Raw genomic sequence first — 42,321 nt, 5'->3', positions numbered from 1 at the left:
GGGGGCGCGCGCCGCGCCGGGGGCGGGCGGGGGGGCCCCCCCCCCGCGGGGGGGGGCGGGGGGGGGCGCCCGGGGGGGGGGGGGGGGCCCCCCCCCGTGGGGGGGGGCCCCCCCGCCCCGGCGAGAGCACGTCCGGCTGCGTGCCGTACGGCGGAACATCAGACGGTATGCCGTACGGCGGGACGTCAGACGGTATGCGCGTCCGCCACCGTCAGGGCCTCGTCGAGGGCGGCCAGGCCCTCCTTCGCCTCCGTCTCCGTGACCGTGCACGGCGGAACCACATGCGTACGGTTCATGTTCAGGAACGGCCACATGCCCCGCTCCTTGCACGCCGCCGCGAACTGCGCCATCGGGGCGTTGTCCGCGCCCGACGCGTTGTACGGCACCAGCGGCTCGTGCGTCTCACGGTTCTTGACCAGCTCAAGCGCCCAGAAGACACCCATGCCGCGCACCTCGCCCACCGACGGGTGCCGCTCGGCGATGTCCTTCAGCGCCGGGCCGATGACGTTCTCACCGATCTCCGCCGCGTTCTCCACGATGCGCTCCTCCGCCATCGCGTTGATCGTCGCGACCGCGGAGGCGCAGGCCAGCGGGTGACCGGAGTACGTCAGACCACCCGGGTACGGGCGCTTGTCGAAGGTCGCGGCGATCTCCGCGGAGATCGCGACACCGCCCAGCGGCACATAACCGCTGTTCACGCCCTTGGCGAAGGTCATCAGGTCCGGCGTCACATCGAAGTGGTCGGCGGCGAACCAGCGGCCCGTACGCCCGAAGCCCGCCATGACCTCGTCCAGGATGAAGACGATGCCGTACCGGTCACAGATCTCCCGGACGCCGGCGAGGTAACCGGGCGGCGGGACCATGATGCCGGCGGTGCCCGGAATGGTCTCCAGGATGATCGCGGCGATCGACTGCGGGCCCTCGAAGGCGATGGTGTCCTCGAGGTGGCGCAGCGCGCGCTCGCACTCCTGCTGCTCGTCCTCCGCGTGGAAGGGCGAGCGGTACAGGAACGGGCCCCAGAAGTGCACCACGCCGGCCGACGCGGTGTCCGAGGGCCAGCGCCGCGGGTCGCCCGTGAGGTTGATCGCCGCCGCGGTGGCACCGTGGTACGAGCGGTACGTCGACAGCACCTTGGACCGGCCGGTGTGCAGCCGGGCCATGCGCACGGCGTTCTCCACGGCCTCGGCGCCGCCATTGGTGAAGAAGATCTTGTCCAGATCGCCGGGCGTGCGCTCGGCGATCAGCCGCGCGGCCTCGGACCGCACATCCACGGCGAAGCCCGGGGCGAGCGTGCACAGCTTGCCGGCCTGCTCCTGAATGGCCGCGACGACCTTCGGGTGCTGGTGCCCGATGTTGGTGTTGACCAGCTGCGAGGCGAAGTCCAGGTAGCGGTTGCCCTCGTAGTCCCACATGTACGAGCCGTCGGCGCCCGCGATCGGCAGCGGGTCTATCAGGCCCTGCGCCGACCAGGAGTGGAAGACGTGGGCACGGTCGGCGGCCTTCACGGCCGCGCCGGCGGCGGGGTCTGGTTGCGTCGTGGTCACGGTCACTACCTCGGATCGCTTCGGGCCGCCAGGACATCGGGAACGCGGGAAAACGCCGTACCGGAGGACGCTGCGCTGCGAGGACGCCGTACCGCGAAGACGCTGCATGCGCTGCCGGAGCGCTGATCAGCGAGACGCTGCACTGCGACCACCTGCGCGACGACCACGCCGTACTGCGAGAACGCGGGAACGTGGGGCGGCGGACGCTCACCAGCCTAAGGATCACCGCACCGACGCCGGTACCGACAGTGTGTATGGGTGTGGGGGGAGGGTCTGACAGGTTGTCGATGGGGGTGGGGGGCGGCCGCGACCTCTTCCCTACTGCCCGGGCCCCGGGGGGGGCTCCCCTCCCTCCCCCTCCCCCACCCCGCCCCCTCAGTCGTCAGCTGCTCTCAGTCGTCATCGTCGTCGTCCTCGTCGCTGTCGTGGTCGGCCACCGGTATGGCCTTCGGGTGGCCGTCGGTGCAGCGGATCGCGTACGTACGGTCGTCGCCGTCGTCGATCGGTTCGAACTCGATCGTGGCGACGTCGGAGGGGCCGCGCTTCACCGTGTCCATGTGGTAGCCGGAGGCCGGGCTCCAGACAGTGAGGTAGACGCTGCCGTCGGGCCGGCATTCGGCGGTGGCGCTGCCTCCGGTGACATTGACTGTGCCCACCTGCGCTGCGGAGTCGGAGGAGGTCCCGCCGGGAGTCTGCTCGGCGCCCTCGGACGGGGTACCGGATCCGCTCGCGTCCGGGGAGGCGGGGCCGGAGGCGCTGCCGCCGGGGTCCGGGGAGCCGTCGGGCCGGGCGGAGGTACGGGCGGCCGCGAGCTTCTGGCGGACCCCGTCGTCGTCCAGCGGCTCGGCCCGGCTGTTCCGCGACCCCATGTCGGTGTTGGCCAGGGACCATGCGCCCAGGCCACCCGCTCCCGCGAACGCGCAGACCCATACGGCGGTCACCACCGCGCCTCGCCACTTCATCGCGCGTCCTCCTTTCCCATTCCTCTGTCCTGCGTTTCCAGATGTTGCTGGCGTCTTCTGGTGCTGCTGGTGTTTTTGATGTTTCTGGTGTGTCTGATGTTGCTGATTCGCCGGGGCCTTGTCCGGTCCCGGCGGCTGCCCGGTCCTGGGTGGTCCCGGTGGTTTCACTCTGCCTGCTCGGGCCGGCGTCGGGCGGTTTTCCACAGGGCGGATGTGCTGGGGGCCGAGCTCGATCGGGTGAGCCGGTTGTCCACAGCGTCCGCGCCCCGGCGGCGAAACCCTCCGCGACATACGCGTGGAGCCCATCCGACCGGACCCGGGCCCATCCGATCCGACCCGGGCCCATCGGATTCAACCGGAGCCCGTCGGACCAGGCACGATCCAGGCTCCCGCACCGTTCCCTAACGTCCGGTTAAGGCGGCCACAAAGCCTGTGGTCGATCGCCCGGGCGAGATCATCGCTGGTTACCGTGGCGTCATGTCCCACCTGCTCGTCGTCGAGGACGACCCCCAATTGCGCAGCGCGCTGGTGCGGGCGCTGCGGGACCGCGGTCATGCCGTGGCCACTGCCGCGACCGGGATGTCCGGCCTCGATGCCGCTGTCACCGACCGGCCCGACCTGATCGTGCTGGATCTCGGGCTGCCCGACGTGGACGGCGCCCAGGTGCTGCGGATGCTGCGGGCGGTCAGCGACGTACCGATCATCGTGGCCACCGCGCGCGACGAGGAGGGCGACATGGTCGCGGTGCTCGACGACGGCGCGGACGACTACATCGTGAAGCCGTTCGGCGCCGCGCAGCTGGACGCGCGGATCAAGGCGGTGCTGCGCCGGCTGGGTACCGCCGAGCCGGAGGCGCCGCTTCGGGTCGGCGGGCTGGTCCTGGACACGGCTGCGCGCGAGGTCGTGCTGGACGGTGCGCCGCTGGATCTGACGCCGCGGGAGTTCGACCTGCTGGTCTATCTCGCCCGCCGCACCGGTCAGGTGGTGTCGCGCCGGGAACTGCTCGCGGAGGTGTGGCAGCAGCCGCTCGGCGGCGCGGACAAGACCGTGGACGTGCATCTGTCGTGGTTGCGGCGGAAGCTCGGGGAGACCGCGCAGCAGCCCCGGTACCTGCACACCGTCCGTACGGTGGGCGTCAAGCTCGCGGCCCCCGAGAGCGACGACGGCAGCGGCGACGGTGACGGCAGTGGCGGCGGCGCGTCGCGGCGTCCGGAGTAGCTGCGATGCGTCTTCGGATTCTGCTGGTCACGGCGCTGACCACCGCGCTCGTCCTGGCGGCCCTTCTGGTGCCGCTCGCGATCCTCACCCGTAGCCATGCCGCGGACCGGGCCACCGCCGATGCGACGGCCCGTGCGCAGTCGCTGGCGGCCGGTATCGGTACGGCGCTGGCCCATCCCGGTCCGGAGGGCAGTCGGTCGACTGCCGCGTCGCTGGTCACTGCCGCCAATGGGCCGGATCTCCCGCAGACGTCGGTGATTCTCGCCGACGGGACGGTGCTGGGCCCGCCGTCGCGCGTCACGGATGCCGTGCGCCTGGCGCGTTACGGGCGTGCGTTCGCGTACGCGCCTCCTGGGGGCGGCCAGGTCGTGCTGGTTCCCGTGCAGGGCGCCTCGGGCGGTACCGCCGTCGTGCATGTAGCGCTGTCCGACGAGCAGTTGTACGCGGGGACGCTGCCGTCCTGGCTGGCGTTCGCCGGGCTCGGTGTCGGGCTGGTGCTGCTGGGGCTGCTGGTCGCGGACCGGCTGGGGGCCCGGCTGGTCGGTTCGACGCGGCGGCTGGCGAAGGTCGCGGACCGGCTGGCGGCCGGTGATCTGACGGCCCGTGCGGAGCCCGAGGGGCCGCCGGAGCTGCGTCTGGTGGCCGGCGAGCTGAACAATCTCGCGGGCCGCATCGAGGGCTTCCTCACCGCAGAGCGGGAGAACGCGGCGGATCTGGCGCACCGTCTCCGTACGCCGGTCGCCGCGCTGCGTCTGGATGCGGAGGGGTTGCGTGATCCGGGGGAGGCGGAGCGGATCGCGGCGGATGTGGCGGCGCTGGAACGCAGTGTGGACGAGGTCATCCGTACGGCGCGCAAGCCGTTGCGGGAGGCCGCGGGGTACGGAGGTGCGGGCGGTCCGGGGCGTGCGGGGGCCGGTGCGCCATGTGCCGACCTGGTGGCGGTGGCCCGTGAGCGGGCGGACTTCTGGCGGCCGCTGGCCGAGGACCAGGGGCGCACGCTGGACTTTCACGCCCCTGATGCGCCGGTGTCCGTACGGGCGGACGAAGCGGAGCTCGCGGCGGCGGTCGACGCACTCATCGGGAATGTCTTCGACCATACGCCGGAGGGTGTCGGTATGCGCCTCTCCGTGTCCGCTGCCGAGCACGGGCACGAGGGCGGGGCGGCGAGTGGCCGCCTCGGGGGCGGCGGGGTGCTGGTCATAGAGGACGACGGGCCCGGCTTCCCCGAGGGGCACGTCCCGCAGCGGGGCAAGAGCGGCGGTGGTTCGACGGGGCTCGGCCTGGACATCGTGCGCCGTGTCGCGGAGGAGACCGGGGGCCGCACGGTGCTGACCGCGGCGCGTCGGGCCGGCGGCCGGGATGCGGTCCCTGCCGATGGGGACGAGGGCCGTGGTGCCCGGGTGGAGGCGCACCTCGGCGGTCCGTCGGCGTGATGCCCGCCCGGGTCGTCCTTCCGCCGGGTCGTTGCCGTCACGGCGTCCCCGTCACGCCGCGTGCGGCTGGGCCGGGGTGAAGACCGTGCGGGTGGCGCGGCGCCAGGCGTTGGCGGTGAGGTCGGGGCGGAGGGCGGAGAGCGCGCCGCAGTACTTGGTGAACTCGGCCGGGCGGACGCCATAAGCGTGCAGCAGCCGGTCGGCTTCGGTCAGGTGGCCGTCGGTCTTGGACTCGACCAGGACCAGTCCGCCGTCGGCGCGGACGGAGCGGCCCGTGCGCGGGTCGTGGCAGACCATGCCGGCATCGCAGGTGATGCGTTGGCCGTCGGCCACGAAGGTGGCCCGCTGGTAGTCGGTGACCAGCGAGGTGGCGAGGTCGGTGGGGGCCGCCAGGTCGTAGTTGCGGCGCAGCACCGAGGAGAGGAAGTCGCGCGGTGCCCGGTCCAGCGCGGTGTCGCCGGGGAGCATCGGCTGCCGGAACTTGACCGTTTCGCCGCGTCCGCTCTTCAGCTTGATCTCGAACTGTCGCTCGCCGGTGTCCTCGTAGTGCCGCTCCCGGATCTTGTAGCGGAGCCGCCGTCCCTGCCGGTGGTCGTGGAAGGCCCGCAGGTCGGGGGTGTCGTAGTAGAGGGAGTTGTACCGGAACCAGCGCCGGCCGTTGATGCACAGCGACTTGAAGGGGCCGCCGGGGCGCTTGGGGTCGGTGAGCCGGGCGGCGATGTCGGCGAAGGTCTCGACCGGTACGAGGTAGCTGTTGTCGTGCCGGGCCAGCAGTTCGGCGCGGGCCTGGACCTCGGCGAGGGTGATGGGGTGGGCGGCCAGTGCGGCACGGGCGATGGCGCGTACGGCGGGGTTCACACGGTCTCCTTCGAGGCGTTGGCGGTACGTCCGGAGGGGAGTTCGGCGGTGCGGTCGGGGTGGTGCGCGGTGGTGCCGTGGTCGGATACGTGGGGCGAGCGGTCGGCGCGGTACTGGGTTGCCGGTTCCCCGGGCGCCTGGTGGTCAGCCGCCTTGTGAGGCGTACGAGCAACGGCGAGCGAACGTTCCATCTCGCGGTAGCGGACGTCCACGACCGTCACGTCCCGGACAAAGTCGACCTGCTTGACGGTCCAGTTCAGCGGCTCGCCCACGCGGCGTGCCAGGTCGGCGCGGAGCGCGGCCGGGTCGGTGTGGACGACGTCGAGCGTGACGACCGTGCGGCGGCTCCGTGTGAGCAGCTTGGGGTGGTCGGCGCACCAGATGACGAAGAGCAGCAGCACGGTGAAGATCGCGGCGAAGCCCAGGTTCAGCTGCGGGAGCCCGCACAGCAGGCCGAGGACGAGGGTCGTGAAGTAGTACGCGACCTCTTCGTGCTGGATGGAGTCCGAGCGGAGCCGGATGATCGACAGCACGCCGAAGAGGCCGAAAGCCAGCGCTGTGCCGCCGCTGCCGTTGACCTCCGCGAGCGCCGCGACGACCGAGAAGAGCGCGACGTTCAGGGCCAGGTAGGCCGGGACCAGGTCGCGGCGCCGGTGCCGTGGGTAGTACACGGCGAAGGTGAGCACGCACACCGCGGCGAGATCGAGCCCGAGGTGGGCGGCCAGCTGTCCGAGAGTAGTCATCGCTTTCCTCGTCCGGTCACGGGTGGCCGACCCGTCGGGCGGCCACGTCTCCTGCGATTCGCTCCCGGGGCGCGGCGGGCAGCCGCGCCCCGGGAGGCACAGGAAAAACGTAGGAACCGGTGGGTTAAAGGCGCCCCCCATCGGCGTTAAGGAAGTCGAGCCGGGGGTCGACCACGGCAACTGAGCGCCCCATGGGTTTCTTCAGTCCCGCCCGCCCCTGCTGTCGCTGCGGCTACTCTCCTGTTCACCACACGCAGCTCCGCCGCCGAGGCTCGTGCCGTGTGGTGCCGGGCCGCATGCCACTGGGAGGGGTTCCGCATGCCCATCAGCCGTCGAGGGTTCGTCGCCGCGGCCATGGCCGGCTCCGCCACCGCTCTGCTCGCCGGGGCGCCCGCCCGCGCGCTCACGGCCCCGACCGCCCCCGCTGCCGGCCGCTCCGCCGCGGCGGCCGACCCCGCCCGGTGGATGTCCGCGCTGTCGGACGGCATCACGCTGACCCGGCTGACCGTCCCGGGGACGCACGACACCTGTGCCACGGATCCGATGAACGGTACGGAGTGGTCGCACACCCAGAACATGGGCATACCGGAGCAACTGCGGCGCGGCATACGGTTCTTCGACATCCGCCTCGGTACGCCGCCGCCGGACGTGCCCGGTGAACTCGGCGTCTATCACGGGTCGTACTACCAGGACATCACGTTCAACACCGTCCTCGATCAGTGCCGCGACTTCCTGCGGTCCTCGCCGGGCGAAACCGTGCTGATGCGCGTCAAGAACGAGCACGGACTGACCGACGCCCAGCTCAGCGACAAGTTCGCCGAGTACCTCGGGCCGAAGGGGTACGGGGACCTCTTCGCCATCCGGCCCACGCTGCCGGCGCTCGGCACGGCCCGTGGCAAGGTCGTGCTGATCACCCAGTTCGCCTCCGGGCTGAGCGCGCCCGCCTGGCCCGCCGGCGACAACGGCACCTTCTCCAACGAGTGGTTCGAGCTGCAGGACCACTACGCGACATCGGTCGACACCAAGCGGCAGGACATCCTGCGGCACTTCGACGCCGCGACGTCCCATCAGGACTCCGACCGGCTCTACCTGAACTTCACCAGCCTCGCCCCGGACGCGGCCAACGGCTTCCGCTGGCCCAAGCACCTCGCCGACGCGGTCATGCCCGCCGTCCTGGACTACTTGGCCGCCCCTCGGCCCGGCGTCCACCTCGGCGTCGTCATCATGGACTTTCCCGAATTCCACCCCCCTGCCGTCGAGTCGCTGATCGCCCGCAACTTCCCCCCGACCACGACTGCCTGACCAACGCACCCGCCGGACCGATCGTTCCCGCCTCGTGACGCCCCGGCTGCCCACGTGCGATCCCCGGCCGCCTACGCTCGGCTGACGATGCCGTAACGCCACAGGACGCGACGGCAACGGCAGAGCGAACGGGGAGGGTGCCGGGCATGGACGGTCTCAAGGGGCTGACGGCCGAGGACCCGCGGACGATCGGCGCCTACCGCCTGCTCGGCCGGCTGGGCACCGGCGGCATGGGTCGGGTGTACCTGGCGCGCTCCGAGGGCGGCAGAACCGTGGCCGTGAAGCTGGTCAGGGCCGAACTGGCGGTCGAGCAGGAGTTCCGGGACCGGTTCCGGGCCGAGGTGGCGGCGGCGCGGCGCGTGGGCGGCAATTGGACCGCGCCCGTACTGGACGCCGACACCGAGGCGGACGTCCCGTGGGTGGCGACCGGGTACATCGCGGGCCCGTCGCTGAGCGAGGTCGTGGAGGGCACGTACGGGTCGCTGCCGGAGTACGGGGTCAGGCGGCTCGCCTACGGGCTGTCCAGCGCGCTGCTCGACATCCACGGCGTCGGCCTGGTGCACCGCGACCTCAAGCCGTCGAACGTCCTGCTGACCATCGACGGCCCCCGCGTCATCGACTTCGGTATCGCGCGGGCGCTGGACGCGGTGAGCGAGCACACCCAGACGCAGATGGGGATGGTCGTCGGCTCGCCGAGCTTCATGTCGCCCGAGCAGGTGCGCGGGGAGCGGGTCACGCCCGCCAGCGACGTCTTCTGCCTGGGTTCGGTGCTCGCGTACGCGGCGTCCGGGCGGATGCCCTTCGGCTCGCCGGCATCGGGCGTGCACGCGGTGATGTTCCGCGTCGCCGAGTCCGCGCCCGAACTGGACTCCGTGCCGAAGCACCTGCAGGAGCTGATCGGCAGCTGCCTGCTGAAGAACCCGGAAGAGCGGCCGACGCCGGAGGACATCGTCTCGGAGATCGGGCCGGTGTGCAGCGGCGGAGCGAGCTCGCCGTGGTTGCCGGCTCAGCTGGTCGCCCAGTTGGGGCAGCATGCCGTACGCCTGCTGGACGCGGATACGCCGCCTTCGGGGCAGCCGGCACGCGGACGTACGGAAGAGGCGGGCGGCGCGCCCCCTTCGAAGCGCTCGGAGTCACGGACGACGGTCCTGCCGGCCGGCTCGCGAACAACGTCGGGCAGCGCGTACGGGCCCGGCGGCGGGCCGGGTCCGGGCAGTCCGCACGCCGGCCCGGACGGCTCCGGAAGCGGCGCTCCTGCCCTCCTCCCGACCACGCCCCGGCGGCGCCGCTGGCCCCTGGCGCTGGGCGCTGTCGCCGTGGTGATCGCGACCGCCGGTGTGGCGACGTTCACCGTGCCCGCGCTGGGCGGCGGCGGGCGGAGCGGCGGCGGCTCCGACATCCCGGCGGCCTACGTGGGCACCTGGACCGGTGCCGTGGAGCGGGACGGCGTGCCCACGGGGCAGCAGCGGCGGTTCGTGATCTCGCACGGGTCCGTGGGCGAGGTGGTCGCCAACAGCATCAGCCTCGGCGCCACGTACGAGTGCAAGAGCGACGGGAAGCTCGTCTCCGTGTCGGACGCGGACGGGCTGCGGCTGGACACCACCGTGGTGCACTCCGCGCCCGAGGGGCGCTGCTCGGCGCTGGGTGAGCACAACCTGAAGCGCGGGCCCCGCGGCACTCTCGTGTGGAACGCGGCGGGCCGTACGGCGACGCTGCGGCCCGCGGGCCACGAGGTGGTGCCGACGGCGTATCTGGGCACATGGGAGCGGCCGAACGCCGATGGTGTGGGCACCCAGCGGGTGACGATCGAGCGCGCCCCCGTGGGCAGCGCCGCCGTGACCATCGAGGTGCGGGGCAGCGGCGGGCACTGCACGGCCCGTGCGGACTTCTACTCGGCCGACGGGAAGCTGACGGTCGGCCCCTCCGTGGTGCAGCGGCGCGCCCCCGGGTGCACGGCCAGCAGCTCCTCGTACTTCCGGATCGCGGACGACGGCTCGCTGGTGCGCGAGTTCCGCGGCAACGACAAGCAGCCGCGTTCCTACACGAAGGTGCAGTGAACGCGGCTGCCGGTCGTCACTCCGGGGTGGCCCGCCACAGGACGCGCGGCCCCCGTGGGGCAGGGGCCACGGGCCCCCTTCGGGTGCCTCAGTCCAGGAACGAGTTGATCTGGATCGTCTCGTCGCGGCCCGGGCCGACGCCGATGGCGGAGATCGGGGCGCCCGACATGTCCTCCAGCGCCTTCACGTACGCCTGGGCGTTCTTCGGGAGCTCGGCGAAGGTCTTGGCCTTGGTGATGTCCTCGGACCAGCCCGGGAGCATCTCGTAGACCGGCTTCGCATGGTGGAAGTCGCTCTGGTTGTGCGGCAGCTCCTCGACGCGCTTGCCGTCGATCTCGTAGGCGACGCAGACGGGGATCTGCTCCCAGCCGGTCAGCACGTCGAGCTTGGTCAGGAAGAAGTCGGTGAGGCCGTTGACACGGGTCGCGTAGCGGGCGATGACCGCGTCGAACCAGCCGCAGCGGCGGTCACGGCCGGTGGTCACACCGCGCTCGCCGCCGATGGTGCGCAGCGCCTCGCCGTCCTTGTCGAACAGCTCGGTCGGGAACGGGCCGGCGCCGACGCGCGTGGTGTACGCCTTCAGGATGCCGATGACCCGGTTGATCTTCGTCGGGCCGACGCCGGCACCGGTGCAGGCACCGCCGGCGGTCGGGTTCGACGAGGTCACGAAGGGGTACGTGCCGTGGTCGACGTCCAGGAGCGTGCCCTGGCCGCCCTCGAAGAGGACGACCTTGCCGTCGTCGATGGCGTCGTTGAGGATCAGGGTGGTGTCGGCGACGTAGCCCTTGATCTGGTCGGCGTAGCCGAGCATCTCCTCGACGACCTGCTCGGCGACCACCGCTCGGTGGTTGTAGAGCTTCGCGAGCACCTGGTTCTTGAAGTCGAGGGCCGCCTCGACCTTCTGGAGCAGGATCGACTCGTCGAAGAGGTCCTGCACCCGGATGCCGGTGCGGTTGATCTTGTCGGCGTAGGTCGGGCCGATGCCGCGTCCCGTGGTGCCGATCTTGCGCTTGCCGAGGAAGCGCTCCGTCACCTTGTCGACGGTGATGTTGTACGGCGTGATCAGGTGCGCGTTACCGCTGACCAGCAGCTTGGACGTGTCGACGCCGCGCTCGTTCAGTCCGCTCAGCTCGGAGAGCAGGACCGCCGGGTCGACGACGACGCCGTTACCGATGACCGGGGTGCACCCCGGCGAGAGGATCCCGGAAGGGAGCAGGTGCAGTGCGTACTTCTGGTCGCCCACAACGACCGTGTGGCCGGCATTGTTGCCGCCCTGGTAGCGCACTACATAGTCGACGGACCCACCGAGCAGGTCGGTGGCCTTTCCCTTGCCCTCGTCACCCCACTGAGCACCGAGCAGCACAAGTGCGGGCACAGGCGTACACCCCTTCCGGGCGGGGCATGTCCAACGTGCGAGCGGCTCACTGCCTGGTGCAGCCGCCGCGCGAGCCGTCGAACCGGTGCCCCGGATAGACGAAGCCCCTGGCGCAACAACGACAGGGGCTCTTGCACCGAGAGATTACCCAACATTTCTCTCGGGCGACGAACAGGACAATCGCGGGGCGCCCGGCCGGCGCCGGGGCACGGGGGCCTGCGGCGGTCGCGACGACCGTTTTGTCCCCTTCCCGTCCGAGTCCGTTCCCCGAGAGAACGCAAGCCCTAGGAAGGACCGAGGTGTCGGCTCCAGACCTTGCCGGGCGCTCCCTGCTCGTGGTCATCGACCCGGTCGCCCGCCGTGTGGACGGCGAGTCCGTACGCATCGCCAAGGACGTCCTGTGTGCGGCCGCGACCACGAAGATCTGCTTCCCGGACGACCCCGGAGAATTCGCCCGGGTGCTCGCCCGAAGGGGGCATCGCCGCCCCGTGGTGATCGGCGACGACCGCGCCCTGATGCGCACCGTCGAGCTGCTCCACAAGGAGCGTGAGCTGGCCCGGGTGGCGCTGTCGCTGGTGCCTGTCGGGGCGCCGGCCGGGGTGGCGCTGTGCCGGGCGCTGGGCGTCCCCACCGACACCGTGACCGCGGCGCGCGCCGTCCTGGACGGCCAGGAACGCGCCCTCGACCTGCTGTCCGACGACAGCGACGGGATCGTGCTGGGCGGGCTGCGCATCCCGGGCGGCGAACTGGCCGAGCAGCCCGCGCCGGAGCCGTGTGCGGCCGCCGAGGAGCCGGCCGTGCCCGCACAGCGGTCCTGGTGGATGCCGGCCGCGCGGACCGCGCGAGCGGCCCTCTCGCTGCTCACGGCGCCCGTCCCGGGTGGCGGCGGGGGGCGCGGCCGGCGCGGTGAGCGGGTGCTGCCGCGGCTGCGGGTGGAGGCGGACGGCGTGGTGCTGGCGGATCTGGACCGGCCGGTGCACCGGGTGTCGGTCACGCCGGTGGGGTGCACGGCGGCGCACGGCCTGGAACCGGGCGACGGGGCGGCGTGCGCGTCGCAGGAGCCGGAGGGGCTGGCCGAGGTGGTCGTGCAGTGGCAGGCAGCGGAGGCGCCGGTACGGGTACGGGCGCGGGCCGTGACGGTGTCCGGGCCGGATTTCCGGTACCGGGCCGACGCGGTGATCGGCGGGCCGGTCAGGACGCGGACGTGGACGGTCCAGCCGTCCGCGTGGCGGCTGACGCTGCCCCGGGAGTGATCTTGCGGCGGGGGTGACGCTTCTCACGCCCGGGACGGCGGGCGCGAAGAAGCCCGAGCGCCCGGTCGCAGGCGCGCGCCCTCACCGGGGGAGGCGGCCCTCGTCCTCGGCGTCCTGCTGCGCGCGCAGCTGATCGCGGTGCGCCCGCCAGCGCTCCATCATCACGGTCAGCTCCTGCTGCATGAACTCGAAGAACGCGAGGGTCTCGCCGACCCGGCGGCCCGCCGGTGAGCTCTGGCCGAGGCTCTCCACGCCCTCGCGCAGCGCGGTCTCCAGGCGGGTCATGTTGCTGTCCTTGCGGGTCAGCGCCTCGTGCCACTGCTCGCTGTGCACCCGGTACCGGTCGCGCCGGGAGCCGGGCTCGCGCTCCCGGCCGACCATCCCGACCTGCGCGAGGTAACGGATCGCCCCGGAGACGGCGGCGGGGCTGATGTGCAGCCGCTCGCTGATCTCCGCGGAGGTGAGCACGCCGGAGTCAGAGGCGAGCAGGCAGGAGAACACCCGGGCGGGCATCCGCTGCATCCCCGCGTCCACGAGCTGCGCGGCGAAACGCTCCACGAACTGGGAAATGGCCTCGTCGTCCCGCCGTTCCACCCTCTGCTCCTCGCTCATCTGCTCATCCTCTCCCGAACCCCCGGCGACCGGCGTCGCGCGCTCCGGCTCCGCCGCGCGTCCTCCAATTTTATACGCTTCCTTAACTTCACAAATTTGTGAAAGTAGCGTATGTTCAAAATCATGACCCCAGCATCCGACCCAGCAGCGGCGGTCCACGTCGCCGGTCTCCACAAGTCGTTCGGGCGCACCCGCGCGCTCGACGGTCTCGACCTCACCGTCACCCCCGGCGAGGTGCACGGCTTCCTCGGGCCCAACGGCGCCGGGAAGTCCACCACCATCCGCGTCCTGCTGGGCCTGCTGCGCGCCGACCGAGGAGACGCCCGCCTGCTGGGCAAGGACCCCTGGCACGACGCGGTCGCGCTGCACCGCCGCATCGCGTACGTACCCGGGGACGTGACGCTGTGGCGCAACCTCTCCGGCGGCGAGGTCATAGACCTGTACGGCAGGCTCCGCGGCGGACTCGACAACGCCCGCCGGGCGAAGCTGCTGGAGCGGTTCGAGCTCGACCCCACCAAGAAGGGGCGCACCTACTCCAAGGGGAACCGGCAGAAGGTCGCCCTGGTCGCCGCCTTCGCCTCCGACGCCGACCTGCTGATCCTCGATGAGCCGACCTCCGGCCTCGATCCGCTGATGGAGGAGGTCTTCCAGGAGTGCGTCCTGGAGGCGCGCGACCGCGGGCGTACGGTCCTGCTCTCCAGTCACCTCCTGTCCGAGGTCGAGGCGTTGTGCGACCGGGTCAGCATCATCCGCAAGGGCCGGACCGTGGAGAGCGGCTCCCTCGCCGAGCTCCGCCACCTCACCCGCACCTCCGTCTCCGCCGAACTGGCCGGCCCGCCCGACGGGCTGTCCCGCCTCGCCGGGGTGCACGACCTCGACGTCCAGGGCAGCCGGGTCCGGCTCCAGGTCGACGCCGACAAGCTCGACGCGGTGCTGCGCTCCCTCACCACCACCGGCGTGCGCAGCCTGACGAGTACGCCGCCGACGCTGGAGGAGCTGTTCCTGCGGCACTACCAGGACGAGTTGGGCGGCGAACCGGCCAACGGGGACCGCCGCGCCGGCGAGGCTCACGGCGCCACCCCGTCCGAAGCCGAAGGGATGACCTCGCGATGACCGCCGTGCTCGCCGGGCCCGCCGCCCGGAGCGGGAGCCGCGACCTGGCCGGAACCGGCACCCTGCTGCGTCTCGCGCTGCGCCGCGACCGGCTGATGATCCCCCTGTGGGTACTGCTGCTCGGCCTGACGATGGCCAGCCTCGGCGGCTCCTTCGAGGCGCTGTACGACACCGCGGCCAAACGCGCCGAGCTGGCTCACTCGATGAACGCCAACGTCTCGATGCGCGCGCTGTACGGGCCGGTGTTCGGCGACTCGATCGGCGGGCTGGTCGCCTGGCGGATGGCCGGCTTCGGGGCGGTGCTCGCCGCCGTCATGAGCCTGCTGATCGTCGTACGGCACACCAGGGAAGAGGAGGAGACGGGCCGTCAGGAGCTGCTGTCGGCCGCCATGGTCGGCCGCCGCGCGCCGATCACGGCCGCACTGCTGACCGCGCTCCTCGCCAACGTCGCGCTGGCGCTGGTCATCGCCGCCGGACTCACCGCGTCCGGTCAACCGGCAGCGGGGTCGCTGGCGCTGGGCCTGGCCGTCGGCGGCAGCGGCATCTTCTTCGCGGGCGTCGCCACCATCGCCGCCCAGCTCACCGAGAGCGCGCGGCTCGCCAAGGGGCTGACGGGCGCGGTCGTGGGCCTCGCCTTCGTCCTGCGGGCCGCGGGCGACGCCGCGACCGCCGACGGCTCCTCGCCGCTGACCTGGATCTCGCCGATCGGCTGGTCCCAGCATCTGCGTGCCTACGCCGGTGAACGCTGGTGGGTGCTGCTGCTGTTGGCCGCCGGCACCGTCCTCACGGCCTGCGCCGGGTACGCGCTGACCGCTCGGCGCGACATCGGGATGAGCTTCCTGCCCGCCCGGCCGGGACCGGCCCGCGCACCGGCTTCGCTGAACGGCGCGTTCGGCCTCGCCTGGCGGCTGCAGCGCATGACACTGCTCGGCTGGGCGGTCGGATTCGCGGTGGCCGGCGGGGTGTTCGGCGGCATCGCCGACGGTGCCGCCGACATGGTCGGCGACAACGAACAGACCCGGCGGATCCTGGAACGGATGGGCGGCGCCCAGGCGCTGACCGACACCTTCCTGGCCACGATGGTCGGCATGCTCGGGATGGTCGCGGCCCTCTACGCGACGGGCGCGGTGCTGCGGCTGCGCGCGGAGGAGACCGGCGACCGGGCCGAACCGGTACTGGCCTGCGCGGTCGGGCGGTTGCGCTGGACGGCGAGCCACCTGCTGATCGCGTTCCTCGGCACGGCCGTGGTGCTGGCGGCCGGCGGGGTGGGCCTGGCGATCGGGTACGGGAGCACCGTCGGAGACATGGGCGGTCGGTTCGGCTCGATCATGGGCGCGGCGCTGGCACAGATACCGGCGGTCTGGGTCCTGACCGGGCTCGCCACGTTCCTGTTCGGCGCCCTCCCGAAGTGGGCGGCGGCGGCCTGGGGGCTGGTCGGCGCGTCCTTGGCCCTCGGCTGGATCGGCCCCGCACTCGACCTCCCGCAGCGGGCGATGGACCTCTCCCCCTTCAGCCACCTCCCGAAGCTCCCGGGCGGCGACGTGACGGCCGCCCCCTTCCTGTGGCTGCTACTGATCGCCGCCGTGAGCACGGCCGTCGGCCTGGTGGGGGTGAGGCGCCGGGACATGGGGTGACCCCGGGGAGTGGGGGACGACGGGGAATGGGGTGGCGACGAGGGGCGACCCACGAGGGAGCGTGCCGGGGGAGGACGCGGGGAGAAGGCGCAGGGAGAGGGCACAGGGGGAGGTCGTGGGGACGGGCCCGGAAACGGGGGTGGGGCCCGCCCTCCCCTTCGGCCCTTCCCCGTCAGCCCTTCCCCGTCGGCCCTCCCCGTCGCTCCCATCCCGGCGGTCTCTTCCCGGCGGTCTCTTCCCTCCGGAATCTTGCCTTCGGTTCGCCCCGCACCCTTTCGGTGGTGGTCGGTCGCTGACCCCACAGTGATATCCACACCCTGTGGATATCGTTCGGGGTTTACCGGCAGGAGGCCCCGGGGGCTGGCGGTGGGGGGTGGAGGGGTGGGGGGGAGACGGGTGGGGGCGGTGGCTCAGGCGCCCGGTGTCACCAGGCCGGTTTCGTAGGCGAAGACGGCGGCCTGGGTGCGGTCGCGGAGGCCCAGCTTCACCAGGATGCGGCTCACATGCGTCTTGATCGTGGATTCGGCGATGACGAGGTGCGCGGCGATCTCACCGTTCGACAGGCCCTGGGCGACCAGTACCAGGACCTCGGTCTCCCGTTCCGTGAGGTCGCCGACGCGGTCCTGGGCGGGCGGCCGGGGCGTGCCCAGCCGGGAGAACTCCGAAATCAGCCGCTTGGTGACGGTCGGCGCGAGAAGCGCTTCGCCGGACGCGACGATCCGTACGCCCTCGGCCAGCTGGCCGGCGGAGGCGTCCTTGAGGAGGAAGCCGCTGGCTCCCGCGCGGAGCGCTTGGTAGACGTACTCGTCCAGGTCGAACGTGGTCAGGACCAGCACCTTGGCGTCCGCGTCAGCGGCGACGATCTCGCGGGTGGCGTCGAGGCCGTTGACCTCCGGCATGCGGATGTCCATCAGGACGACGTCCGGGCGGAGTGCGGCGACCTGTTCGACCGCGTCGCGGCCGTTCACCGCCTCGCCGACGACCTCGATGTCCGGCATCGCGTTGAGCAGGACCGAGAAGCCCTCGCGGACCATCACCTGGTCGTCGACGATCAGGACTCTGATCATTCCTGCGGCCTCTCCGGCGAGGTGTCCGGCTTGTTCAGCGACACGGTGGGCTGGGATGAGTCGACGCTCCGGCGTGAATCGGTGGGCGGGGAGTCGGTGGGCGGGGAGTCGGCGGGCGGGGAGTCGGCGGGCGGGGAGTCGGCGGGCGGGCGAGCGGTGGGGTACTGCGGGGTGGCGTGCCGCATCGGGCGGGTGGGGGATGGTGACGGCTCCTTCGTACCAGAAGAAGCGGGTGTCCCAGTCGCACCGTGCCCGGACGGTCCCCGTCCCTGGTCGCGAGTCGCTCCGGTCTCCCTCGGTGTCCCGGTCGTCGCCGACGAGTCGGACGGTTCCGGTGTGGGGGCTGCCGGGAGGAAGACCGTGACCTCGTAGCCGCCGTCCTCCGTCGGGCCGTTGATCATCTCGCCGTTGAGCATGCCGACGCGTTCGTGCATGCCGAGGACGCCGTGGCCCGCGCCGGGCGACGGCTTGGCCAGGCGGTTCGCGGGGCCGTTGACGATACGGAGGCCGAGACCGCCGAGGACGTACGCGACTTCCACCCGGGCCTCGGCGCCCGGCGCGTGCCGCAGGGCGTTGCTCAGCGCCTCCTGGATGATCCGGTACGCCGACAGTTCGACGCCCTGCGGCAGTTGTCGTACCGCACCGGTGACGACGGCCGTGACGTCGAGCCCCGCCCCGCGCACGCTGTCCAGCAGTCCGTCCAGGTCGGCGAGGGTGGGCTGCGGGGCCTCCGGGCCGGCGAAGGCGTCCGGGTCCTCGGAGCGCACGACGCCGAGGATGCGCCGCAGTTCGGTGAGCGCGGCCACGGCGTTCTCGCGGATCGTCGAGAAGGCGGTCGCCAGCTCGGGAGGCGTGTCGGTCACCCGGTACGGCGCGGCCTCCGCCTGGATGGCGATCACCGACATGTGGTGCGCGACGACGTCGTGCAGCTCGCGGGCGATGGTCGCGCGCTCCTCCAGCGTGGTACGCCGCGACCGCTCCACCGCGGTGACCGTACGGGTCTCCTCGACCTGCTGCCGTTCCTCACGCCACGCGCGGACGGCCGCGGCCGCCAGCAGCACGACCCCGCTCGCCACCGCCACCTGCGGCAGCAGGGAGGTGTCGGAACCGAGGATGGTGGTGCCGGGCGTGAGCACGGCGAACGTCACCGTCCACATCGCCGCCGCCAGGCGGGGCCGGGTACGCAGGACGACCAGGGTCATCGTCGCGAGGTGCCCCATGACGGCGAGCGCCCAGGCGCCTCCGCCGCCGCCCAGCAACCCGAAACACACGGCCAGCAGCGACACCCAGAACGCCCCCACCGGGCGGACGAGTGTCATCGCCGTCGGGCCCGCCACGAGCACACCGAAGATCAGGGTGAACAGGGACGGCCCGACGGAGCTCACCTGCACGGCGAACATCAGCAGCACGAAGGCGTAGCCGAGGACCACCGCGTGCGGTGTCCAGCGCAGACAGCGGCCCACCCGGGGCGGCAGCCACGGCACCAGGGCCGCCACCCGGTCGGCGTCCAGCGGGGGCAGCGGGCGGAAGGCGAAGGGGTGGGAGAACAGGTCGCGGCGGAGGCCGCTCAGCACGCCGCTCACGATGCGTGCTTCGGGGTTCGGGCCGGTCCGGGCGTACCCGGCATCGCCCTGCTTCCGGCGGCTGCCGTCCACAAACTGAGGAGTCTCGTTCACGCACACCACCGTATGTACGGGGACGGTCTGCGGCGTCCGGCCCGATGGGGATCTGCGCGGGTCCGTCTCAAGTACTACACGCCACCGGCGGCGCCTCGGCCCGCCGCCTCAGGCACTCCCCCTACCCTTGCCCCTGGCGCCCGGCGGCACTGCGCCCGGTGGCCTGCGGCTGCGGCTGCACTGCGCTCCCCCTCAGATCTCCACCAGGAGTTCCCGCACCCCCCTGATCACGAAGTTCGGCTTCCAGGTGGGCTCGGTGGTGAGGCGGAGGGTGGGGGCGGCGCGGAGCAGGGCGCCGAAGGAGGCGGCCAGTTCGAGGCGCGCGAGCGGGGCGCCCAGGCAGTAGTGGATGCCGGCGCCGAGGGCGACGTGCGGGTTGTCCGGGCGGGAGAGGTCCAGCTCCTCCGGCCGGTCGAAGCGCGCCGGGTCGCGGTTGGCCGCGCCGAAGAGGAGGGCGACCTCCGCTCCGCGCGGGATGACCGTGCCGTCGAGCTCGATGTCGTCGAGCACCCAGCGTTCGAAGAGCTGGAGCGGGGTGGCGTACCGCAGCAGTTCCTCGATGGCGGTGGGGAGCAGCGCATCCGGGGCTGCGCGGAGTGCGGCGAGCTGTCCGGGGTTCCGGAAGAGGGCGAGCCAGCCGTTGGTGGTGGTGTTGACGGTGGCTTCGTGGCCGGCGTTGAGGAGCAGCGCGCAGGTGGAGATCATTTCCTGCTCGGTCAGCCGGTCGCCCTCGTCGTGGGCGGCGATCAGACCGCTGATCAGGTCTTCGCCCGGCTCCTTGCGCCGGGCGGCGATGAGTTCGCGGAGATAGGCGGAGAATTCGAGGGAGGCCTCCACCGCGCGGCGTGCCGTCTCCTCCGGCGGGTTCAGCTCGTACATGCCGCAGATGGCACCGGACCAGGGGCGCAGCAGGTGGCGGTCGGCCTCGGGGATGCCGAGCATTTCGGCGATGACCGCGACCGGGAGGGGTTCGGCGACCGCGGTCAGCAGGTCACCGCCGCCCGCCGCGACGAAGTCGTCGACCAGTCCGTCGGCCAGCGCGCGGACGACGGGGGTCAGCTGCTCGACGGTACGGGGCGTGAACGCCTTGGACACCAGGCGGCGCAGCCGGGTGTGGTCGGGGACTTCCGTGTCGAGCAGGGAGTTGCTGTTGAGGGCGTGGAAGGGCTCGTGTGCGGCTGGGGGCGGGGTGCGGCCGAATTCCTCGTGGGTGAAGCGGTGCAGGTAGGTGCGGCCGAGGCGGCGGTCCCGCAGGAGTGCGCCGACGTCGGCGTGGTGCGGTACGAGCCACTGGTCGGAGGGCGGGAAGTAGTGCACGCGGCCGGCGGTGCGCAGTTCGGCGAGGCCGGGGTAGGGGTCGGCGACGAACTCGGGCGACCAGGGGGCGAATGCGGCTACGGCTGCCATGGGGGGACGGTACCGCCGGGGACGGCCCGCGGGTCAGGGCCGTACAGTCGGATTCCCTGCGGGTCAGGGGCCGTACAGCCGGATTCCCCGCCGGTCAGGGGCCGGTGCGGCCGGGTTGCCCGTCGCCCGGGGCGACTTCCGGGGCGCCTCCCGGAGCGGCTCCCGCGGCGGTGCGCAGCGCCTCGCGCAGTGCTTCGCGCAGCGCGGCGAAGGCGTCCGTGCCCGGTGTGACGGCGGCGTAGTGCCCCACACCGGGCAGTTCACGCAGCACGACGGGGGCCGTGCCGTCGGCGTGCGCCGCCACGTACCGGCGCGACAGTTCCACCGGTACGTCGGGGTCGTCCGTACCGTGCAGGAGCGTCACCGGTACGCGGGGCGTCAGCCGTACGGGGTCGGTCTCGGCGATGCGGGCCGTCAGCGCCGCCGGCGTGAGCGGTGCGGGCGTGAGCGGTACGCGCGTGCCCGCACCGCTCAAGGACTCCGCCACCGCACCGCTGCTCAGGAACTCCGCCACCGCGCCGTTGCTCAGGCCCAGTTCGTGGGCGCGGGCGAGGTCGGCGACCGGGGCGAGGGCGACGGCCGCGGTGAGGGGGCCGGGGCGCGCGGCGGCCCAGAGGGCGAGGTGCCCGCCGGCGGAGTGGCCGGCGACGAGCACAGGCGTGCCCGCGGGAACCTCCGCGGCCGCCGCCCGTACCGCGTGGGTCACGTCGTCGAACGTCTCCGGAAGTCCGCCGCCTCCGCCCGCGCGGCGGTACTCGGCGAGCGCGACGTACAGGCCGTGCCGGGCCAGCGCTGCGGCCGCCGGCGACAGGTGCGTACGGTCGTAGGCCACACGCCAGAAGCCGCCGTGCAGCAGCACGACCAGCGGCGCGGTCCGGCCGTCGGCCGATGAGGCAGGTGCCATGGCCGACGAGGCGGATGCCGTCGCGGACGAGGCAGGTGCCGTGGCCGGCGGCCGGTACAGGTCGACGACCTGGTCCGGGTGGCCGCCGTAGACGAGACGGTCGTCCGGCGCGACGGGCGGGAGGCCCAGCAACGCGGCCTCCTCATCCCCCGCCAAGCCCTCCACGGCTCCCTCCTCCACCGCCAAGCCCTCGTCCCGCGCAGGGTCGCTCATGTCGTGACCAGCCCCTGTTCCAGGTCGCTCATATCGTGACCGGGCCCTGTTCCGGGCCGCCCGCGGCGACCGCGGAGGCGCTGCCGTCACCGGGGACGTACGCCACGATCTCGGCGAGGGTCCGGGCTGCGTGTTCCGCGTCGGCGAAGGAGGTGTAGAGCGGGGTGAAGCCGAAGCGCAGCACGTCGGGGTGGCGGAAGTCGCCGATCACACCGTGCCGGATCAGTTCGCCCATCACCTCGGCGGCCCCGGCGCACTCCAGCGCGACCTGGCTGCCGCGTTCGTCGTGCCGTTCCGGGGTCACCGAACGCACCCGGCCGCGGGGCACATAGGCCCGTACGCAGGCGAGGAAGAAGTCGGTGAGCGCGAGGCTCTTGGCGCGTACGTCCTCGATGGCGACGCCCTCCCAGACCTCCAGCGCGGCTTCCAGGGCGAGCAGCGAGAGGATGTCCGGGGTGCCGACGCGGCCGCGTTCGACGCCCGGTGCGGGGGTGTACTCGGGGTCCATGCCGAAGGGGTCGGCGTGGGAGTTCCAGCCGGGCAGCGGTGAGTCGAAGCGCGGCTGGTGTTCGGCCCGGATGTACAGGTAGGCGGGGGCGCCGGGGCCGCCGTTGAGGTACTTGTACGTGCAGCCGACCGCGAGGTCCACGCCGTGCGCGTCCAGGTCGACGGGCAGGGCGCCCGCGCTGTGGCACAGGTCCCAGACGGCGAGGGCGCCCGCTTCGTGCAGGGCGGCGGTGATGCCGGGCAGGTCGTTGAGCCGTCCGCTGCGGTAGTCGACGTGGTTGACGAGCGCGGCGGCGGTACGGTCCGACGCTTCGGCGGGCATCAGCGCGGCTTCGACGGGGCGCAGCGTGCAGCCGGTGAGGCGGGCGGCGGACTTGGCGATGTAGCCGTCGGTCGGGAAGGTCGCGGCGTCGACGAGGATCTCGTCCCGCCGGACACCGTTGGCCGCCGGGCCGGCCTCGTCGGCCATGCGTACGGCGGCGACCAGGGCCTTGAAGACGTTGATGCTGGTGGAGTCGCCGACCACGACCTGGCCGGGGGCGGCGCCGAGGAGCGGGGCGATACGGTCACCGATCCGCTCGGGCGCGGTCCACCAGCCGGATTCCGACCAGGAGCGGATGCGCAGCTCGCCCCATTCGCGGGAGATGACCTCGCGGACCCGCTCGGGGACCGCGTGCGGGAGCGCGCCGAGGGAGTTGCCGTCGAGGTAGACCGCCTCGTCGAGCACGAACTCCGTGCGCTTGGCGCGCAGGGGGTCGTCGGCGTCCATGCGCGCGGCGTGGGCGGCGAAGTCGTCGCGGACGGCTGCCGCGGCGACGGCGTGACCGGACAGGGTGTCGCCGATGTCGGTGATGTCTGCCATGTCGGCCCCATTGGCCGATGCGGGCGGATCGATTCTGTTGGTGGTCGCGCCACCCTCGGTGCTCTGGTTCTGCTGCACGTCGTCACCCTCCGCCGCTGCCCGGCCGTATCGCTGTGTGGTGCGGGGCCGCTCGTCTCCGGTCTCCTCGCCCTGTCCTGCGGGGCCCGGCCGCGTCGCTGTGCCCTGGGGGCCGGGACCGTTCGGGCCCGGCCCACCCGGCTCCTCACCGACGGGCTGGCCGACGGCGGCCGGCCCGTCGACGACAACCGCCTGCCCCCTCACGGGTGCCCCGTCCCGCGGGGTCGAGTACCGCTGTTGGGCGATCGGCCGGTCAGACATGGCTCCGGGCCGTCCACAGCTCCGGGAAAACGTTCTTGCGGGCCCGCTTCTCCAGCCAGGCCACACCGGACGAACCGCCGGTGCCCATCTTCGCGCCCATCGCCCGGCGGGTGGCGACCAGGTGGTCGTTGCGCCAGCGCCAGACCAGTTCGGCGACGTCGGTGAGGACCTCGCCGAGCGCGATCAGCTCGCTCCGCGGGTCGCCGGCGTAGACCTCGGTCCAGGCGGCCTCGACGGCGGGGTTCGGCTCGTACTTGAGCGTGGGGTCGCGGTGCAGAACGGACACCGGGACGGCGTATCCGCGGCGGTCCAGCAGCCGCAGCACCTCGTCCCACAGGCTCGGCTCGTGCAGCGCCTTCTCCAGCTCGGCGTACTCGCGGGGCGCGCCGCGGTGCGGGACGAGCATCGACGCGGACTTCTCGCCGAGCAGGAACTCCAGCCGCCGGTACATCGCGGACTGGAAGCCGGAGCCGTCGCCGAGGGCGCCGCGGTAGGCGTTGAACTGCGCGGGGGTCAGCCGGGCCAGCGGCTTCCACGCGGCGTTGAGCGCTTCCAGCTCGTACGTGGAGCGGCGCAGCGCGTCGATCGCGGTGGGCAGGTCGTCGCCGCGCAGGGCCTGGGCCGCGGTGTGCCACTCGTGGACGATGACGGTGAACCACAACTCCATGACCTGGGTGGTCACCAGGAAGGCCATCTCTCCGGGGTCGTCGGAGAGCAGGTGCTGGGAGTGCGTGAGCAGCTCCGCCTGGACGTAGTCCTCGTACGGGGTGGTGCCCGCGAAGTCGAGATTCGGGTCCGCCTCGGCCTGGCCGCCGACCGGGCAGCGCGGGGCCGGCTCCGGGGACGGGGACGCCTGGGACGCTGATGACGAGTACGACATCAGGAACTCCTCGTGATGCATGCCTCCGGGTAGCGGTCCGCCCCTTCCTGTCGGCATCGGAGCCCCGGTCCCCTCGTCAGGTCCGGCTCACCGGACCTGTTGCGCATCTTCCGCAACTCTCCGGGGTTTGGCAAGGGCAGCCCCGGCCGACTCGCGGGGCCCGAACCGGCTCAGGACCGGCCGGAAAATGTCGCCGGCCGGTCCTGAGCGGGTCGTCTCCCGGGTGGGTACCTCAGGAGAGCGTGTCGGCGGCGGTCGGCGAGGACTCGCGCAGGAAGGTCGTGCAGCGCTCGTACTCCTCCTGCTCGCCGATCGCCTGGGCGGCGCGGGCGAGCGCGTGCAGCGCCCGCAGGAAGCCGCGGTTCGGCTCGTGCTCGAACGGGACCGGGCCATGGCCCTTCCAGCCGGCCCGGCGCAGCGAGTCCAGGCCGCGGTGGTAGCCCGTGCGGGCGTACGCGTAGGACTCGACGGTCCGGCCGGCCTGGAAGGCGTCGTCCGCCAGCTGTGCCCAGACCAGCGAGGACGCCGGGTACTTCGCGGCGACGTCGGCCGGAGCGGTGCCCGCGGCGAGCAGCTCGCGGGGCTCCGGGTCGTCGGGCAGATGGGTCGGGGGCGGTCCCCCGAGCAGGTTCTCGTGAATGGCCATGAGTCCAAGTCTGCCTGGTCCGTGCGGCGGGCGATGCCTCGGAGGTGGCCGTTCGGCCGGGCGCACGGAGGATCGTCCACGCGCGCAGCTGACCCGGCCGCACCACCGTGTGCGGCGCCGGGCCGATCTCCCGCCATCCGGCCCACCGAGTACGCCACCCGGCCCGCCGAGTACGGCCCGGTCACGGCCCCGGCATGCCGAAGGGCCCCGTACGCATGATCCTCTGCGTACGGGGCCCTTCGGCATGCTTCTCGGCGTGCTCTGCCGCAGGCGCCGGTGCTGTGCGGCGCCGGTGCTGTGCGGCGCCGGTGCTGTGCGGCGCCGGTGCTGTGCGGCGCCGGTGCTGTGCGGCGCCGGTGCTGTGCGGCGCCGCGCCGAAGTTACTTGATCTTGGTGCCGGTGGAGCGCAGGTTGGCGCAGGCCTCGGTGACGCGCTTGGCCATGCCGGCCTCGGCCAGCTTGCCCCAGCTGCGCGGGTCGTAGACCTTCTTGTTGCCGACCTCGCCGTCGACCTTCAGGACGCCGTCGTAGTTGCGGAACATGTGGTCCGCGATCGGGCGGGTGAAGGCGTACTGGGTGTCGGTGTCGAGGTTCATCTTCACGACGCCGTTCTCCAGCGCGGTGGCGATCTCCTGCTCGGTGGAGCCGGAGCCGCCGTGGAAGACGAAGTCGAACGGGGACTGCTTGCCGTACTTGGCGCCGACGCCCTCCTGGAGGTCCTTGAGGAGCTCGGGGCGGAGGACGACGTTGCCCGGCTTGTAGACGCCGTGCACGTTGCCGAAGGAGGCGGCGAGCAGGTAGCGGCCCTTCTCGCCCAGGCCCAGCGCCTCGGCGGTGCGGATCGCGTCGTCGACGGTGGTGTACAGCTCGTCGTTGATCTCGTGGGAGACGCCGTCCTCCTCGCCACCGGTCGGGGTGATCTCGACCTCAAGAATGATCTTGGCGGCGGCGGCCTTGGCCAGCAGCTCCTGGCCGATGGAGAGGTTGTCGGCAAGGTTCTCGGCCGAGCCGTCCCACATGTGGGACTGGAAGAGCGGGTTCTCGCCCTTGGCCACGCGCTCGGCGGAGATGTCGATCAGCGGGCGGACGTAGCCGTCCAGCTTGTCCTTGGGGCAGTGGTCGGTGTGCAGCGCGACGGTGATGCCGTACTTCGCCGCCACGACGTGCGCGAACTCGGCCAGGGCGACGGCGCCGGTCACCATGTCCTTGCTGTACTGGCCGCCCAGGAACTCCGCACCGCCCGTGGAGATCTGGATGATGCCGTCACTCTCGGCCTCGGCGAAACCGCGCAGCGCCGCGTGCAGCGTCTGGGTCGAGGTCACGTTGATGGCCGGGTAGGCGAACTTGCCTGCCTTCGCCCGGTCGAGCATCTCGTTGTAGATCTCGGGGGTTGCGATGGGCATCTGTCCGCTCCTTGTGTGTGCGGGTACCGGGTACGTTCTGGGCCCTGACCAGGGGGCGACGTCATCGTCGCGGCCCATCTTCCCAGACTTGCCGGATACCTCCACATCGCGCCGCCACCCGGACGGCGCAAAGGGCGGGCTGTTTCACGTGAAACAGCCCGCCCCGTGGCGAAACCGCAGGTCACCGCGCGCACCACCGAAAAACTCGGTCCGGCGCCGACCTCGCCGGCGTGACCGCCGGATCTCTCAGGCGAGATCCAGGTCGGTGAGCTGGTAACCGGTGATGTACTTCAGGCCGGCTCCGGCGATGGCCGACTCGGCGCCGCGGTCGACGATCGTCGCGACGGCGACGACCTCGGCGCCCGCCTCACGGGCCGCCTCGACGGCGGTCAGCGGGGAGCCGCCGGTGGTGGAGGTGTCCTCGACCACCAGGACACGGCGGCCCTTGATGTCCGGGCCCTCGATACGGCGCTGCATGCCGTGGGTCTTCTGGGACTTGCGGACCACGAAGGCGTCCAGCTTCTGCCCGCGCGCGGCGGCGGCGTGCAGCATCGACGTCGCGACCGGGTCGGCGCCGAGCGTGAGCCCGCCGACCGCGTCGTAGTCGAGGTCGGCGGTGATGTCCAGCATCACCTGGCCGACCAGCGGCGCTGCCTCGGCGTCCAGGGTGATCCGGCGCAGGTCGATGTAGTAATCGGCTTCCTTGCCGGAGGAAAGCGTCACCTTGCCGTGCACCACGGCCTTGTTCTTGATCTGCCGCAGCAGCTCGCCACGTACGTCGTCGGTCATGCGCACGAGCTTAGGACAGCGCGGGGACCGGTTCCGGACACGGCTCCGCGACGCCCGCCGGAGCCGGTCCCGAAACGCTACCGGCCCCGGAAGGCGCCGGGAGGAGCATGCCGGTCAGGCCAGTGAACGCCAGGTCCAGGTCGTGGAGATCTCCAGCGGGTCGATGGGCGTGACCAGGCGCGGCAGGGTGTTCAGCCCGTTGGGCGGGCCGGACTGCGGCTCCACGCACACGGCCTCCTCCTGCTCGTCGTACACCACCACCCACTCGGCACGGCTGGTGACCTTCAGCTCCAGGCGGCCCGGCCAGGTGAGGGTGACGTCCACGCCCTGCGGCATGCCGAAGCAGTCGTCCCAGGGGCCGGGACGGGGGTCGACGCGCTGCCCGGTCGGGAGGTGGTCGGGCCCGCGCTCCTCCTGCCACTCGGGCTCGAAGTCGATGCGGACGCCCTCACCGCCGTCGCCGAGGTCGCGGAGGAACCAGGGGTGCCAGCCGGCCTGCGCCGGGAAGGAGTCGCCGTACGTCTCGACGCCCATGCTCAGCGTCAGCGAACCGCCGTCCTCGGCCAGCTCCACCAGCTGGGTGACCTTGCCGGGGTACGGCCAGGGCGCGGCCGGGTCGTCCAGGTCGTACGTGAAGGCACCGGTGGTCCCGGTCGTGCGCGCGGTACGCCAGGAGAGGTTACGGCCGTTGCCGTGGATGGCGTGCGGCGGGGAGTTCACCGGCATCTGGTGCGTCTCGCCGCCGTTGCGGAACCGACCGTTCTCGATCCGGCCGCACCACGGCACCATCGGGAAGCAGCCGTACTTGTCGCCCTGCCTGAGCAGCTCCGTGCCGCCGATCCGCAGACTCTCGATGCGGCAGCCGTTGTCCGGGCGGACGGCCACCTCGGTGTCCCCGGCGGCCAGCCGTACGGTGCGCGCCACGCGCGACTTGCGGGCGGGCTCTGTGCGGTTCTCAGTGCTCACGGCTCGACCTTAACGGTGTGGCGGGTGAGCGGCGGCCCGGGCACGCGGGTCCGGAGCCGCGGTCAGCAGCGGGCCGGGACCGGACCCCGGAGCCGTGGCCAGCAGCAGTCCGGACAAGCAGGCCCCGGAACCGCGCTCGGCAACAGACCGGGCACACGGGCCCGGGAACCACGCTCAGCGGCGGCGGCGCAGGACCCGGCCGACCACTACGGCGGAGGCCAGGACGACGGCCGCCGCGGGGGCCGCCCAGCGGAGGGTGGCCGAGGCGGTCGAGGCGTCGGGCGCGGGCACGGGGGCGTAGCGGCCGCGCGGCGGGGCATGGTCGACCTCCTCCGCGCTGCGGCCGATCATCGTCCGGCGGGCGTGTGCGGCCTCGGCGGGCGGCTCGGCGGGAATGCCCAGCTCCTCCTCGGCGAGCGGGTCCAGCGAGGAGGGCGGGATCTCGGTCTCGAAGACGCCGGACCGCGGCGGCGCGTCCACCAGGTCGCCCACCTCGTCCACGTCCTCCGCGTCGGCGTCGTCCACTCCGGTGACGTCGTCGGGGTCGTCCTCGGCGCCCGGTTCCCTGCCCCCGTCCGCCCCGCCGAGGGCGTCGGCGGCGTCGTCCTCGGCGAGCACGTCGTCCTCGTCACCGGCCGGGTCCGCACCGGTCGCGCCGGACTCCTCGGGCACGTCCGCCGGCTCGCCCCCGAAGACCGCCAGCCCGTCGGCGGCCGTCGTGGCCCCGGCCGCCGGCCCCGCGCCCGGCGCGGCCTGCGCGTCGGACCCGTCCGGCTCCCCCGCGGCGACCGGCCGGAGCGACAGGTCCTCGGTGAGAGTGGTGGCGAAACGCTCCAGGAGGCGGCGCCCGGCCGAGCGGACGGCGTCGTCGGCGGCGCCCGCGAGACGTCCCCCGGACCGCAGGGCCGCGGTGCAGGAGAGTGTCGTGCCCTTGCCGCCCTCGTCGGGTGCCACCCGGACGGTGACGTCCAGCTCGGCGAAGCCGTCGCCGCGCACCTCCGTGCCGCGCAGCGCGGCGTCGAACACGTCCGGCTCGCCGTCGCGCGGGGTCACCCGCAGCGATCCGCGGTAGGTGATGGTGGAGCCGCCGACCCGCAGCCGCAGCCGGCCCTCCGGAACTCCGGGCGCGTGGTCCGCGTCGAGCTGGGCGCCCGGGACACAGCGAGCCAGGCGTTCCGGCTCGGTGAGCGCCTGCCGCACCGTGCCGACGGGAAACGGAACGTACACCTCATGCTCCATGACATCGGAGCCTACCCAGCACGCCCCGCACCGTGCCTGCTCCCGCGCAACTTTCTCGGCATGCCGTCGCTGTCCCCGACGCGGTCACCCGCCGTACCCCGGATGCACCAGGGCCGGCGGCGGCAGGCCCGGCAGACGGGCCCGGTCCGGGGCGAGGCGGACCGGCCCCGGGGCGAGCACGGTTCGGGCCGAGGCAGGGCCGGTACCGGCATGGCGCGGCCCGCCAGGACGAAGTCCCGGTCCCGGACGGACCCGGGGCCGTGCCGCCGTCGCGGGCCGTGCCGCCGTCGCGGGCCGTGCCGCCGTCGCCGTCACCGTCCGGGACGCGGTCACCCGCCGTACCGCGGATGCACCAGGGTCGACGGCGGCAGGCCCGGCGGGCGGGCCCGGTCCGGGGCGAGGCGGGCGGCACGCAGGGCGGCCGGGGTCAGGGAGCGCAGGGGCGGTGCGGTGGGCGAGAGGGCCGGTACCGGGGTGGCGCGGCCCGCCAGGACGAAGCCCCAGTCCCGGGCGGACCCGGATGCCGTACCGCCGGCGGTGCCGGACTGGCCCCGGTCGGGGCCGCCCGAGAACGCGTGGCGGCGGCCCTCTGTCCGGTACGCGGCGGTGCGCAGGCCCGCGGCGCGCACGGTCGCCTCGACCGTCCAGAAGTTGCGCGGCCGGGCACGGGGCGGGCCCGCGTGCACCGCCAGCCGGCCGTCCGGAGCCAGCACCCGGGCCGCGAGCCCGTAGAACTCCTGGGAGTACAGCTTGGTGCCGGCGGTGATGGCGGGGTCGGGCAGGTCGGAGAGGATCACGTCGTACGGGCCGTCGCGGCGCACCTCGTGCCGGGCGCCCCAGCGCAGCCAGTCGAAGACGTCGGCGGTCACCACGCGCACCCGCGGGTCGTCGAGCGCGTGGCGGTTCAGCCGGGCGAGGCCGGGGTCGGTGCGGGCCAGCCGGACCAGGGCGGCGTCGCGTTCGACGACGGTGACGGACTCGACGTCGGCGTAGCGGAGCAGTTCGCGCGCGGCGAGGCCGTCGCCGCCGCCGAGGACGAGCACCCGGCCGTGCGGACCGCCCGCCATCGCCGGGTGGACGAGCGCTTCGCGGTACCGGAACTCGTCGATCGCGCTGGCCCGCAGCCGGCCGTCGAGGTAGAGCGCGAGGGGCGTACGGACGGCCTCGCCGCCGCTCCGGCCCGCGCGCCCGCCGCCCGTGCCGCCGGTCAGCACGACTTCCTGCACCTCCGTCTGGAGGGCGACCCGCGGCTCGGTGGCGTACACCGCTTCGCGCGCGGCCCGTTCGAAGGGGCCGGCCAGCACCGTGCACGTGGCGAGCAGCGCGAGCACCAGGACGTTGGCGGCCAGCAGCGACCGGCGGGCCCACGGGGAGAGGTCGCGGCCGAACAGTCCGAGGACGAGCGCGCCGCCCGCGACGGCGTTCACCCCGCCGGTGACCAGGGCGCCCGTGAGCTGACCGAGCACCGGCAGCAGCAGGAAGGGGAAGGCGAGTCCGCCGACCAGCGCGCCCACGTAGTCCGCCGCGAAGAGATCGGCGACCGCGCCGCCCGCGTCCTGGTTGCGGATGCGCTGGATGAGCGTCATCAGCAGGGGCACCTCGGCGCCGATGAGTACGCCGATCAGCAGCGAGAAGCCGACCAGCACGGGCCGGGACTGGCCGAACCAGGCGAAGGAGGCGTACAGCGCCATCGCCGAGACGCCCCCGACCAGGGCCAGCGCCGCCTCGACCGCGCCGAAGCCGACCGCGGCCCGGCAGCGCAGCCGTTTGGCCAGCAGCGAGCCGACGCCCATCGCGAAGACCATCACGGAGAGCACGACGGAGGCCTGGGTCACGGAGTCGCCGACCAGGTAGGAGGAGAGGGCGACCAGCTCCAGTTCGTACACCAGGCCGCAGGCGGCGCAGAGAAAGACCACGGCGAGGACGAGGAGACGGCCGATTCCGGCCGGTACCGGCAGCCGCGGTGGTCTGACGATCTCCGGCGGCCTGCGGGCGCCGGAGGTGAGGGCCGCTGGCGGATCGATCATGTTGCGAACGCTACGTGACGCCCCTGTCGCGCCTCGTCACCCACAGGAGTGCATTGGATTCGCGCGGAACGGACGCCGCGCCACCGCCGCGCTCCCGTTCACAGCGCCGCCACCGCCCGAACGCCCACGCGCGTACGGGTCGCCACCAGCCGGCCTTCCTGCGGGTAGGCGTGCCAGGTCCGCCAGCGCACCTGGCCGCCGTCGCGTTGCGCAAGCATCGCGGTGAAGGCGTGCGGCGCACCGGGGAACGTCCCGGCGAGGCCGTACGGATGCTCGGCCACCAGTGCGAGCAACTCCTGTGCCCTGCCTGCGAAAGAGCCGCGCGAGAGCGTCTCCACATGCGCGGCGAATTCGTACTCCCAGTCGCCGATGCGTTTGGCCACACCGAGCGGGAGCGGGGTGCTGCTGCCGGGCATGCACGCCACCGTCTCCGAACAACTGCCGTGCTCCTCCTGGAGAAGCACCTGATGCGAGGCGCCGAGCAGTCTCAACTGAACACTGGCGTCACCCAATTGCAGGTCGAGGACGGCGAGGGCGGGCAACGGCTCCCGGCCGAGTGCCCAGGCGAGGTCGGCTGCACGGGTGTCGGTGTAGGCGGTCTTGATGGTGGTGAGCATGGGTCGGCTCCGCAAGCACGCAGTGGATGGTGGGCCGGCCCGCCCCGGAGGAGGACCAGGGATACGACTTACCGGCTGCCGGCTCGTGACCACGTGGGGTCCGAGAACTGGTGGATTCTCACAAGAGAGGGAATCATGAAACTCGCGGGGCCCACAGCCTTTTTACCCATCTTCGCCGGGTTTCCATCCCTCAGAGGGCCTCTCAGTTCAGTTGTTCAACATGCTTGCGCCCGGCGGTTGTTGAGAACCACCGGGCGCATATGCTGTGGGGCATGAGCCGGTTGCATGTTCCATACCGGCCAACCGCGCGACCGCTTCAGGACGCGCGGGGGAGCCGCTCAGGAACCGCCGCCTCCGCCTCCCCCGCAGCCGCCACCGCCACCGCCACCGCCACCGCACGACGAGCCGCCACCGCAGGACGAGCCCCCGCCGCACGACGAGCCGCCGTGATGACCGTGGTGGCCGCCGCCGGACCCGCCGTCACCGGCCCACCAGGACCCGGACGAAGAGCCGCCGCCCCCCGCGGCCCAGCCCCGCCTCTTGTTGCGGCCCCGCGGCGACTCGTTGGCCGCGGCCGTCTTCGCCATCCAGACCACAGCCGCCACAAATGCGCAGATCACCAGGAAAATCACAAAGCCCGCCATGTGCCTCACCCCCGTACATCGTTTCTTGCGTGCGGATCACATGCCCGGCCTCGCTGATCCCAAAAGCGGAGTTGAGGAACTCCAGAGGTTCGGCGGAGGATGACGCCCATGGGACGACCGCTGCTCAACCGCCGCCTGGCCGAATTCGGAACGACGATCTTCGCCGAGATGTCCGCGCTCGCCGTGCGGACCGGCTCCATCAACCTCGGCCAGGGTTTCCCCGACACCGACGGGCCCGAAGAGGTCCGCGAAGCAGCGGTACGCGCGCTGCGCGACGGCCGCGGGAACCAGTACCCGCCGGGCCCCGGCATCCCCGAGCTGCGCACCGCCGTCACCGCCCACCAGCGGCGCTGGTACGGCCTGACGTACGACCCCGACACGGAGGTGCTGGTCACCGCGGGCGCCACCGAGGCCATCGCCGCGTCCCTGCTGGCGCTGCTGGAGCCCGGCGACGAGGTGATCGCGCTGGAGCCGTACTACGACTCGTACGCCGCGTGCATCGCGATGGCCGGTGCCACCCGCGTGCCGGTCACCCTGCGCCCCTCCGTCGAGGACGCTTGCTACCGCCTCGACCTGGACGAACTGCGTGACGCGGTCACCGACCGCACCCGCCTCATCCTCCTCAACACCCCGCACAACCCCACCGGTACCGTCCTCAGCCGCGACGAGCTGGCGGCCGTCGCCGAGCTGGCGTGCGAGCGCGACCTGCTCGTCGTCACCGACGAGGTCTACGAGCACCTGGTGTTCGAGGGCGAGCACGTGCCGCTGGCGTCCTTCCCCGGGATGCGCGAGCGCACGGTCTCCATCGGCAGCGCGGGCAAGACCTTCTCCTTCACCGGCTGGAAGGTCGGCTGGGTCACCGGCTCGCCCGAGCTGGTGAGCGCGGTCCGCTCCGCCAAGCAGTTCCTCACCTACGTCTCGGCCGGCCCGTTCCAGTACGCCGTCGCCGAGGCGCTCGCGCTGCCCGACTCCTACTTCCACGGGCTGCGCGAGGACATGCGCCGCAAGCGGGACATCCTTGCCGACGGGCTGGCGGAGGCGGGCTTCCGGGTCTATCGCCCGAGCGGCACGTATTTCATCACCACCGACATCACCGCGCTCGGCGAGCAGGACGGCCTGGCGTTCTGCCTGGGCCTGCCCGAGCGCTGCGGTGTGGTCGCGGTGCCGAACGCCGTCTTCTACGACGACAAGGCGGCGGGGCGCAGCCTCGTACGGTTCGCCTTCTGCAAGAAGGACGAGGTGCTGCGCGAGGCGGCAACCCGGCTCAAGCAGCTGTCCGGCAGCTGATCCCGCGTGCGCGAGGGCCCCGGAGCATGGACTGCTCCGGGGCCCTCGCGCTGCCGTACGGGAGGCCTCAGGCCTCGTCGTCCGGTTTGGCGTCGTCGACGTCGGCCTCCAGGCCGAGCTGCTCGACGAGCCACTTGTCGAACTCGATGGACGCGCGGATCCAGCTGACCGTGCTGGAGACGAAGTGCTCCAGCGAGACGCCGGTGCCGACCAGCATCGACGCCTCACCGATCAGGCGGACGGTGCCGTCGTCGTGGGTGTGGGTGTAGGCCTTGGGCCACAGGGTGCGGCGGTTCCAGTCGTCGATCGCCTCCAGCAGCTTGGGCTTGAGCTCGATCGCATGGGGCCGGTCGTAGAAGGTGCGGACGGAGAAGATCTGCTGCTCCTCCTCGCCCCGGAACATGAAGTACGTGCGGAACTGCTCCCACGGGGCGGCGAGGTCGCCCTCGTCGTCGACGACGTACTTCAGCTCCATCTGGTCCAGAAGCTGCTTGACCAGTTCCTGGTCAGGCACGATGGGACCCTCCGGCCCCGTCGGCTGCGGTTCGGGCTGGCCCCCGAAATTCGGAATCGAGGACGGGTCGATAGTCACCGTGGAAGTCCCTTCGTATGGTCCTCGCCATCCTCCCCCACTACCGCCCCGTCCTGGCAAGCGGACGGGGCGGGTCGCACAGTGGGTGCCGCCGCGCGGCGGGGGCGCGGCGGCGGTCAGACCGCGGCCACCGGCTCCCGCTCCGCCGTCACCGACAGGTGATCGCCGTCGACATCCACCCGTACGGTGTCGCCGTCGTGCACGTCGCCCGCCAGGATCGCCCGCGCGAGCTGGTCGCCGATGGCGGTCTGGACGAGGCGGCGCAGCGGCCGGGCGCCGTAGGAGAGGTCCGGCTGCGACTGTTCCGGCTGGTCGATCACCGGCTCCTGGCCGAGCCAGGCCAGCCAGGTCAGGGCCGCGTCCGAGACGTCCAGCGTCAGCCGCCGGTCGGCGAGGCGCTTCTGCAGGTGGTCGATCTGGATCTGCGCGATCCGCTGGAGCTGGTCGGTGCCGAGCGGGTGGAAGACCACCGTGTCGTCCAGCCGGTTCAGGAACTCCGGGCGGAAGGCGGAGCGGACCGTCTCCAGCACCTTCTCCGTCTTCTGCTCCTCCTTCAGCAGCGGGTCCATCAGGAAGTTGGAGCCGAGGTTGGAGGTCAGGATGAGGATGGTGTTCCGGAAGTCGACCGTGCGGCCCTGGCCGTCGGTGAGCCGGCCGTCGTCCAGCACCTGGAGCAGGATGTCGAAGACCTCGTGGTGGGCCTTCTCCACCTCGTCCAGCAGCACGACGCTGTACGGGCGGCGGCGGACGGCCTCGGTGAGCTGGCCGCCCTCCTCGTACCCGACGTAGCCGGGCGGCGCGCCGACCAGGCGGGCCACGGAGTGCTTCTCGCCGTACTCGCTCATGTCGATGCGGACCATCGCCCGCTCGTCGTCGAACAGGAAGTCTGCGAGCGCCTTGGCCAGCTCGGTCTTGCCGACGCCGGTCGGGCCGAGGAAGAGGAACGAGCCGGTGGGCCGGTCCGGGTCGGCGATCCCGGCACGCGTACGGCGTACCGCGTCGGAGACCGCGCGCACGGCCTCGGTCTGCCCGATCAGCCGCTTACCGAGCTCGTCCTCCATGCGCAGCAGCTTCTGCGTCTCGCCCTCCAGCAGGCGGCCGGCCGGGATGCCGGTCCAGGCGGCGACCACGTCGGCGATGTCGTCCGGGCCGACCTCCTCCTTGACCATGGACTCCTTGGAGCCGCCGGCCCCCTTGGCGGCCTCCTGCTCGGCCTCGGCCGCGGCCGCCTCCTCCAGCTCCCGCTCCAGCCCCGGGATCTCGCCGTACAGCAGCTTGGAGGCGGTGTCGAAGTCGCCGTCGCGCTGGGCACGCTCGGCCTGTCCGCGCAGCTCGTCGAGCTTCTCCTTCAGCTCGCCGAGGCGGTTCAGGCCCTGCTTCTCCTTCTCCCAGCGGGCGGTGAGGCCGCGCAGCTCCTCCTCCTTGTCGGCGAGGTCCTTGCGCAGCTTCTCCAGGCGCTGGACGGAACCGGCGTCCGTCTCGTTCTTCAGCGCCAGCTCCTCCATGCGGAGCCGGTCCACGGACCGCTGCAGCTCGTCGATCTCCACCGGGGAGGAGTCGATCTCCATGCGCAGCCGCGACGCCGACTCGTCGACGAGGTCGATGGCCTTGTCGGGGAGGAAGCGGGAGGTGATGTAGCGGTCGGAGAGGGTGGCGGCGGCGACCAGCGCGGAGTCCGCGATCTGCACCTTGTGGTGCGCCTCGTACCGGCCCTTGAGGCCGCGCAGGATCGCGACGGTGTCCTCGACGGTCGGCTCGGCGACCAGCACCTGCTGGAAGCGCCGCTCCAGCGCGGGGTCCTTCTCGATCCGCTCGCGGTACTCGTCCAGCGTGGTCGCGCCGACCATCCGCAGCTCGCCGCGGGCCAGCATGGGCTTGAGCATGTTGCCCGCGTCCATGGCGGAGTCGCCGCCGGCACCCGCGCCGACGACCGTGTGCAGCTCGTCGATGAACGTGATGATCTGGCCGTCGCTGGACTTGATCTCCGCCAGGACGGTCTTCAGGCGCTCCTCGAACTCACCGCGGTACTTCGCGCCCGCGACCATCGCGCCGAGGTCCAGCGCCACCAGCCGCTTGTCGCGCAGCGACTCGGGCACGTCGCCCTTCACGATGCGCTGGGCCAGGCCCTCCACGACGGCGGTCTTGCCGACGCCGGGCTCGCCGATCAGCACCGGGTTGTTCTTCGTACGCCGCGACAGCACCTGCACGACGCGGCGGATCTCCTGGTCCCGGCCGATGACCGGGTCGAGCTTGCCCTCGCGCGCGGCCGCGGTGAAGTCCGTACCGAACTTCTCCAGCGCCTTGTACGTGCCCTCGGGGTCGGGGTTGGTCACCCGCTGGCCGCCGCGCGCCTTCTCGAAGGCATCCAGCAGCTTCTTGGCAGAGGCGCCCTGCTGGTCCAGCAGCTCGCCGGTGGCGCCGCCCTTGGCGGCGATGCCGATCAGCAGGTGCTCGGTGGAAATGTAGTCGTCGCCCAGCTCCTTGGCGCGCTGCGCCGCGTCCGCTATCACCGCGAGCATCTCGCGGTCGGGCTGCGGCGGGGCGACGGTCGAGCCCTGGATGCTGGGGAGCGCGGCGATCCGGCGCTCGGCGCCGGCACGCAGCGCGGCGGCGTCCGCGCCGACGGCGGCCAGCAGGTCGGTGATGTTCTCGTTGTCCTGTCCGGCGAGCAGCGCGAGCAGCAGGTGGGCGGACGTCATGTCCGCGTTGCCCCCGGTCACGGCCCGCTCGTTGGCGGCGCTCAGCGCCTCCCGGCTCTTGTTGGTCAGCTCGGCGTCCACGTGCTCGCGCTCCTCCTCGTACTCGGTGGCCGTAGTCTCGCAGGCTCCGCTCGATCCTGCTCATACCAACGTGCGATAAGTTGAGTCTATTCCACTCAAGGCAAAAATGCCGACCGTTGCCGGGCCGGGGCCCGGGTGCCCGTCGGCGGCGCACTCCACTCGACCGCACCGCACACCCCCGTAAAGTGCGGGCATGGCTCAAGACCTGCGGAACCCCGACCCCGAGTACCTCGCCTTCTGGCGCGAGCGGCATGTGTGCACCCTGACCACCATGCGGCCGGACGGGACCCCGCACGTCGTACCGGTGGGCGTGACGTACGACCACGAGCAGGGCCTGGCCCGCGTGATCACGAGCAAGGGCGGCACCAAGGTCCGCAACGTCCTGGCGGCGGGCGACGGCGGCGCGCGCGCCGCGGTGTGCCAGATGCAGGGGCGGCGCTGGGCGACCCTGGAGGGCCTGGCCACGGTCCGTACGGACGAGGCGAGCGTGCGGGACGCGGAGGCCCGGTACGCCGTGCGGTACGAGCGACAGCCGCGGCCCAACCCCGAGCGCGTGGTCATCGAGATCCGGGTGACGAAAATGCTGGGACGGGGCTGAGGATCCCGGCCCGCACGCCGGCCGTGCGTGGCCGAAATCGGACCGCGTTCTTCCGAATCTTCAATTGAGCCTGCTAGTGAATATGTGACCAGGCCCGCGCGCCATTCGATCCATTACGGGCCGAATACGTCAGCTGGAGGCCAGATGAGGTCAGCAAAGCGCACCAGCACGACACACGGGAATACCTCCCCCACCCCGGACCGAAGCGCCCGTGCCGAATCGTGCCCGCGCTGCGGCGGCCAACTGGCCGTCAACCAGGACGGATGGAAGATCTGCCACGCCTGCGGATACGCCTCACCGCCCGGCACAGCGCCGCAGCCGCGCTCCGCTCACAGCGGTATCGTCACTCCCACAGTCGCCGGGTCCCGGGGGGCAGGATGAATGCGGTGCGAGTGACGGCGATCGCGTGCTTGATGCCGCTCGCCGAGCTGGATGACGATCCGTTCCTGGTGGACGACCGCAGCCAGCACGAGATGTGCGCCCGCTGGGCCGAGGATCACGACTACCGCCTCACCTGCCGGCTGAGCCTGCACCAACTGCGCGTCGACCACTGCGCCCTGTGGCAGGACGTGGAGGCGGGGCTGGTCGACGTCTTCGTCGTACCGAACCGGCGCGCCCTGGAGAACGCCGTCGACTCCGCCGACGAGTTCACCGCCCGCTGTGCCGCGGCCGGCATCCGCCTGGAGACCGCCGACGGCACCGAGCCGGTCTACACCACGGAGATGAAGTCCCGGGTGCACCGGCGGCTGTCGATGCCGACGGCCGGGTACAACGGCTGCTGACCCGGCCACCCTTCCCGTCGTACGGACGTGTCGTGCGGCGGGAAAGGCGAACGGGCCGGGTCCAGAAGAACCCGGCCCGCCCCCTCGAAGCACAGCGGCTACTCGGACGTCCGCTTCGGCCGCCACACGACCAGCGCGCTGGTCTGCTGCACGTCCTGGTACGGCACCAGGTCCCGGCGGTAGCTGGCGTGCACCGCCGCCTCCCGCTGCTGGATCGCCGCTGCGGCACCCTCCACGGCGCTCTGCAGCTCGGCGACGCGCTGCTGCAGCGCCGCGACCTGGTTCTCCAGTTCGATGATGCGCTTGATGCCCGCGAGGTTGATGCCCTCGTTCTGCGACAGCTGCTGCACCTGGCGGAGCAGCTCGATGTCACGGGCGGAATACCGCCGGCCGCGCCCGGCCGTACGGTCCGGGGAGACCAGACCGAGCCGGTCGTACTGGCGCAGCGTCTGCGGGTGCAGGCCGGAGAGCTGAGCTGCGACGGAGATGACGTACACCGGCGACTCATCGGTCAGTTCATATGGATTACGACTCCGACGCCCGCCCCGGCTGTCCATCATCAAGCTCCCTTCGCGGCCTGGAAGAGCTCCGACCGTGGGTCCTCACCCGCGGTCGCCTCGCGATAGGACTCCAACGCGTCCTTCGCCTTGTCGCTGAGGTCCTTGGGCACGACCACCTCGATGGTGACCAGGAGGTCGCCCCGTGTGCCGTCCTTGCGCGCCGCACCCTTCCCGCGCGCACGCATCGTCCGGCCGTTCGGTGTCCCGGCCGGTATTTTCAGCGTGACCGGCGGACCGCCCAGGGTCGGCACCTTCACCTCGCCGCCGAGCGTGGCCTCCGGGAAGGTGACCGGCACGGTGACGGTGAGGTTGTCGCCCTTGCGTCCGAACACCGGGTGCGCGTCGACGTGCACGACGACGTACAGGTCGCCGTTGGGCCCGCCGCGCTCACCCGGAGCGCCCTTGCCGCGCAGCCGGATCCGCTGGCCGTCGGAGACGCCCGCGGGGATGCGCACCTGCATCGTGCGCGCGCTGGTCGCGCGGCCGCTGCCCTTGCACACGTCGCAGGGGTGCTCCGCGATCAGACCGCGGCCCTTGCAGTCGGCGCAGGGGTCGGTGAGCGAGAAGCCACCGCCCGCGCCCCGGCTGACCTGGCCGGTGCCCACGCAGGTCGGGCAGACCCGCGGGGTGCCGTTCTTGTCGCCCGTGCCGGAACAGGCCTTGCAGGGGGCCTGGCTGGACATCCGCAGCGGGACCGTGGCGCCGTCCACCGCCTCGGTGAAGCTGAGCGTCACCTCGGACTCGACGTCCTGACCACGACGGGGCTGCGTACGCGTGCCCGCGCCGCCGCCCCTGTTGAACAGGCCGCCGAAGACGTCCCCGAGGCCGCCGCCGAAACCGCCGGCACCGCCGGCGCCGCCCTGGGCACCCCCGAAGAGGTCACCCAGGTCGAAGTTGAAGCTGCCGCCACCGGCACCCGCGCCGCCGGGACCGGCCCGGAAGCCGCCGTTGCCGAACAGCGCCCGCGCCTCGTCGTACTCCTTGCGGCGCTTGGGGTCGCCCAGGATGTCGTTCGCCTCGGAGACCTCCTTGAAGCGCTCCTCGGCCTTGGGGTCGCCCTTGTTGGCGTCCGGGTGGTTCTCCCGGGCCAGCTTGCGGTACGCCTTCTTGATCTCGGCGTCGGTGGCGTCCTTCGGGACGCCGAGGACCTTGTAGTAGTCCTTCTCGACGAAGTCCTTGGTGCTCATCCCCGACGTCCCTCCTCCCGTACTGTCCTGCTGTTCACGTCAGCCCTCGTCCGGGCCACCGCTCTCCTCGTCCGACGACTTCTCCTCGGCCTTGCCGGGCTGGGCGCCCGGCTGCGGCTCGGCGACGGCGACCCGCGCGGGGCGAATCGTTCGCTCGCCGATCCGATACCCCGGCTGCAGGATCGCGACGCACGTCGTCTCCGTGACGTCCGGTGCGTACGAGTGCATCAGCGCCTCGTGGATCGTCGGGTCGAAGGGCTCGCCCTCCTTGCCGAACTGCTGCAGACCGAGCTTGGCGACGACCGTCTCCACCGACTCGCCGACCGACTTGAAGCCGCCGACCAGCTCGCCGTGCTCGCGGGCCCGGCCGATGTCGTCCAGTACCGGCAGGAGCTCGGACAGGAGGTTCGCCGCGGCGATCTCCTTGACCGTCACCCGGTCCCGCTCGACCCGCCGGCGGTAGTTCTGGTACTCGGCCTGGAGTCGCTGGAGGTCCGCGGTGCGCTCGTTGAGCGCGGTGCGCACCTGGTCCAGCTGGGCCACCAGACCGGCGTCCTGGTTCGCGTCCCCGGCCGGGGCCGGGCCCGCCTTGTCGGCGGACCCGGCGCCCTGCGCCGCATCGTCAGGGGCTGCGGCGTCAGAGGGGACGTCAGGCTTCTCGTCAAAGCCCGGGGTCTCCTCCGTCACGCGGCACCGTCCTTCTTGGGCTTCTCGTCGTCCACGATCTCGGCGTCGACGACGTCGTCGTCGGCCTTGGGCTGTCCACCCTCGGCACCGGCGTCGGCACCGCCCGCGGCCTGCGCGCCCTGGGCGTCGGCGTACATGGCCTGGCCCAGCTTCTGCGAGACGGCCGCGACCTTCTCCGTGGCGGTACGGATCTCGGCCGTGTCCTCGCCCTTGAGCTTCTCCTTCAGCTCGCCGACGGCGGTCTCGACCTCGGTCTTCACCTCGGCGGGGACCTTCTCCTCGTTGTCCTTGAGGAACTTCTCCGTCTGGTAGACGAGCTGCTCGCCCTGGTTGCGCGTCTCGGCGGCCTCGCGGCGCTTGTGGTCCTCGTCCGCGTAGCGCTCGGCCTCCTCGCGCATGCGGTCGACCTCGTCCTTCGGCAGCGAGGAGCCGCCGGTGACGGTCATCTTCTGCTCCTTGCCCGTGCCCAGGTCCTTCGCGGTCACGTGCATGATGCCGTTGGCGTCGATGTCGAAGGAGACCTCGATCTGCGGGACGCCACGCGGGGCCGGCGGCAGACCGGTCAGCTCGAACATGCCGAGCTTCTTGTTGTACGCCGCGATCTCGCGCTCGCCCTGGTAGACCTGGATCTGCACGGAGGGCTGGTTGTCCTCGGCGGTGGTGAAGATCTCCGAACGCTTGGTCGGGATCGTCGTGTTCCGCTCGATGAGCTTGGTCATGATGCCGCCCTTGGTCTCGATACCGAGGGACAGCGGGGTGACGTCCAGCAGGAGGACGTCCTTGACCTCACCCTTGAGGACACCGGCCTGGAGGGACGCGCCGATGGCGACGACCTCGTCCGGGTTGACGCCCTTGTTGGCGTCCTTGCCGCCGGTCAGCTCCTTGACGAGCTCGGCGACGGCCGGCATGCGGGTCGAACCGCCGACCAGGACCACGTGGTCGATCTCGGACAGCTGGATGCCGGCGTCCTTGATGACGTTGTGGAACGGGGTCTTGCAGCGGTCGAGCAGGTCGCTGGTGAGCTGCTGGAACTGCGAGCGCGTGAGCTTCTCGTCCAGGTGCAGCGGGCCCTCGGCCGACGCGGTGATGTAGGGAAGGTTGATCGTCGTCTCGGTGGAGGACGACAGCTCGATCTTCGCCTTCTCAGCGGCCTCGCGCAGGCGCTGGAGCGCCATCTTGTCCTTGGACAGGTCGACGCCGTGGCCGTTCTGGAACTGCTTGACCAGGTAGTCGACGACGCGCTGGTCCCAGTCGTCACCACCGAGCTGGTTGTCACCGTTGGTGGCCTTCACCTCGACGACACCGTCGCCGATCTCCAGCAGCGAGACGTCGAAGGTACCGCCACCGAGGTCGAAGACCAGGATGGTCTGGTCGTCCTTCTCCAGGCCGTACGCCAGGGCCGCGGAGGTGGGCTCGTTGACGATGCGCAGGACGTTCAGACCCGCGATCTCGCCGGCCTCCTTGGTGGCCTGCCGCTCGGAGTCGTTGAAGTACGCCGGGACGGTGATGACCGCGTCCGCGACCTTCTCGCCGAGGTAGGACTCCGCGTCGCGCTTCA

The 42,321-nt window shown here is 72.2% G+C and carries 34 protein-coding genes and 1 pseudogene (1 of these 35 running past the window's edge); 10 read left to right on the top strand and 25 right to left on the bottom strand.

All coding sequences use genetic code 11. The annotated features are described in order from the left end of the window. Positions 1-185: 185 nt before the first annotated feature. Together ACIGQF_RS33455 and ACIGQF_RS33450 are read right to left on the bottom strand one after the other, a co-directional pair. Entirely contained in the window at positions 186-1,544 is a 1,359-nt protein-coding gene (locus ACIGQF_RS33455; RefSeq protein WP_399718267.1) for an aspartate aminotransferase family protein, read from the bottom strand. A 392-nt stretch (positions 1,545-1,936) separates the two neighbouring features. Beyond that, positions 1,937-2,506: a hypothetical protein gene (locus tag ACIGQF_RS33450; RefSeq protein ID WP_399718265.1), complete on the bottom strand. Its 570-nt coding sequence runs from the start codon at positions 2,504-2,506 to the stop codon at positions 1,937-1,939. 477 nt (positions 2,507-2,983) lie between these two features. Here ACIGQF_RS33450 and ACIGQF_RS33445 point away from each other — a divergent pair, with 477 nt between their 5' ends. Then, positions 2,984-3,724 carry a response regulator transcription factor gene (locus ACIGQF_RS33445; RefSeq protein ID WP_399718262.1) on the top strand — a complete coding sequence of 247 codons (741 nt, stop codon included), beginning with the start codon at positions 2,984-2,986 and terminating at the stop codon, positions 3,722-3,724. Positions 3,725-3,729: 5 nt separating this feature from the next. Then, positions 3,730-5,157: a sensor histidine kinase gene (locus ACIGQF_RS33440; protein WP_399718259.1), complete on the top strand. Its 1,428-nt coding sequence runs from the start codon at positions 3,730-3,732 to the stop codon at positions 5,155-5,157. A gap of 51 nt (positions 5,158-5,208) precedes the next feature. Here ACIGQF_RS33440 and ACIGQF_RS33435 read toward each other — a convergent pair whose 3' ends face one another. Next, on the bottom strand, positions 5,209-6,015 hold the full coding sequence (locus ACIGQF_RS33435; RefSeq protein ID WP_399718256.1) for a polyphosphate polymerase domain-containing protein: 807 nt from the start codon (positions 6,013-6,015) through the stop codon (positions 5,209-5,211). Then, complete coding sequence (locus tag ACIGQF_RS33430; RefSeq protein WP_399718253.1) at positions 6,012-6,758, bottom strand: DUF4956 domain-containing protein; 747 nt, start codon at positions 6,756-6,758, stop codon at positions 6,012-6,014. Before ACIGQF_RS33430 ends, ACIGQF_RS33435 begins: the two co-directional genes overlap by 4 nt. A 318-nt stretch (positions 6,759-7,076) precedes the next feature. Between ACIGQF_RS33430 and ACIGQF_RS33425 the strand changes: the two genes are divergently transcribed. Next, entirely contained in the window at positions 7,077-8,060 is a 984-nt protein-coding gene (locus ACIGQF_RS33425; protein WP_399718251.1) for a phosphatidylinositol-specific phospholipase C, read from the top strand. 146 nt (positions 8,061-8,206) lie between these two features. Next, positions 8,207-10,117 carry a serine/threonine-protein kinase gene (locus tag ACIGQF_RS33420; protein WP_399718248.1) on the top strand — a complete coding sequence of 637 codons (1,911 nt, stop codon included), beginning with the start codon at positions 8,207-8,209 and terminating at the stop codon, positions 10,115-10,117. Positions 10,118-10,205: 88 nt separating this feature from the next. Here the strand turns inward: ACIGQF_RS33420 and ACIGQF_RS33415 are convergent, their stop codons facing one another. Further along, complete coding sequence (locus tag ACIGQF_RS33415; protein WP_361553709.1) at positions 10,206-11,492, bottom strand: adenylosuccinate synthase; 1,287 nt, start codon at positions 11,490-11,492, stop codon at positions 10,206-10,208. A 299-nt stretch (positions 11,493-11,791) separates the two neighbouring features. On the opposite strand from ACIGQF_RS33415, the gene ACIGQF_RS33410 reads away from it, so the two are divergent. Continuing rightward, positions 11,792-12,745 carry a hypothetical protein gene (locus ACIGQF_RS33410; protein WP_399718244.1) on the top strand — a complete coding sequence of 318 codons (954 nt, stop codon included), beginning with the start codon at positions 11,792-11,794 and terminating at the stop codon, positions 12,743-12,745. Positions 12,746-12,826: 81 nt separating this feature from the next. Here the strand turns inward: ACIGQF_RS33410 and ACIGQF_RS33405 are convergent, their stop codons facing one another. Further along, the gene (locus ACIGQF_RS33405) at positions 12,827-13,357 is read right to left on the bottom strand and encodes a GbsR/MarR family transcriptional regulator (RefSeq protein ID WP_399718242.1); all 531 of its coding nucleotides are present in this window, start codon (positions 13,355-13,357) and stop codon (positions 12,827-12,829) included. 123 nt (positions 13,358-13,480) lie between these two features. On the opposite strand from ACIGQF_RS33405, the gene ACIGQF_RS33400 reads away from it, so the two are divergent. Both ACIGQF_RS33400 and ACIGQF_RS33395 read left to right on the top strand, forming a co-directional pair. Next, a complete protein-coding gene (locus ACIGQF_RS33400; protein WP_399718239.1) occupies positions 13,481-14,470 on the top strand; it encodes an ATP-binding cassette domain-containing protein in 990 nt (329 codons plus the stop codon). Continuing rightward, entirely contained in the window at positions 14,467-16,104 is a 1,638-nt protein-coding gene (locus ACIGQF_RS33395; RefSeq protein ID WP_399718236.1) for an ABC transporter permease, read from the top strand. Before ACIGQF_RS33400 ends, ACIGQF_RS33395 begins: the two co-directional genes overlap by 4 nt. A gap of 410 nt (positions 16,105-16,514) precedes the next feature. Here the strand turns inward: ACIGQF_RS33395 and ACIGQF_RS33390 are convergent, their stop codons facing one another. The 13 genes and pseudogenes from ACIGQF_RS33390 to ACIGQF_RS33330 all read right to left on the bottom strand — a co-directional run bounded on the left by ACIGQF_RS33390 (position 16,515) and on the right by ACIGQF_RS33330 (position 31,646). Then, entirely contained in the window at positions 16,515-17,171 is a 657-nt protein-coding gene (locus tag ACIGQF_RS33390; RefSeq protein ID WP_399718233.1) for a response regulator, read from the bottom strand. Between the two features lie 302 nt (positions 17,172-17,473). Then, positions 17,474-18,742 (bottom strand): annotated as a pseudogene (locus ACIGQF_RS33385) (sensor histidine kinase); the annotation flags it as partial. A gap of 297 nt (positions 18,743-19,039) precedes the next feature. After that, positions 19,040-20,254 (bottom strand): cytochrome P450, encoded by a 1,215-nt coding sequence (locus ACIGQF_RS33380; protein WP_399718230.1) that lies wholly within the window; start codon positions 20,252-20,254, stop codon positions 19,040-19,042. Between the two features lie 94 nt (positions 20,255-20,348). Then, positions 20,349-21,371, bottom strand: coding sequence for an alpha/beta hydrolase family protein (locus tag ACIGQF_RS33375; protein WP_399718226.1), 1,023 nt, complete (start codon positions 21,369-21,371; stop codon positions 20,349-20,351). A gap of 28 nt (positions 21,372-21,399) precedes the next feature. Further along, entirely contained in the window at positions 21,400-22,740 is a 1,341-nt protein-coding gene (gene kynU / locus ACIGQF_RS33370) for a kynureninase (protein WP_399718223.1), read from the bottom strand. Positions 22,741-23,071: 331 nt separating this feature from the next. Continuing rightward, entirely contained in the window at positions 23,072-23,959 is an 888-nt protein-coding gene (locus tag ACIGQF_RS33365; RefSeq protein ID WP_399718220.1) for a tryptophan 2,3-dioxygenase family protein, read from the bottom strand. 232 nt (positions 23,960-24,191) lie between these two features. Continuing rightward, the gene (locus ACIGQF_RS33360; RefSeq protein WP_361553682.1) at positions 24,192-24,605 is read right to left on the bottom strand and encodes a DUF3151 domain-containing protein; all 414 of its coding nucleotides are present in this window, start codon (positions 24,603-24,605) and stop codon (positions 24,192-24,194) included. A 380-nt stretch (positions 24,606-24,985) separates the two neighbouring features. Beyond that, positions 24,986-26,008 carry a class II fructose-bisphosphate aldolase gene (fbaA, locus tag ACIGQF_RS33355; RefSeq protein ID WP_399718217.1) on the bottom strand — a complete coding sequence of 341 codons (1,023 nt, stop codon included), beginning with the start codon at positions 26,006-26,008 and terminating at the stop codon, positions 24,986-24,988. A 246-nt stretch (positions 26,009-26,254) separates the two neighbouring features. After that, the gene (pyrE, locus tag ACIGQF_RS33350) at positions 26,255-26,797 is read right to left on the bottom strand and encodes an orotate phosphoribosyltransferase (RefSeq protein ID WP_361553676.1); all 543 of its coding nucleotides are present in this window, start codon (positions 26,795-26,797) and stop codon (positions 26,255-26,257) included. A gap of 114 nt (positions 26,798-26,911) precedes the next feature. Then, the gene (locus ACIGQF_RS33345; RefSeq protein WP_399718213.1) at positions 26,912-27,763 is read right to left on the bottom strand and encodes an aldose 1-epimerase; all 852 of its coding nucleotides are present in this window, start codon (positions 27,761-27,763) and stop codon (positions 26,912-26,914) included. A gap of 174 nt (positions 27,764-27,937) precedes the next feature. Then, positions 27,938-29,002: a CoxG family protein gene (locus tag ACIGQF_RS33340; protein ID WP_399718210.1), complete on the bottom strand. Its 1,065-nt coding sequence runs from the start codon at positions 29,000-29,002 to the stop codon at positions 27,938-27,940. A gap of 329 nt (positions 29,003-29,331) precedes the next feature. Next, entirely contained in the window at positions 29,332-31,029 is a 1,698-nt protein-coding gene (locus tag ACIGQF_RS33335) for a polyamine aminopropyltransferase (protein WP_399718207.1), read from the bottom strand. Positions 31,030-31,127: 98 nt separating this feature from the next. Then, complete coding sequence (locus ACIGQF_RS33330) at positions 31,128-31,646, bottom strand: DUF2617 family protein (protein WP_399718204.1); 519 nt, start codon at positions 31,644-31,646, stop codon at positions 31,128-31,130. A gap of 752 nt (positions 31,647-32,398) precedes the next feature. Here ACIGQF_RS33330 and ACIGQF_RS33325 point away from each other — a divergent pair. Continuing rightward, the gene (locus tag ACIGQF_RS33325; protein WP_399718202.1) at positions 32,399-33,577 is read left to right on the top strand and encodes a pyridoxal phosphate-dependent aminotransferase; all 1,179 of its coding nucleotides are present in this window, start codon (positions 32,399-32,401) and stop codon (positions 33,575-33,577) included. Between the two features lie 67 nt (positions 33,578-33,644). Here ACIGQF_RS33325 and ACIGQF_RS33320 read toward each other — a convergent pair whose 3' ends face one another. Both ACIGQF_RS33320 and clpB read right to left on the bottom strand, forming a co-directional pair. Continuing rightward, entirely contained in the window at positions 33,645-34,169 is a 525-nt protein-coding gene (locus ACIGQF_RS33320; protein WP_399718200.1) for a YbjN domain-containing protein, read from the bottom strand. Between the two features lie 116 nt (positions 34,170-34,285). After that, positions 34,286-36,949, bottom strand: a complete 2,664-nt coding sequence (clpB, locus tag ACIGQF_RS33315) for an ATP-dependent chaperone ClpB (RefSeq protein WP_399718198.1) — start codon at positions 36,947-36,949, stop codon at positions 34,286-34,288. A gap of 193 nt (positions 36,950-37,142) precedes the next feature. Here clpB and ACIGQF_RS33310 point away from each other — a divergent pair, with 193 nt between their 5' ends. Beyond that, positions 37,143-37,547, top strand: a complete 405-nt coding sequence (locus ACIGQF_RS33310; protein ID WP_399718196.1) for a TIGR03618 family F420-dependent PPOX class oxidoreductase — start codon at positions 37,143-37,145, stop codon at positions 37,545-37,547. A 377-nt stretch (positions 37,548-37,924) separates the two neighbouring features. Beyond that, entirely contained in the window at positions 37,925-38,329 is a 405-nt protein-coding gene (locus ACIGQF_RS33305) for a hypothetical protein (RefSeq protein ID WP_399718194.1), read from the top strand. Between the two features lie 98 nt (positions 38,330-38,427). On the opposite strand, the gene ACIGQF_RS33300 is transcribed toward ACIGQF_RS33305, so the two are convergent. The 4 genes in view from ACIGQF_RS33300 to dnaK are tightly spaced (at most 39 nt apart) and all read right to left on the bottom strand, a layout consistent with a single transcriptional unit that may run on beyond the window. After that, entirely contained in the window at positions 38,428-38,886 is a 459-nt protein-coding gene (locus ACIGQF_RS33300; protein WP_030259115.1) for a heat shock protein transcriptional repressor HspR, read from the bottom strand. A 2-nt stretch (positions 38,887-38,888) separates the two neighbouring features. Beyond that, a complete protein-coding gene (gene dnaJ, locus ACIGQF_RS33295) occupies positions 38,889-40,076 on the bottom strand; it encodes a molecular chaperone DnaJ (protein ID WP_399718191.1) in 1,188 nt (395 codons plus the stop codon). A gap of 39 nt (positions 40,077-40,115) precedes the next feature. Continuing rightward, positions 40,116-40,763, bottom strand: a complete 648-nt coding sequence (grpE, locus tag ACIGQF_RS33290; protein WP_399718188.1) for a nucleotide exchange factor GrpE — start codon at positions 40,761-40,763, stop codon at positions 40,116-40,118. Next, positions 40,760-42,321 carry the 3' portion of a molecular chaperone DnaK gene (gene dnaK, locus ACIGQF_RS33285; RefSeq protein ID WP_399718185.1) on the bottom strand. Its footprint extends 295 nt past the window's final position, so 1,562 of the gene's 1,857 nt are visible here — the last part of the coding sequence; its start codon lies beyond the right edge, outside the window — the gene reads right to left on this strand; its stop codon occupies positions 40,760-40,762. Before dnaK ends, grpE begins: the two co-directional genes overlap by 4 nt.

Origin of the sequence: Streptomyces sp. NPDC053560, from assembly GCF_044544605.1 — a bacterium.
GTDB lineage: Bacteria > Actinomycetota > Actinomycetes > Streptomycetales > Streptomycetaceae > Streptomyces.
The sequence above is the reverse complement of the archived record's forward strand: the minus strand, read 5'-3'. Positions and strand labels throughout refer to the sequence as shown.

What these genes read in the sequence shown, in the direction of transcription:
- ACIGQF_RS33390 (WP_399718233.1), bottom strand. Translation starts at nt 17,171, where the DNA reads ATGATCAGAGTCCTGATCGTCGACGACCAGGTGATGGTCCGCGAGGGC.
- ACIGQF_RS33360 (WP_361553682.1), bottom strand. Translation starts at nt 24,605, where the DNA reads ATGGCCATTCACGAGAACCTGCTCGGGGGACCGCCCCCGACCCATCTG.
- ACIGQF_RS33440 (WP_399718259.1), top strand. Translation starts at nt 3,730, where the DNA reads ATGCGTCTTCGGATTCTGCTGGTCACGGCGCTGACCACCGCGCTCGTC.
- ACIGQF_RS33375 (WP_399718226.1), bottom strand. Translation starts at nt 21,371, where the DNA reads ATGAGCGACCCTGCGCGGGACGAGGGCTTGGCGGTGGAGGAGGGAGCC.
- ACIGQF_RS33425 (WP_399718251.1), top strand. Translation starts at nt 7,077, where the DNA reads ATGCCCATCAGCCGTCGAGGGTTCGTCGCCGCGGCCATGGCCGGCTCC.
- ACIGQF_RS33335 (WP_399718207.1), bottom strand. Translation starts at nt 31,029, where the DNA reads ATGATCGATCCGCCAGCGGCCCTCACCTCCGGCGCCCGCAGGCCGCCG.
- ACIGQF_RS33445 (WP_399718262.1), top strand. Translation starts at nt 2,984, where the DNA reads ATGTCCCACCTGCTCGTCGTCGAGGACGACCCCCAATTGCGCAGCGCG.
- ACIGQF_RS33450 (WP_399718265.1), bottom strand. Translation starts at nt 2,506, where the DNA reads ATGAAGTGGCGAGGCGCGGTGGTGACCGCCGTATGGGTCTGCGCGTTC.
- dnaJ (WP_399718191.1), bottom strand. Translation starts at nt 40,076, where the DNA reads ATGAGCACCAAGGACTTCGTCGAGAAGGACTACTACAAGGTCCTCGGC.
- ACIGQF_RS33430 (WP_399718253.1), bottom strand. Translation starts at nt 6,758, where the DNA reads ATGACTACTCTCGGACAGCTGGCCGCCCACCTCGGGCTCGATCTCGCC.
- ACIGQF_RS33305 (WP_399718194.1), top strand. Translation starts at nt 37,925, where the DNA reads ATGAATGCGGTGCGAGTGACGGCGATCGCGTGCTTGATGCCGCTCGCC.
- ACIGQF_RS33380 (WP_399718230.1), bottom strand. Translation starts at nt 20,254, where the DNA reads ATGGCAGCCGTAGCCGCATTCGCCCCCTGGTCGCCCGAGTTCGTCGCC.
- ACIGQF_RS33365 (WP_399718220.1), bottom strand. Translation starts at nt 23,959, where the DNA reads ATGTCGTACTCGTCATCAGCGTCCCAGGCGTCCCCGTCCCCGGAGCCG.
- ACIGQF_RS33300 (WP_030259115.1), bottom strand. Translation starts at nt 38,886, where the DNA reads ATGGACAGCCGGGGCGGGCGTCGGAGTCGTAATCCATATGAACTGACC.
- ACIGQF_RS33405 (WP_399718242.1), bottom strand. Translation starts at nt 13,357, where the DNA reads ATGAGCGAGGAGCAGAGGGTGGAACGGCGGGACGACGAGGCCATTTCC.
- ACIGQF_RS33310 (WP_399718196.1), top strand. Translation starts at nt 37,143, where the DNA reads ATGGCTCAAGACCTGCGGAACCCCGACCCCGAGTACCTCGCCTTCTGG.
- ACIGQF_RS33330 (WP_399718204.1), bottom strand. Translation starts at nt 31,646, where the DNA reads ATGCTCACCACCATCAAGACCGCCTACACCGACACCCGTGCAGCCGAC.
- kynU (WP_399718223.1), bottom strand. Translation starts at nt 22,740, where the DNA reads ATGGCAGACATCACCGACATCGGCGACACCCTGTCCGGTCACGCCGTC.
- pyrE (WP_361553676.1), bottom strand. Translation starts at nt 26,797, where the DNA reads ATGACCGACGACGTACGTGGCGAGCTGCTGCGGCAGATCAAGAACAAG.
- ACIGQF_RS33325 (WP_399718202.1), top strand. Translation starts at nt 32,399, where the DNA reads ATGGGACGACCGCTGCTCAACCGCCGCCTGGCCGAATTCGGAACGACG.
- ACIGQF_RS33395 (WP_399718236.1), top strand. Translation starts at nt 14,467, where the DNA reads ATGACCGCCGTGCTCGCCGGGCCCGCCGCCCGGAGCGGGAGCCGCGAC.
- ACIGQF_RS33420 (WP_399718248.1), top strand. Translation starts at nt 8,207, where the DNA reads ATGGACGGTCTCAAGGGGCTGACGGCCGAGGACCCGCGGACGATCGGC.
- fbaA (WP_399718217.1), bottom strand. Translation starts at nt 26,008, where the DNA reads ATGCCCATCGCAACCCCCGAGATCTACAACGAGATGCTCGACCGGGCG.
- ACIGQF_RS33400 (WP_399718239.1), top strand. Translation starts at nt 13,481, where the DNA reads ATGACCCCAGCATCCGACCCAGCAGCGGCGGTCCACGTCGCCGGTCTC.
- ACIGQF_RS33340 (WP_399718210.1), bottom strand. Translation starts at nt 29,002, where the DNA reads ATGGAGCATGAGGTGTACGTTCCGTTTCCCGTCGGCACGGTGCGGCAG.